54 protein-coding genes and 3 pseudogenes (1 of these 57 running past the window's edge) are annotated in these 56045 nt (G+C 66.5%); 32 read left to right on the top strand and 25 right to left on the bottom strand.

Annotated features, from left to right (window positions below):
• Together BMG07_RS10585 and BMG07_RS10580 are read right to left on the bottom strand one after the other, a co-directional pair.
• Positions 1–365 carry the 5' portion of a response regulator transcription factor gene (locus tag BMG07_RS10585; protein ID WP_198084528.1) on the bottom strand. The gene continues 307 nt to the left of window position 1, outside the view, so the window shows 365 of its 672 coding nt (coding positions 1–365); its start codon is at positions 363–365; its stop codon lies off the left edge, out of view.
• 73 nt (positions 366–438) lie between these two features.
• Positions 439–924: a MarR family winged helix-turn-helix transcriptional regulator gene (locus tag BMG07_RS10580; RefSeq protein WP_198084527.1), complete on the bottom strand. Its 486-nt coding sequence runs from the start codon at positions 922–924 to the stop codon at positions 439–441.
• 145 nt (positions 925–1069) lie between these two features.
• Between BMG07_RS10580 and recA the strand changes: the two genes are divergently transcribed.
• Genes recA through BMG07_RS10565 form a run of 3 tightly spaced genes read left to right on the top strand, consistent with a single transcriptional unit; the run spans position 1070 to position 3107 of the window.
• The gene (gene recA, locus BMG07_RS10575; RefSeq protein WP_198084526.1) at positions 1070–2176 is read left to right on the top strand and encodes a recombinase RecA; all 1107 of its coding nucleotides are present in this window, start codon (positions 1070–1072) and stop codon (positions 2174–2176) included.
• A 54-nt stretch (positions 2177–2230) separates the two neighbouring features.
• A complete protein-coding gene (recX, locus tag BMG07_RS10570) occupies positions 2231–2692 on the top strand; it encodes a recombination regulator RecX (RefSeq protein ID WP_198084525.1) in 462 nt (153 codons plus the stop codon).
• Positions 2673–3107, top strand: a complete 435-nt coding sequence (locus BMG07_RS10565) for an SRPBCC family protein (RefSeq protein WP_198084524.1) — start codon at positions 2673–2675, stop codon at positions 3105–3107. The genes recX and BMG07_RS10565 overlap by 20 nt, the downstream gene beginning before the upstream one ends.
• Positions 3108–3137: 30 nt before the next feature.
• On the opposite strand, the gene BMG07_RS10560 is transcribed toward BMG07_RS10565, so the two are convergent.
• The 5 genes and pseudogenes from BMG07_RS10560 to BMG07_RS10540 all read right to left on the bottom strand — a co-directional run bounded on the left by BMG07_RS10560 (position 3138) and on the right by BMG07_RS10540 (position 7190).
• Entirely contained in the window at positions 3138–4247 is a 1110-nt protein-coding gene (locus tag BMG07_RS10560; RefSeq protein WP_198084523.1) for a mandelate racemase/muconate lactonizing enzyme family protein, read from the bottom strand.
• A gap of 5 nt (positions 4248–4252) precedes the next feature.
• Positions 4253–5074, bottom strand: a complete 822-nt coding sequence (locus BMG07_RS10555; RefSeq protein ID WP_198084522.1) for a transporter substrate-binding domain-containing protein — start codon at positions 5072–5074, stop codon at positions 4253–4255.
• A 52-nt stretch (positions 5075–5126) separates the two neighbouring features.
• Positions 5127–5855, bottom strand: a complete 729-nt coding sequence (locus BMG07_RS10550; RefSeq protein WP_198084521.1) for an amino acid ABC transporter ATP-binding protein — start codon at positions 5853–5855, stop codon at positions 5127–5129.
• A complete protein-coding gene (locus tag BMG07_RS10545) occupies positions 5839–6486 on the bottom strand; it encodes an amino acid ABC transporter permease (protein ID WP_198084541.1) in 648 nt (215 codons plus the stop codon). Before BMG07_RS10545 ends, BMG07_RS10550 begins: the two co-directional genes overlap by 17 nt.
• Before the next feature lie 22 nt (positions 6487–6508).
• Positions 6509–7190, bottom strand: a pseudogene (locus tag BMG07_RS10540) (amino acid ABC transporter permease).
• A 223-nt stretch (positions 7191–7413) separates the two neighbouring features.
• Here BMG07_RS10540 and BMG07_RS10535 point away from each other — a divergent pair.
• Genes BMG07_RS10535 through BMG07_RS10525 form a run of 3 tightly spaced genes read left to right on the top strand, consistent with a single transcriptional unit; the run spans position 7414 to position 10407 of the window.
• Positions 7414–8184, top strand: a complete 771-nt coding sequence (locus BMG07_RS10535) for an SDR family oxidoreductase (RefSeq protein ID WP_198084520.1) — start codon at positions 7414–7416, stop codon at positions 8182–8184.
• Positions 8185–8186: 2 nt separating this feature from the next.
• Complete coding sequence (locus BMG07_RS10530; RefSeq protein ID WP_198084519.1) at positions 8187–9515, top strand: MFS transporter; 1329 nt, start codon at positions 8187–8189, stop codon at positions 9513–9515.
• Between the two features lie 31 nt (positions 9516–9546).
• Positions 9547–10407 carry an IclR family transcriptional regulator gene (locus tag BMG07_RS10525; RefSeq protein WP_198084518.1) on the top strand — a complete coding sequence of 287 codons (861 nt, stop codon included), beginning with the start codon at positions 9547–9549 and terminating at the stop codon, positions 10405–10407.
• Between the two features lie 34 nt (positions 10408–10441).
• Here the strand turns inward: BMG07_RS10525 and yiaA are convergent, their stop codons facing one another.
• Entirely contained in the window at positions 10442–10879 is a 438-nt protein-coding gene (yiaA, locus tag BMG07_RS10520) for an inner membrane protein YiaA (protein WP_198084517.1), read from the bottom strand.
• A gap of 124 nt (positions 10880–11003) precedes the next feature.
• Here yiaA and BMG07_RS10515 point away from each other — a divergent pair, with 124 nt between their 5' ends.
• Complete coding sequence (locus BMG07_RS10515; protein WP_198084516.1) at positions 11004–11720, top strand: hypothetical protein; 717 nt, start codon at positions 11004–11006, stop codon at positions 11718–11720.
• A 25-nt stretch (positions 11721–11745) separates the two neighbouring features.
• Here BMG07_RS10515 and argC read toward each other — a convergent pair whose 3' ends face one another.
• Entirely contained in the window at positions 11746–12669 is a 924-nt protein-coding gene (gene argC, locus BMG07_RS10510; protein WP_198084515.1) for an N-acetyl-gamma-glutamyl-phosphate reductase, read from the bottom strand.
• 204 nt (positions 12670–12873) lie between these two features.
• Between argC and sucC the strand changes: the two genes are divergently transcribed.
• From sucC to BMG07_RS10425, 17 genes are all read left to right on the top strand, one after another.
• Positions 12874–14040, top strand: coding sequence for an ADP-forming succinate--CoA ligase subunit beta (gene sucC, locus BMG07_RS10505; RefSeq protein ID WP_198084514.1), 1167 nt, complete (start codon positions 12874–12876; stop codon positions 14038–14040).
• 10 nt (positions 14041–14050) lie between these two features.
• Positions 14051–14944, top strand: a complete 894-nt coding sequence (sucD, locus tag BMG07_RS10500) for a succinate--CoA ligase subunit alpha (RefSeq protein ID WP_130427055.1) — start codon at positions 14051–14053, stop codon at positions 14942–14944.
• Positions 14945–15063: 119 nt separating this feature from the next.
• A complete protein-coding gene (locus BMG07_RS10495; RefSeq protein WP_198084513.1) occupies positions 15064–15747 on the top strand; it encodes a TerC family protein in 684 nt (227 codons plus the stop codon).
• Between the two features lie 25 nt (positions 15748–15772).
• Positions 15773–16582: a Stp1/IreP family PP2C-type Ser/Thr phosphatase gene (locus BMG07_RS10490; protein WP_198084512.1), complete on the top strand. Its 810-nt coding sequence runs from the start codon at positions 15773–15775 to the stop codon at positions 16580–16582.
• A gap of 66 nt (positions 16583–16648) precedes the next feature.
• On the top strand, positions 16649–17302 hold the full coding sequence (locus BMG07_RS10485; RefSeq protein ID WP_198084511.1) for an FHA domain-containing protein: 654 nt from the start codon (positions 16649–16651) through the stop codon (positions 17300–17302).
• Positions 17303–17353: 51 nt separating this feature from the next.
• Positions 17354–19606: a CHASE2 domain-containing protein gene (locus tag BMG07_RS10480; protein ID WP_198084510.1), complete on the top strand. Its 2253-nt coding sequence runs from the start codon at positions 17354–17356 to the stop codon at positions 19604–19606.
• 29 nt (positions 19607–19635) lie between these two features.
• A complete protein-coding gene (locus tag BMG07_RS10475) occupies positions 19636–20439 on the top strand; it encodes a 3',5'-cyclic-nucleotide phosphodiesterase (protein ID WP_198084509.1) in 804 nt (267 codons plus the stop codon).
• A 210-nt stretch (positions 20440–20649) separates the two neighbouring features.
• Complete coding sequence (locus BMG07_RS10470; RefSeq protein ID WP_198084508.1) at positions 20650–21087, top strand: pilin; 438 nt, start codon at positions 20650–20652, stop codon at positions 21085–21087.
• Positions 21088–21421: 334 nt separating this feature from the next.
• Positions 21422–21859 (top strand): pilin, encoded by a 438-nt coding sequence (locus tag BMG07_RS10465; protein WP_198084507.1) that lies wholly within the window; start codon positions 21422–21424, stop codon positions 21857–21859.
• 634 nt (positions 21860–22493) lie between these two features.
• Positions 22494–22979: a GspH/FimT family pseudopilin gene (locus BMG07_RS10460; RefSeq protein ID WP_198084506.1), complete on the top strand. Its 486-nt coding sequence runs from the start codon at positions 22494–22496 to the stop codon at positions 22977–22979.
• 77 nt (positions 22980–23056) lie between these two features.
• Positions 23057–23197 carry a hypothetical protein gene (locus BMG07_RS41890; protein WP_269758829.1) on the top strand — a complete coding sequence of 47 codons (141 nt, stop codon included), beginning with the start codon at positions 23057–23059 and terminating at the stop codon, positions 23195–23197.
• On the top strand, positions 23179–23547 hold the full coding sequence (locus BMG07_RS10455) for a hypothetical protein (RefSeq protein WP_269758828.1): 369 nt from the start codon (positions 23179–23181) through the stop codon (positions 23545–23547). Before BMG07_RS41890 ends, BMG07_RS10455 begins: the two co-directional genes overlap by 19 nt.
• 4 nt (positions 23548–23551) lie before the next feature.
• Positions 23552–24409: a prepilin-type N-terminal cleavage/methylation domain-containing protein gene (locus BMG07_RS10450; protein WP_269758827.1), complete on the top strand. Its 858-nt coding sequence runs from the start codon at positions 23552–23554 to the stop codon at positions 24407–24409.
• 67 nt (positions 24410–24476) lie between these two features.
• On the top strand, positions 24477–24980 hold the full coding sequence (locus tag BMG07_RS10445) for a pilus assembly protein PilX (RefSeq protein WP_198084505.1): 504 nt from the start codon (positions 24477–24479) through the stop codon (positions 24978–24980).
• A 15-nt stretch (positions 24981–24995) separates the two neighbouring features.
• Positions 24996–28091: a PA14 domain-containing protein gene (locus tag BMG07_RS41885; RefSeq protein WP_269758826.1), complete on the top strand. Its 3096-nt coding sequence runs from the start codon at positions 24996–24998 to the stop codon at positions 28089–28091.
• Positions 28088–29986, top strand: a complete 1899-nt coding sequence (locus BMG07_RS41880; protein ID WP_307866928.1) for a PilC/PilY family type IV pilus protein — start codon at positions 28088–28090, stop codon at positions 29984–29986. Before BMG07_RS41885 ends, BMG07_RS41880 begins: the two co-directional genes overlap by 4 nt.
• Positions 29987–29994: 8 nt before the next feature.
• Entirely contained in the window at positions 29995–30423 is a 429-nt protein-coding gene (locus BMG07_RS10425; protein ID WP_198084504.1) for a type IV pilin protein, read from the top strand.
• Between the two features lie 22 nt (positions 30424–30445).
• On the opposite strand, the gene moaC is transcribed toward BMG07_RS10425, so the two are convergent.
• Positions 30446–30928, bottom strand: a complete 483-nt coding sequence (moaC, locus tag BMG07_RS10420) for a cyclic pyranopterin monophosphate synthase MoaC (RefSeq protein WP_198084503.1) — start codon at positions 30926–30928, stop codon at positions 30446–30448.
• Between the two features lie 54 nt (positions 30929–30982).
• Here moaC and BMG07_RS10415 point away from each other — a divergent pair, with 54 nt between their 5' ends.
• Entirely contained in the window at positions 30983–32551 is a 1569-nt protein-coding gene (locus BMG07_RS10415; RefSeq protein WP_198084502.1) for a M48 family metalloprotease, read from the top strand.
• A 41-nt stretch (positions 32552–32592) separates the two neighbouring features.
• Here the strand turns inward: BMG07_RS10415 and BMG07_RS10410 are convergent, their stop codons facing one another.
• The 3 genes from BMG07_RS10410 to BMG07_RS10400 form a co-directional block, all read right to left on the bottom strand.
• Complete coding sequence (locus BMG07_RS10410) at positions 32593–32946, bottom strand: phage holin family protein (protein ID WP_198084501.1); 354 nt, start codon at positions 32944–32946, stop codon at positions 32593–32595.
• Positions 32947–33029: 83 nt separating this feature from the next.
• Complete coding sequence (locus tag BMG07_RS10405; RefSeq protein WP_198084500.1) at positions 33030–33494, bottom strand: hypothetical protein; 465 nt, start codon at positions 33492–33494, stop codon at positions 33030–33032.
• Positions 33495–33591: 97 nt separating this feature from the next.
• Positions 33592–34338, bottom strand: a complete 747-nt coding sequence (locus BMG07_RS10400; RefSeq protein WP_198084499.1) for a TerC family protein — start codon at positions 34336–34338, stop codon at positions 33592–33594.
• 499 nt (positions 34339–34837) lie between these two features.
• Between BMG07_RS10400 and BMG07_RS10395 the strand changes: the two genes are divergently transcribed.
• Together BMG07_RS10395 and BMG07_RS10390 are read left to right on the top strand one after the other, a co-directional pair.
• A complete protein-coding gene (locus BMG07_RS10395; RefSeq protein WP_198084498.1) occupies positions 34838–35323 on the top strand; it encodes a DUF3717 domain-containing protein in 486 nt (161 codons plus the stop codon).
• 2 nt (positions 35324–35325) lie between these two features.
• Positions 35326–35631, top strand: a complete 306-nt coding sequence (locus tag BMG07_RS10390; RefSeq protein WP_198084497.1) for a putative signal transducing protein — start codon at positions 35326–35328, stop codon at positions 35629–35631.
• Between the two features lie 15 nt (positions 35632–35646).
• Here the strand turns inward: BMG07_RS10390 and BMG07_RS10385 are convergent, their stop codons facing one another.
• The 4 genes and pseudogenes from BMG07_RS10385 to purB form a co-directional block, all read right to left on the bottom strand.
• Positions 35647–36207: a YaeQ family protein gene (locus BMG07_RS10385; RefSeq protein WP_198084496.1), complete on the bottom strand. Its 561-nt coding sequence runs from the start codon at positions 36205–36207 to the stop codon at positions 35647–35649.
• A 45-nt stretch (positions 36208–36252) separates the two neighbouring features.
• A pseudogene (locus BMG07_RS10380) lies at positions 36253–38426 on the bottom strand (TonB-dependent receptor family protein).
• A 16-nt stretch (positions 38427–38442) separates the two neighbouring features.
• Complete coding sequence (locus BMG07_RS10375) at positions 38443–39573, bottom strand: PepSY domain-containing protein (protein WP_198084539.1); 1131 nt, start codon at positions 39571–39573, stop codon at positions 38443–38445.
• A gap of 130 nt (positions 39574–39703) precedes the next feature.
• Positions 39704–41082: pseudogene (gene purB, locus BMG07_RS10370) on the bottom strand (adenylosuccinate lyase).
• Positions 41083–41213: 131 nt separating this feature from the next.
• Between purB and BMG07_RS10365 the strand changes: the two are divergent.
• The gene (locus BMG07_RS10365; RefSeq protein WP_198084495.1) at positions 41214–41825 is read left to right on the top strand and encodes a glutathione S-transferase N-terminal domain-containing protein; all 612 of its coding nucleotides are present in this window, start codon (positions 41214–41216) and stop codon (positions 41823–41825) included.
• Positions 41826–41861: 36 nt separating this feature from the next.
• On the opposite strand, the gene BMG07_RS10360 is transcribed toward BMG07_RS10365, so the two are convergent.
• From BMG07_RS10360 to BMG07_RS10335, 6 genes are all read right to left on the bottom strand, one after another.
• Positions 41862–42656: an SDR family oxidoreductase gene (locus BMG07_RS10360; protein WP_198084494.1), complete on the bottom strand. Its 795-nt coding sequence runs from the start codon at positions 42654–42656 to the stop codon at positions 41862–41864.
• On the bottom strand, positions 42653–43945 hold the full coding sequence (locus BMG07_RS10355) for an MFS transporter (protein ID WP_198084493.1): 1293 nt from the start codon (positions 43943–43945) through the stop codon (positions 42653–42655). Before BMG07_RS10355 ends, BMG07_RS10360 begins: the two co-directional genes overlap by 4 nt.
• 30 nt (positions 43946–43975) lie before the next feature.
• Positions 43976–45193, bottom strand: a complete 1218-nt coding sequence (locus BMG07_RS10350) for a cyclopropane-fatty-acyl-phospholipid synthase family protein (protein WP_198084492.1) — start codon at positions 45191–45193, stop codon at positions 43976–43978.
• The gene (locus BMG07_RS10345) at positions 45190–45987 is read right to left on the bottom strand and encodes a DUF1365 domain-containing protein (protein WP_198084491.1); all 798 of its coding nucleotides are present in this window, start codon (positions 45985–45987) and stop codon (positions 45190–45192) included. Before BMG07_RS10345 ends, BMG07_RS10350 begins: the two co-directional genes overlap by 4 nt.
• The gene (locus tag BMG07_RS10340) at positions 45984–47321 is read right to left on the bottom strand and encodes an NAD(P)/FAD-dependent oxidoreductase (protein ID WP_198084490.1); all 1338 of its coding nucleotides are present in this window, start codon (positions 47319–47321) and stop codon (positions 45984–45986) included. Before BMG07_RS10340 ends, BMG07_RS10345 begins: the two co-directional genes overlap by 4 nt.
• 293 nt (positions 47322–47614) lie before the next feature.
• Positions 47615–48229, bottom strand: a complete 615-nt coding sequence (locus BMG07_RS10335; RefSeq protein ID WP_198084489.1) for a glutathione peroxidase — start codon at positions 48227–48229, stop codon at positions 47615–47617.
• A 129-nt stretch (positions 48230–48358) separates the two neighbouring features.
• Between BMG07_RS10335 and BMG07_RS10330 the strand changes: the two genes are divergently transcribed.
• From BMG07_RS10330 to BMG07_RS10320, 3 genes are all read left to right on the top strand, one after another.
• Positions 48359–49216 (top strand): ferritin-like domain-containing protein, encoded by an 858-nt coding sequence (locus BMG07_RS10330; protein ID WP_198084488.1) that lies wholly within the window; start codon positions 48359–48361, stop codon positions 49214–49216.
• Between the two features lie 84 nt (positions 49217–49300).
• The gene (locus BMG07_RS10325) at positions 49301–50182 is read left to right on the top strand and encodes an RNA polymerase sigma-70 factor (RefSeq protein ID WP_198084487.1); all 882 of its coding nucleotides are present in this window, start codon (positions 49301–49303) and stop codon (positions 50180–50182) included.
• A gap of 83 nt (positions 50183–50265) precedes the next feature.
• The gene (locus tag BMG07_RS10320; protein ID WP_198084486.1) at positions 50266–50727 is read left to right on the top strand and encodes a carboxymuconolactone decarboxylase family protein; all 462 of its coding nucleotides are present in this window, start codon (positions 50266–50268) and stop codon (positions 50725–50727) included.
• A 15-nt stretch (positions 50728–50742) separates the two neighbouring features.
• Here BMG07_RS10320 and BMG07_RS10315 read toward each other — a convergent pair whose 3' ends face one another.
• The gene (locus BMG07_RS10315) at positions 50743–51921 is read right to left on the bottom strand and encodes a septal ring lytic transglycosylase RlpA family protein (RefSeq protein ID WP_307866927.1); all 1179 of its coding nucleotides are present in this window, start codon (positions 51919–51921) and stop codon (positions 50743–50745) included.
• Positions 51922–51940: 19 nt separating this feature from the next.
• Positions 51941–54739, bottom strand: a complete 2799-nt coding sequence (gene glnE, locus BMG07_RS10310; protein WP_198084484.1) for a bifunctional [glutamate--ammonia ligase]-adenylyl-L-tyrosine phosphorylase/[glutamate--ammonia-ligase] adenylyltransferase — start codon at positions 54737–54739, stop codon at positions 51941–51943.
• Here glnE and BMG07_RS10305 point away from each other — a divergent pair.
• The coding region (locus tag BMG07_RS10305) for a YhdP family protein (protein WP_374221254.1) at positions 54726–56045 on the top strand (1320 nt) is incomplete at its 3' end. The two genes, glnE and BMG07_RS10305, sit on opposite strands and share 14 nt — an antisense overlap.

Here is a 56045-nt window from a genome sequence, read left to right as displayed (position 1 = left end):
CCCATGCCGCGCCGCGTGAGGGCGCGCACGCGCGCTTCCAGCTCCTGCAGGCTGAAGGGCTTGGCCATGTAGTCGTCGGCGCCGTGGTCCAGGCCCTTGACGCGCTCTTCCACGCTGTCGGCCGCCGTGAGCACCAGCACAGGCAGTTGCGAGCCGCGCGCGCGCAGGCGCTTCAGGATCTCGATGCCGTGCAGGCTCGGCAGCCCGAGGTCGAGGATCAGCAGGTCGAACTCGTCGTGGGTCATGAGCGCGGTGTCGGCCTGCGAGCCGTTCGCCACGTGGTCGACCGCCGCGCCCGAGGTGCGCAGGCTGCGCAGCAGGGCATCGGCCAGCACCTGGTCGTCTTCGGCAATCAGAATCCGCATATGCGCCACCTCCGGCCTGTTTCGGGTGTCGGGCGCCCCACCGGCGCCGTTCACATTTGTCTCTCTTGGGAGTCTAGCCCGCCGTATAGGCTTCGAGTCCGATGGTTACCACGGTGGCGATGTCGTTGCCGACGCTGCTTCTGAACTCGCGCTCGGCCTGCGTCACCGCGCTGCGGAAGGCGTCGAGCCAGGCCAGCCCGTCGGCCGTGAACAGCACGCGCCGCGCCCGCGCGTCCAGCGCGTCGGGCCCGCGCGTGACCAGCCCCCAGGCCTCGCACTGGTCGACCAGCGCGCCCATGGCCTGCTTGGTCATGCCGGCGCGTTCGGCCAGCTCGGTGAGGCGCGAGCCCTCGCGCGCCAGGTGCCGCGTGATGTGGATGTGCGCCGCGCTCACCTGCGCGCGTGCCGCGAGGTTCGACAGGGCCAGCGGCACGTCGACGTCGTGCGCCATCAGCTCGAGCACGCGCGCGTCGAAGCGGCGCATTGCATGGCCCAGCAGGCGGCCCAGGTGGGTTTGCCGCCAGGCGTCGGGATCGGTCGGGAAAGCGGCTTCGGCCATGGCGGCAAATGGTAAAGCAAACTGACCAAAAAATGGGTTTACTCGAATCCATGAGCCCCTACACTACTGTTCAAGCATCCAGCCTGTGATTAAAAGCAGATGGATGAAACCCAACACAAACCGTTGATTTTCAAGGAGTTTCCACATGGACGCAGTCGTCAAGGGCGCAAGCATCTCGGTCGCCAACAGTGAAAAGGCCAAGGCCCTCCAGGCCGCGCTGGCCCAGATCGAAAAGCAGTTCGGCAAGGGCACGATCATGCGGCTCGGCGAAGGCGAGGCGCTGGAAGACATCCAGGTGGTCTCCACCGGCTCGCTGGGCCTGGACATCGCGCTGGGCGTCGGCGGCCTGCCGCGCGGCCGCGTCATCGAAATCTACGGCCCTGAATCCTCGGGCAAGACCACGCTCACGCTGCAGGTCATCGCCGCCATGCAGAAGCAGGCCGGCACCTGCGCCTTCGTCGACGCCGAGCACGCCCTCGACGTGCAATACGCCCAGAAGCTCGGCGTGAACCTGTCCGACCTGCTGATCAGCCAGCCCGACACCGGCGAGCAGGCCCTGGAAATCGTCGATTCGCTGGTGCGCTCCGGCGCCGTGGACCTGATCGTGGTCGACTCGGTCGCCGCGCTCACGCCCAAGGCCGAAATCGAAGGCGAAATGGGCGACTCGCTGCCCGGCCTGCAGGCCCGCCTGATGAGCCAGGCGCTGCGCAAGCTCACCGCCACCATCAAGAAGACCAACTGCATGGTCATCTTCATCAACCAGATCCGCATGAAGATCGGCGTGATGTTCGGCTCGCCCGAAACCACCACCGGCGGCAACGCGCTGAAGTTCTACGCCTCGGTGCGCCTGGACATCCGCCGCATCGGCACCATCAAGAAGGGCGACGAGGCCATCGGCAACGAAACCAAGGTCAAGGTGGTGAAGAACAAGGTCTCGCCCCCGTTCAAGACGGCCGAGTTCGACATCCTGTTCGGCGAGGGCATCAGCCGCGAAGGCGAAATCATCGACATGGGCGTGAACGCCAAGATCGTCGACAAGTCGGGTGCCTGGTACGCCTACAACGGCGAGAAGATCGGCCAGGGCCGCGACAACGCCCGCGAGTTCCTGCGCGAGAACCCCGAGCTGTCGCGCGAGATCGAGAACAAGGTGCGCGAGTCGCTGGGCATTCCGCTGCTGGCCGCCGATGCCGGCGCCACGCCCGAGAAGCCGCAGAAGGCCGCCAAGGCCGAGAAGGCGGACAAGGGCGAGTAAGCCCTGCCGAGCGCGGCGCTTCGCGGGGCCGTGCGAGCGAGCGATCGACCCCGCATGGCATTCAACGCCCCGTCCCTCAAAGGCCGCGCACTGCGCCTCCTGAGCCAGCGCGAGCATTCGCGCGCGGAGCTGGAGCGCAAGCTGGCCAGGCATGAAGAAGAGCCCGGCACGCTGGCGAAGGCGCTCGACGAACTGGCCGCCAAGGACTTCATCAGCGAACCGCGCGTGGTGGCCTCGGTGCTCAACCAGCGCGCGGCCCGTTCGGGCGCGCTGCGGGTGAAGCAGGAGCTGCAGGCCAAGGGCATCGCGCCCGAAGCCATCGCCGAGGCGGTGGCCGGCCTGCAGGACACCGAGGTGGCGCGCGCCACCGCCCTCTGGCGCCGTCGCTTCGACGCGCCGCCCGCCGACGCGAAGGAACGGGCCAGGCAAATGCGATTTCTGATGGCGCGCGGGTTTGCGGGCGCTGTCGTGTCCAAGGTGCTCAGGAGCGACTTCGATGATGAAACCCACGAATGAAGACGGCCAGGCCGCGCAGTCCCGCGTCATCACGCAGCGCGTGGCCTGCGAATGGCGCCGCGCCTATGTGCTGGCGGCCGACCCCAAGCGCCTGCCCGACTGGGCCAGCGGCCTCGCCAGGAGCGCGCTGGTGCCGCACGGCGACCACTGGATCGTGCGCACGCCCGAGAGCGGCGACGCCCGCATGCGTTTCGCGCCGCGCAACGACTTCGGCGTGCTCGACCACTGGGTTGCGCCCGAAGGCGTGCCCGAGGTCTACCTGCCGTTTCGCGTGATCGGCATCGCGCCCGACGCCTGCGAGCTGCAGTTCACGCTGCTGCGCCAGCCGCACATGGACGATGCGGCCTTCGAGCGCGACGCGGGCTGGATCGCGCGCGACCTGCGCTCGCTGCGCAGCCTGCTCGAAGCCGACTGAGGCTCGGCCTTTCTCGCCTTTCTCGCCTTTTCAGCCGCGCACCACGATCGGCGTGAACTTGCGCCGCGCCCTCAGCTGTTCGGCGTCCCACTCGATGCCCAGCCCCGGCGTTTCCGGCGCGACCGCATGGCCTTCCTCGATGCGCAGGCGGCTCGTCGTCAGGTCGTCGAGCTGCGGGATGTACTCGACCCAGCGCGCATTCGGTACCGCCGCGCACAGGCTCACGTGCAGCTCCATCAGGAAGTGCGGGCACATCGCGATGTTGTGCGCTTCGGCCAGGTGCGCGATCTTGAGCCACGGCGTGATGCCGCCCACGCGCGCCACGTCGGCCTGCACGATCGAGCAGGCGCCCTGCTGGATGTATTCGGCGAACTGCGACGGGTGGTACATCGACTCGCCCACCGCGATCGGCACCGTGGTGCTCGCCAGCAGCTGCGCATGCGCGCGCACGTGCTCGGCCGGCATCGGCTCCTCGAACCACGCGAGGTCCAGCGGCGCGTACTGGCGCGCGCGGCGAATGGCCTCGGCCACGGTGAAGCTCTGGTTGGCGTCGACCATCAGCTCGAAGTCCGCGCCCACGGCCTCGCGCACGGCCGACAGGCGCGCAATGTCCTGCGCCACGTGCGGCTTGCCGACCTTGATCTTCGCGCCCAGGAAGCCGTCGGCCTTGGCCGCGAGTGTCTGCTCGACCAGCTGCGCGGGCTCGATGTGCAGCCAGCCGCCCTCGGTCGTGTAGACCGGCACGCGCGGCTGCGCACCGCCCGCCAGGCGCCACAGCGGCAGGTTCGACGCGCGCGCGTTGCGGTCCCACAGCGCGGTGTCGATGGCCGCCAGCGACAGGCTGGTGATCGCGCCGACCGCGGTTGCGTGCGTGTGGAAGAACAGGTCGCGCCAGATGGCCTCGTACTGCTGCGGATCGCGCCCGATCAGGCGCGGCGCGAGGTGGTCGTTCAAGAGCGCCACGATGGACGAGCCGCCCGTGCCGATGGTGTACGTGTAGCCCGTGCCCGCCGAGCCGTCGTCGCAGCGCACGGTGACCATCACGGTCTCCTGCGTCACGAAGGACTGGATGGCGTCGGTGCGCTTGACCTTCGGCGCGATGTCGATCTGCGCGATCTCGACCTGGTCGATCTTTGCCATGGTGCTCAGCTCGCGTTGCGCATCACGTCGGGCGGCAGGTCGGCGCCGTGGAACTTCTTGTAGATGGTGTTGAGCTCGCCGCTCTTGAGCTGCGCCTTCACGAACTCGTCGAGCTTGGCCTTCAGGCGCGGCTCGTTCTTGCGCATGCCGATGGCCAGCATGTTGACCTTCATGGTGAACTTCGGCTCCATCTGCTTGGCCGGGTTCTTCTCGTTGATGGTCTTCAGGAGCGGCGGCGCGGTCGCGAAGATGTCGGCCTGCCCGCTCACCACGGCGGTGATGGAGGTGGCGTCGTCGTCGAAGCGCACGATCTGCGCGCCGGCCGGCAGGATCTTGGTCACTTCCTGGTCGTTGGTGGTGCCGCGCGTCGAAATCACTTTCTTGCCGGCCAGGTCGGCCGGGCCCGTGATGGTCATGCTCTTGGGCGCGCCCACCACGGCCAGGATGGCGGCGTAGGGCACGGAGAAGTCGACCACCTTCTCGCGCTCGGGCGTGACCGACATGCTCGAGATCACGATGTCGGCCTTGTCGGTCTGCAGGAACGGAATGCGGTTGGCGCCGGTGGTCGGCACGATCTCGAGCTCCAGGCCCAGGCTCTTGGCCAGCAGCTTCGCGGCCTCGACGTCGGAGCCGGTGGCGTTGAGCTTTTCGTCCTTGAAGCCGTAAGGCGGCACGGCCAGATCGATGGCGATGCGGATCTTCTTGGCGGCGGTGATGGTGTCGAGCTGGTCGGCATGCGCGGCGGTGCCCGCGAAGGCCAGCGGCAGGGCCAGTGCGAGCGCACAAAGCAGGGCGCCGCGGCGGCGGGCGAAGAGAGAGTGGGTCATCGAATGTCTCCTGGTGTCGTGTGAATGAAAAAGAGCGACGGGCGCACGCGGCTCAGAGCCCGGTGCCGATGAACTGGCGCAGCTCGGGCGTTTGCGGGTTGCTGAGGATGCTGGCGTCGCCCTCCTCCCAGACCAGCCCCTGGTGCATGTAGATGACCTTGTCGGCCACGCCGCGCGCAAAGGCCATCTCGTGCGTCACCAGGATCATGGTCATGCCCTCGGACGCGAGCTTTTCCATCACCTTGAGCACTTCGCCGGTGAGCTGCGGGTCGAGCGCGGATGTCACTTCGTCGAACAGCATGAGCTGCGGCTTCATCGCGAGCGAGCGCGCAATGGCCACGCGCTGCTGCTGGCCGCCCGAGAGCTGCTCGGGGTAGGCGTCGGCCTTCTCGGCCAGGCCCACGCGCGCCAGCACTTCCATGGCAATGGCGTTGGCTGCGGAGGCGCTCGCCTTCTTGACCGACTGCGGCGCGAGCGTGATGTTCTGCTTGACCGTGAGGTGCGGGAACAGGTTGTAGCTCTGGAACACGATGCCCACGTCCTTGCGCAGCGCGCGCAGGTTCAGGGCGGGGTCATGCACCGCGTGGCCGCAGCACTGGATGGTGCCGCTGTCGATGGTCTCGAGCCGGTCGATGCAGCGCAGCGCCGTGCTCTTGCCCGAGCCGCTCTGGCCGATGATGGCCACCACCTGGCCGCGCTGGACCGAGAACGACACGCCTTTCAGCACATGCAGCTTGCCGAAGTGCTTGTGGACTTCGTTGAGTTCAACCACGGGCTGCATTGAGCTTCCTTTCAAGGGCGCGACTCCATCGCGAGAGCGGGTAGCAAAGAATGAAATAGAGAACCACCGCGCACCCGAAGTACAGGAAGGGCTGGAAGGTCGAGTTGTTCAGCACCTTGGCGTTGTAGGAGAGCTCGGCATAGCCGACCACCAGCGACGCGATCGATGTGTTCTTGATGATCTGCACCAGGAAGCCGACCGTGGGCGGCGTCGCGATGCGCAGCGCCTGCGGCAGGATCACGCGGCGCATGCGCTCCCAGCGCGTGAGCGCCAGGCATTCGGCCGCCTCCCACTGGGCGCGCGGCACGGCCTGGATGCAGCCGCGCCAGATTTCGCCGAGGAAGGCGCTGGCGTAGACGGTGATGGCCAGCGCCGCGGCAACCAGCGCCGGCACCGAGCCGATGCCCGCGATGTTGGGCCCGAAGAAGCACACGCCCATCAGCACCAGCAGCGGCGTGCCCTGGATGACCTGGATGTAGCCCGCGGCCGCCACGCGCACCGCCTTGACGGGCGACACGCGCGCCAGCGCCACCGCCAGGCCGATGAGCCCGCCGCCCACGAACGCGAGCGCCGAGAGCTGCACCGTGCCCCACGCGCCCATCAGGAGAAAGCCGAGGTGATCGGCCGGCATGAATGTCATGGCGCGGCCCTTTTCAAAGCGGCGTGCCGAGCTTGCGTCGGCGCGGGAACACGACAAGGCCGAGCAGCCAGAAACCCAGGCGCATGGCGTACGACAGCGCCAGGTACACCACCCACAGCACGATGAAGATCTCGAAGTTGCGGAAGGTGTCCGACTGGATGCGGTTGGCCACGCCGAAGAGCTCTTCGCGCCCACCGACGACATGATGCTGGAGGCCAGCATCAGCAGCACGAACTGGCTGGCCAGCGCCGGGTACACGCGCTCCACGGCGGGCCGCAGGATCACGTGCCAGAACACCTGCAGCTTGGACAGCCCCAGGCACTCGGCTGCCTCGAGCTGGCCCTTGTGGATCGACTCGATGCCGGCGCGGATGATTTCGCAGCTGTAGGCGCCGATGTTCACCACCAGCGCGAGCACCGCGCGACCATGATCGGCATCGTCACGCCGGCGCTGGAGAGGCCGAAGATCAGGAAGTAGCTCTGGATCAGCAGCGGCGTGTTGCGGATCGCCTCCACATAGCCGCCCGTCAGGCCGCGCAGCCAGCCATGCCGGCTGTTGCGGCCCAGCGCGCAGACGGTGCCCAGCGCAAAGCCCAGCACGGTGGCCAGGAAGGACAGCTGCACGGTCGTCCACGCGCCTTCCAGCAGCAGCGGCCATTGCGCCAGCACGGGCGCGAAGTCGAACTGGTAGTTCAAGATTGTTTTCTTAGATAAAACTTGATTTCACAACTGAGACTATCAGGGGCGTCTTTGTTTCTTGTTGGGGTTTGCGCCGATCTGCGGGTAAATCCCGATGAGATTCGGGCCCTGGGCGGGCTTTTGCCAATGTGAATTTGTCTTTTGCTGGCGTACATTTGATTTCATACATGAAATGAAAATTTCATGAGCGCAAAACCAAACATCACCAAAGGACACTGCAATGAGCTCTCGCGTTCAGGGAAAGAACATCCTCGTCACCGCCGCCGGCAAGGGCATCGGCCGCGCCAGCGCGCTCGCGCTGGCCCGTGAAGGCGCCACCGTGTGGGCCACCGACGTCGACGAGGCCGCGTTGGCCGAACTCGCCGTGCTGGCGCGCGAGGAAGGCCTCGCGGGGCTGAAGACCGCGACGCTCAACGTGCGCGACAGCGCCGCGCTGCAAGCCTTCGCGCCAACGGCCGGCCGGCTCGACGTGCTGTTCAACTGCGCGGGCTTCGTGCACAGCGGCAACATCCTGGCCTGCGAGGAAGCCGACTGGGACTTCAGCATGGACCTGAACGTGAAGTCGATGTACCGCACCATCCGCGCGTTCCTGCCGGCGATGCTGTCGCACGGCGGCTCGATCATCAACATGGCCTCGGCCGCGTCGAGCGTGAAGGGCGTGCCGAACCGCTTCGTCTACGGTGCGTCGAAGGCGGCGGTCATCGGGCTCACCAAGGCGGTGGCGGCCGACTTCATCCAGCAGGGCATCCGCTGCAACGCGATCTGCCCGGGCACGGTCGAGTCGCCCTCGCTGCGCGACCGCATCGCGGCGCAGGCCGAGCAGGCCGGCGCCGACGAGGCCGCGGTGCGCGCCGCGTTCGTGGCACGCCAGCCGCTCGGGCGCGTGGGCAAGCCGGAAGAAATCGCGGCGCTGGTGGTCTACCTGGCCTCGGACGAGTCGGGCTTCACCACGGGCACCACGCACATGATCGACGGCGGCTGGTCGAACTGAGCATGAACAACAGCTCCACCATTGCCGCGTCCCGCGCGCTGGCAGGCGGCTCGGCCGCCGAGGACGCCATCTACCGCAAAGTCGGCTGGCGCGTGCTGCCGCTGTTGGTCGTGTGCTTCATCTTCGCGTACTTCGACCGCGTGAACATCAGCTTCGCCAAGCTGCAGATGCAGGGCGACCTGAGCCTGTCCGATGCGGCCTACGGGCTGGGGGCCAGCATCTTCTTCGTGGGCTACTTCATCTTCGAGGTGCCCAGCAACATCATCATGCATCGCGTGGGCGCCAAGCGCTGGATCGCGCGGATCATGATCACCTGGGGCCTGGCCTCCACGGCGATGATGTTCGTGAAGTCGGAGACCTCGTTCTACGTGCTGCGCTTTCTGGTGGGGGCGGCGGAAGCGGGCTTCCTGCCGGGCGTGATCCTGTACTTCACGTACTGGTTTCCGGCGCGGCGGCGCGCGCGCATCAACGCGTGGTTCATGACCTCGATCGCCATCTCGGGCGTCATCGGCGGGCCGCTGGCGGGCTGGATCATGACGCACTTCGCGGGCATGAACGGCTGGGCCGGATGGCAGTGGCTCTTCCTGCTCGAAGGCCTGCCGACGGTGCTGCTGGGGCTGGTGGTGCTGTGGCTGCTGGACAACCGCATCGAAGACGCCAAGTGGCTCGACGGCAATGAAAAGCGCCTGCTGCGCGCCAACGTCGATGCCGAGGCCGGCCAGGCCGAGCACAACTTCCTGGCGGCGCTGCGTCAGCCGGGCACCGCGCTGCTGGCCCTGATCTACATGTTCATGCTGATGGGGCTCTACGGCCTGACCTTCTGGATGCCGCAGCTCATCAAGAACACCGGCATCACGAACCCGCTGAACATCGGGCTGCTCACGGCCATTCCCTATGCGGCCGCCGGCATCGCGATGCTGCTGATCGGCGCGAGCTCCGACCGCTCGGGTGAGCGCCGCTGGCACCTGGGCCTGACGGTGGCGGTGGGCGGGCTGGGCTACATCTGCAGCGCGTACTTCGGCGCGTCGACCGGGCTGGCCATGGCCGCGCTCACGGTGGCGGCGGTGGGTGTCATCGGCTGCCTGCCGGTGTTCTGGACGCTGCCGCCCAAGTTCCTCACGGGCACGGCGGCGGCGGGCGGCATTGCGCTGATCAACTCGGTGGGCAACCTGGGCGGCATCATCAGCCCCTACATGGTGGGCAAGGTGCACGACATGACGGGCAGCACGCAGGTCGGGCTGTACGTGATCGCGGCGGTGACGCTGCTGGCGGCCGTGCTCATCCTGTTCGCGCTGCCCCGGCAGATCGCCGGCAAGGACCGCGTGGGCTGATGCACCGCCGTGCGTGTACGCTTGAAGCGCCATGAACCAAAAGAAGCCGAGCAGCCTTTCCACGTCGTCCAGTGAGCCCCTGTCGTCGTCCGAGCCGGACGACGAGTCGGAGGGCGGGCCGCGCTATACCGCGCCCGCGCTCGAGAAGGGGCTGGACATCCTGGAGGCGCTGGCCGACAGCGCCACGGGCTACACGCTGAACGAGCTGGCGCAGAAGGTCGGGCGCAAGGTCAGCGAGATCTTCCGCATGGCGGTGACGCTGGAGCGCCGCGGCTTCGTGCAGGTCGACGAGAACGACCGCTACGCGCTCACGCTGCGCATGTTCGAGCTTGCGCACCGCCAGCAGCCGCTCAAGAGCCTGGTGAGCGCGGCGCTGCCGCTGCTGCGCGAGCTGGCCAACCGCTCGCGCCAGTCGTGCCACCTGGCCATGTACCAGGGCGGGCGCGTGGTGGTCATCGCGCAGGTCGAGAGCCCCGAGCGCTGGTCGTTCGGCCTCAAGGTGGGCGTGATGATGGGGCTGACCGACACCTCGTCGGGCCACGTGCTGCTGGCCTTTCGCGACGAGATCGACCGGGCGCGCATGCTGGGCACGCACATCCGCGTCGAGGGCGAGCAGGACATCGACCCGGGCGAGCTTTTCGCGATCTTGCGCGAGGTGCGTGAGCGCGGCCATGCGGCCATGCCGAGCCGGCAGATCCGCGGCATCACCAACATCGCGTTCCCGGTGATGGGCGCGGCCGACCACGTGATCGCGGCCATCAACGTGCCGCACTTGGAGCGCATCGACCAGAAGGTCGGTCCCGACCTGGTGCAGGTGCGGGAGATCGTGGCCAGCATCGCGGCGCGGCTGTCGGCGCTGATGGGCGCCAGCGGCTACAACGACAACGAGTAGCGCCGGCGGCCCGCGCGGGCGCGAGCGTGTGGCGTCAGTGCGCTTCGGGGGCGTCGTCGAGCGACGGCGCTTCGTTCTTGTGGGCGGCGATGTCGCGCACGTTCTTCTGCACCGCCACCGCGCCGAACAGGCTCAGCAGGAAGGCCATGGCGTAGAAGCCTTTTTCGCTGTTGGCCAGCGTGGCGTTGAAGAGGCCGACGGCCAGCAGCGCGACCGACAGCAGCAGCGAGATCCAGCACAGGCCGTAGTAGATGCCGGTGACGGAGGTGCCCTCGAGGCGGTCGCGCACGGTTTTTTGCAGCGACACGGCGGAGAACAGGCCGTACATGAGGATGGTGAAGTAGTAGCCCTTCTCGTTGAGCTGCATCGTGGCGTTCCACAGCCCGATGAGGTAGACCACGGCGCCGATGAACAGCGCGGCCCATGAAGCGGCGACGAACGCACCGGTCGGTTTCTCGAACTTGACTGCCATGGCGAACCTCCTCGTTGGAATGAGGCGCGATTATGGGGCGGCGCACCGGTGGCATGATCTGCGGCAGGCCGCCGAATTGCGCAGCAATCCACCGAAGCGGCCCTCAACTCTGGAGGAGCATCCCATGTCGTCTGACCCCGTCGGTCAACCCTCTCTCGCCCGCACCGGCGCCAAGGCCGGCCTCGCCTTCGCCGGCTCCGTGATCAAGGGCGGCCTGCTCGGCGTGATCCTGGGCGGCGGCGTTTTCTTCTTCTACCTGTCGCAGCTGCAAGGGCCGGGCAACACGGCGGCGCGCGCGGGTGGCGCGGGCGCCATCATCACGCTGCTCACGACGCCCTCGGTGCTGGTGGCGGTGTTGCTGCTGCTGTTCGTGGCCGTCTACGTGATGCTCGGCGTGGCGCAGGGGCGCGCACGCGCCATGCAGCACCTGGTGGCGGCGCGCGGCGAGGCCGTGTCGCAGCGGCTGGCCGGCGCGATTGCGGCACGCATCGAGGCGATGCCGCGCACGCAGGGGGCCTTGCATCGCGCGGCCGACTGGCTGTCGGTCGACGCCTTGAGCAAACAGCTGGCGCCGGTGCTCGGCGAGGGCAAGGCGGTGCGCTCGGTGGTGGCCTTCGTGCTGAACCGGCTGCCCATGAGCGAGATGCTGGCCGAATGGCAGGAAAGCCGCGCCGAACATGGCGGGCCCGCCGAGGGCGAAGACCCCGCGCTGCGCGCCCTGCTCACGCGCCGCATCAACGAGACGCTGCAGGACATGGCCACGCCTTCGCGCAAGCCGCTGTACATCGCCCTGGGCGCGCACGCCGCCCTGCTGGGCGTCGGGCTCTGGCTGGTGAACTGAAAAGGAAGCGGGGGGAGCCTGTCGCTCAGAGCGACAGCATCAGCTTCAGGTTCTGCACCGCGGCGCCGCTGGCACCTTTGCCCAGGTTGTCCAGGCGGGCGATCACCACGGCGTGGTGGTGGTCCTCGTTCGGGAACACGCGGATCTCGAGGTTGTTGGTGTCGTTGAGCGCCTGCGGCTCGAGCTTGCCGTCTTCGGTCGGCGGCAGCACCTTCACGAACTGTTCGGGCGTGTTGCTGCGCGCGTAGTGCGCGGCCAGGGCGTCCTGCAGGTCGTCGGCCTTCGGCTTGCCGGGCAGCAGGTCGAGGTGCAGCGGCAGCTGCACCAGCATGCCCTGCTTGAAATTGCCCACCGCCGGGATGAAGACCGGGCGGCGGGTCAGGCCCGTGTAGGCCATGATTTCGGGGATGTGCTTGTGCTTCAGGCCCAGCGCGTAGGTCTCGTACAGCGGCGCCTCGCCCTTCTCGTAGGCCTCGATCATGGTCCGGCCGCCGCCCGAATAGCCGCTCACCGAAGGCAGCGAAATCGGGAAATCGACCGGCAGGATGCCCGCGTCGACCAGCGGGCGCACCATGGCGATGGCGCCGGTGGCGTAGCAGCCGGGGTTGCCCACGCGGTCGGCCTTGGCCACGGCCTGCCAGTGGCCTTCGTTGAGTTCGGGGAAGCCGAACACCCAGCCGGAGGCGATGCGGTGCGCCGTGGAGGCGTCGATGATCTTGGGCTTGCGGCCGGGCAGCTGGTCGATCAGCGCGACCGACTCGCGCGCCGCGTCGTCGTGCAGGCACAGCACCACCAGGTCGACGCCGGCCATCAGGTCACGCTTGGCGGCGGCGTCTTTTCGCAGCTCGGGCGCGATGCTCACGAGTTCGATCTGCGGCATCGTCTGGAGCCGTTCGCGGATTTGCAGGCCGGTGGTACCGGCTTCGCCGTCGATGAAAACCTTGGCCATGATGGAGTGTGCCCGGGGTAGCTAGAAGAAAGTACGTATTGACCGCAACCCCACGTACAGTATTGGTGCGGCGCACCATGATACAGTCCGCGATTGTTCGCCGCCCCCAGCCGTCAGGCTGCCGTCGCCCGCGAACAACAGAGCAGAAACACTCTCAGTCCAAATCTCCCGTTCTCAACCTCCTCCTTCCGAGAGACATCCCTCATGAAGATTCACGAGTACCAGGGCAAGGAAATCCTTGCCAAGTTCGGCGTGCCGGTGCCGCGCGGCATTCCGGCCTATACGGTTCAGGAGGCTGTCGAAGCCGCCCAGAAGCTTGGAGGCCCGGTCTGGGTCGTCAAGGCCCAGATTCACGCGGGTGGCCGCGGCAAGGGCGGCGGCGTCAAGGTCGCCAAGACCATCGAAGACGTCAAGCGGATCGCCGGCGAAATCCTCGGCATGCAGCTCAAGACGCACCAGACCGGCCCTGAAGGCCAGAAGGTTCGCCGCCTGTACATCGAAGACGGCGCCGACATCAACAAGGAATACTACATTTCGGCCGTGACCGACCGCGCCACCCAGAAGGTGGCGTTCATCGCTTCGAGCGAAGGCGGCATGGACATCGAGGAAGTGGCCCACTCCTCGCCCGAGAAGATCATCACGGTGTTCGCGGACCCCGAAAAGGGCCTGACCGACGAACAGGCCAAGCAGATCGCCGACGGCATCGGCATGCCGGCCGATTCGACCGCGCAAACGGTCGACATCCTGAAGAAGCTCTACACCTGCTACATGGAGACGGACGCCTCGCTGGTCGAGATCAACCCGCTCAACCGTGACAGCAAGGGCAACGTCATGGCGCTGGACGCCAAGTTCAACTTCGACAGCAACGCGCTGTTCCGCCACCCCGAAATCGTGGCCCTGCGCGACCTCGACGAAGAAGACGCGGCCGAAGTGGAAGCCTCGAAGTTCGACCTCGCCTACATCTCGCTGGACGGCAACATCGGCTGCCTGGTGAACGGTGCCGGCCTGGCCATGGCCACCATGGACACCATCAAGCTGTTCGGCGGCGAGCCGGCCAACTTCCTGGACGTGGGCGGCGGCGCCACCCCCGAGAAGGTCACTGAAGCCTTCAAGATCATGCTGAAGAACAAGAACGTGGAAGCCATCCTCGTGAACATCTTCGGCGGCATCATGAAGTGCGACACCATCGCCACCGGCGTGATCGCAGCCTGCAAGGCCGTGAACCTGCAAGTGCCGCTGGTCGTTCGCATGAAGGGCACCAACGAAGTCGAAGGCAAGAAGCTGCTGGCCGATTCGGGCCTGCCGATCATCAGCGCCGACACCATGGCGGAAGCGGCCCAGAAGGTCGTGGCAGCAGTCAAGAAGGCCTAAGGAACAAGTCATGTCGATCTACATCAACAAAGACACCAAAGTCATCACGCAAGGCATCACCGGCAAGACCGGCCAGTTCCACACGGAAAAGTGCCAGGAATACGCGAACGGCAAGAACGCCTTCGTGGCGGGCGTGAACCCGAAGAAGGCCGGCGAGTCGATCTTCAACATCCCGATCTTCGGTTCGGTCAAGGAAGCCGCTTCGCAGACCGGCGCCACCGTGTCGGTGATCTACGTGCCGCCGGCAGGCGCCGCGGCCGCCATCTGGGAAGCTGTCGAAGCCGACCTGGACCTGGCGATCTGCATCACCGAAGGCATCCCCGTTCGCGACATGCTCGAAGTGCGTAACAAGATGAAGGCCAAGGAAGCGGCCGGCGGCAAGAAGACCTTGCTGCTGGGCCCGAACTGCCCCGGCCTGATCACGCCCGACGAAATCAAGATCGGCATCATGCCCGGCCACATCCACCGCAAGGGCCGCATCGGCGTGGTCTCGCGCTCGGGCACGCTGACGTACGAAGCCGTGGCTCAACTGACGGAAATCGGCCTGGGCCAATCGTCGGCGGTCGGCATCGGCGGCGACCCGATCAACGGTCTGAAGCACATCGACGTGATGAAGGCCTTCAACGACGATCCGGACACCGACGCGGTCATCATGATCGGCGAAATCGGCGGCCCGGACGAGGCTGACGCAGCCCGCTGGTGCAAGGACAACATGAAGAAGCCGGTCGTCGGCTTCATCGCCGGTGTCACCGCCCCTCCCGGCAAGCGCATGGGCCACGCCGGCGCGCTGATCTCGGGCGGCGCCGATACGGCCGACGCCAAGCTGGCCATCATGGAAGAATGCGGCTTCACCGTGACGCGCAACTTCTCGGAACTGGCCAAGCTGCTCAAGGGCAAGCTGTAAGAATCGGCCCCACGACACCGGCCGCAGAGCCGGGTCATGCGAGGACCACGCAGAAATAAAAAAGCGCCCGCACTGGATTGCGGGCGCTTTTTTCAATAAAACACAGTGGGATCAGAGACATGGAACTTCTTCAAAGCACGGACTTCTGGTTAGGTCTGCTCAAGATCGTCTGGATCAACATCATCTTGTCGGGGGACAACGCGGTGGTGATTGCCATGGCGGCGCGCTCGTTGCCGCCCGCACAGCAGAAAAAGGCCGTCATGTTCGGTTCGGGCGCGGCCGTGGTGCTGCGCATCGTGCTGACGGTGGTGGCGGCCAAGCTGCTCGCCCTGCCCTACCTGCAGATCATCGGCGGCATGCTGCTGCTGTGGATCGGCATGCAGCTGCTGAGCGAGGACGACGAGGACGACGGCGAATCCAAGGAATACGGCTCGATGATGGCGGCCGTGCGCACCATCCTCCTGGCCGACCTGGTGATGAGCCTGGACAACGTGATTGCCGTCGCGGCCGCCGCGCAGGGCAGCATGGTCCTGCTGATCCTCGGCTTGGCCATCAGCATTCCGTTGGTGATTTTCGGCAGTACCCTCATGATCAAGCTCATGGAACGCTTCCCGATCATCGTCATGCTGGGCGCCGCGCTGATCGGCTGGGTCGGCGGCGAAACGATCGTGAGCGACGTCGCCCTGCGCGAGACGCTGGCGGCCAACCCCTGGTTGCACTATGCAGCGGCAGCAGCCGGTGCGGTGTTTGTCGTGGCCGCGGGCCGCTTGATGCAACGGCGCGCGCACGCCGCTGCACACTGATTCACGAAGTCTGCGCTGACAAACTATGGCGAGTGTCGGCGTCTCCCTGTTCTCTACCCGTCCCCCCCTGACCTGGGAGTTCGCCGCGCTGACCGACGTCGGCCGGCTGCGCGCCCATAACGAAGACGCCGTGCATGTCGACCCCGCCCTGGGGTTGGCCCTGCTGGCCGACGGCATGGGCGGCTACAAGGGCGGCGAGGTGGCGAGCGCCATGGCCATTTCGCTGTTGCACGCCAGCTTCGGCCGCTGGTTCGCCCAGGCCGGCATGCAGGCGCCGGCGCGCGTGGTCCGGCGTGCGCTGCAGGCGGCCACCGATGAAGCCAACGGCTCCATCCTGCACGCCGGCACCACCAATGCCGAGCTGCAGGGCATGGGGACGACCCTGGTGCTGGCGGCGTTCCGGCCGCAGCGCGTGGTGGTCGGGCACATCGGGGATTCGCGCTGCTACCGCGTGCGCAACAACAAGCTGGAGCTGCTCACGCGCGACCATTCGCTGCGCCAGCAGCAGCTCGACGCAGGCGCCATCACCGCCGAGGAAGCGCTGAATTCGCCGACCCGCAACCTCGTGACGCGGGCCGTCGGCGTGGAGGCCCAAGTCTTGCTGGAAATGCACGAACACAGCGCTCGGCCTGGCGATCTTTATATGCTTTGCTCCGACGGGCTGAGCGAGATGGTTTCGGATGAGCAGCTTTTCACGCTTCTAGGACACGATGTCGGGCTTCAGAAAAAAGCTTCACTTTTGGTTGCAATTGCAAACGACAATGGCGGCAGGGACAATATTTCGGTTGTTCTGGCAAGGGCTGCCGTCGCGGAAGCGCCTCGCGCAGCCAAGTAGCAGGCCTGGAGGGCACCCCACCGTCCCGCCTGCCGTCATTCAAGCTTTGCAATCGGGGAGTCGGCAATGCCGAAGATGATCATTTCGGTCGATGGCGTTGTCATCGGGCAAGTGGCACTCGCCAAGGAGCGCACGACGCTGGGACGCCGTGCCTACAACGACATCGTGATCGACAATCTGGCGGTCAGCGGCGAGCACGCCGTGCTGCACATGAGCGATGGCGACGTCGAAATTGAAGACCTCAACAGCACCAACGGCACCTACGTCAATGCGCTCGCCATCCAGAAGCAGGCGCTCAAGGACAACGACGTCATCGAGGTCGGAGGCTGCCGCATCCATTTCCGCGCCCGCAGCAACCTGGCCATCGGCCCGGGTTCCGTGCGCACGCCGCCGAACGAGTTCTCCTCGGCATCCATGCCGCTGTCGTCGGCGCCCACCGAATCGGGCGCGCTGGTCGAACTCGGCATTCCCGTGCTGCGCGTGCTGGCCGGCCCGAACGAAGGCCAGGACGTCGCGCTGCAGAAAGTCGTCACCACCATCGGCAAGCCCGGCGTGGCCGTGGCCGTGGTCACGCGCCGCCGGCAGGGCTACGTGGCCGCTGGCGTCGAGGGCAACGTCACGCTCAACGGCCTGCAACTGGGCACCGACGCGGTCGCCCTGCAGGAGCGCGACGTGCTCGAGCTCGGCGGCACCGCGCGCATGCAGTTCGTGCGGATCTGACCCTTCTTCCCTGAGTGCTCACGGCGGCGCAAGCCGCATGGGTGGCCCGCCGTGAGCGTGCTGCGGCGGCACTGGCCGCGCATCGTCATCACGCTGCTGCCGGTTCTGATGGCGCTGGCGCACGCCACCGGCATCTGGCAACTGAGCGCGCTCGAACGCCTTGACCGCCTGATCTACGACATCCGGCTGCGCGCGACCATGCCGCGCACGCTCGATCCACGCATCGTGATCGTCGACGTCGACGACGCCAGCCTGGCGCGGCAGGGGCAATGGCCCTGGGCGCGCGACAAGATCGCCGGGCTCACCACCGAGCTGCTGAGCCGCCAGCAGGTGGCCGTGCTCGGCTTCGACGTGATGTTCCTCGAGCCCGACCGGAGTTCCGGCCTCGAGAGGCTCCGCGACATGGCCGCCGGGCCGCTGCGCGGCATGCCGGGCCTGGCCGCCGAGGTCGAGCGGCTCGCTCCCACGCTCGACCACGACGCCACTTTTGCCAGGTCGCTGGAAGGCCAGGCGGTGGCGCTGGGCTATTACTTCACGCACACCGAGGTGCCGAGCGCCAAGGGGCAACTGCCCGCCGCGCCGCTGCTGCCGGTCGACGCGTTCCCCGCTGGCGGCAGCTACGCCGCCCGCTGGAACGGCTTCGGTGCCAGCCTGCCGGCGCTCGCACAAGCGGCACCGACGGCCGGCTTCCTGAACACCCTGGTCGGCGCCCAGGGCGACGGGGTGATCCGCAGCGTGCCGCTCGTCGCCCGCTACGACGGCGACAAGGCGCAGCCCGGGTATTACGAGTCGCTGGGACTCGCCGTCTATCGGCTGGCGAATGGCTTGCCGCCCGTGCGACCGGTCTTTGCGCCCGGCGGGGCCGTGCCTCGGCTCGAATCGTTGCGGCTCGGCCCGCTGCGCGTGCCCGTGGACCAGACCGCCAGCATGGAAGTGCCGTTTCGCGGCCCCGGCGGGGCGGACGGCGGATCGTTCCGCTACATCCCGGCCGCGGACGTGCTCGACGGCCGGCTCGGCCCGGGCGAGCTGAAGGGCAAGATCGTGCTCGTCGGCGCCACGGCACCGGGCCTGCAGGACCTGCGCGCCACCCCCGTGGAGGCTGCGTTCCCGGGCGTCGAGGTGCATGCCAACATCGTCTCGGGCCTGCTCGACCACCGGCTGCTGAGCGTGCCCGACTACGCGCCGGGCTACGAAGTGCTGACGGTGCTGGCGACGGGGCTGGTGCTGGCCCTCGGCCTGTCGCTGCTGTCGGTGCCGCGCGCCGTGCTGCTGGTCGCGGGGACGATCGCCGCGCTGGTCGGACTCAACTCCTGGCTCTTCGTGGCCCACGGCCTCGTGCTGCCGCTGGCGTCGGCGCTCGCCATGACGGCGCTGGCTTTCGTGCTCAACATGAGCTGGGGCTACTTCGTCGAATCGCGCGCGCGGCGCGGGCTGGTGCGGCTCTTCGGCACTTATGTTCCACCGCAACTGGTCGACGAAATGCTCACGCAGCCGGACCGCTACAGCATGCGCGCCGAGAGCAAGCCGATGACCGTCATGTTCTGCGACATGCGCGACTTCACCCGCCTGTCGGAGCAGATGGCGCCGGCGGAACTGCAGGCTTTTCTCAACACCGTGTTCAGCCGGCTCACCGACGTGATCAGCGCGCACCGCGGCACCGTCGACAAGTACATGGGCGATTGCGTCATGGCCTTCTGGGGCGCGCCGATCGACACGCCCGGCCACGCCGCGCTGGCCGTGCGCGCCGCGCTCGACATGGCGAACGCCGTGCACGACATCAACATGACCCACCGCGCGAGCGGCCGACCGGAGATCAGCGTGGGCATCGGCATCAACAGCGGCGTCATGAGCGTGGGCGACATGGGCTCGGCCGCGCGCCGCAGCTACACCGTCGTCGGCGACGCGGTCAACCTCGCGTCGCGCCTGGAAGGACTGAGCGGGCACTACGGCGTCGAGATCGTCACGAGCGGCGCGACTCGCGAGCAGGCGCCCGACTACCTCTGGCAGGAGCTCGACAGCGTGCTCGTCAAGGGCAAGGCGCAGGCCGTGGCCGTGTTCACGCCCCTGGCCGAGCGCACGCCCGACGCCGAAAAAGAGTTGCAACCGCTGCTCGTGCGCTGGGGCGAAGTGCTCGCTGCCTACCGCCGCCAGGACTGGGCCGTGGGCCGGAACTTGCTGGCGCCCCTGCTGGCCGCAGATGCCAAAAAAGTCCTTTACCAGCTCTACGCCCAGCGTTTAGCCTCCATGGCGTTACGGCCCCAAGACCCCAATTGGGACGGTGCAACCCGGTTCGAAACCAAATGACGACAGACACATACAAGGGGTCTCTCACAATGCAGGTTCGTGTGCTGGGCTGCTCAGGCGCCATCGCCAAAGACTGCCGCACCACCTCGTTTCTGGTCGACACGGACCTGCTCGTGGATGCGGGCACCGGGGTCGGCGACCTCACGCTCGACGAAATGACGGGCATCGACGACGTGGTGCTGACGCACTGCCACCTCGACCATATCGCCGCCCTCCCCTTGATGCTTGATGCCGTCGGCAGCCGCCGCTCCAGGCCGCTGCGCGTGCATGCGCTGCGCGCCACCATCGAGGCGTTGCGGGCGCATGTGTTCAACAACGTCATCTGGCCCGACTTCGAGAGCATCCCCAGCCTGGAGGCGCCGTTCGTGAGCTTTCACGACATCGCGGTGGGACAGATGCTGCAGCTGGGCAGCTGCGCGCCAAAGCTGATCGAAGTGCTGCCGGCAGTGCATACGGTGCCGGCCTGCGGCTTTGCCGTGCGGCGAGCCGCGGGCGGGGCGCACTGGGTTTTCAGCGGGGACACGGAGCGCAATGCGCCGTTCTGGGACCGGGTGAATGCGCTGGATGTGGCGATGCTGGTGATCGAAACGGCGTTCAGCAACCGCGAGCAGGCGCTGGCCGAGCGCAGCCTGCATTTGTCGCCCGTGATGCTGGCGGACGAGCTGGCGCTGATCGACCCCGGGAAGCAGTTTCCGATCTACATCACGCACACCAAGCCGGCGGAAACCGACGAGATCATGAGCCAGATCGAGGCGCTAGCGGAGCACCAGGTGGCAGGGGTGGCGCAGCGGGATATCCGGTGGTTGAAGGCGGATGGGGTGCTGACTTTTTGATGCAGGGCGGCGGCGCGTTGGCATGACATATTTGTCACGCTTGTAGCATCTTGACGCAAGTTGTGTCACGTCATGTAACACGATCGTAGACAAAGGTGACGCATTCGGTCAGTGGAAAGTTGGTTCCGCGGGTGGCATGGATGCTGCGGAAGTTCTCCCGCTCCGGGCAGGTTCCCGGGCGTAACAACCAACCAACCTGGAGTTAGTTCAATGAACCGTCGTACTCTCGCCCGCCGCGCACAGGCCGGCTTTACCCTTATCGAATTGATGATCGTTGTGGCGATCATTGGTATTTTGGCTGCTGTGGCTCTGCCGGCGTATCAGGACTACACGACTCGCGCTCGTGTAACGGAAGGTCTGAGCCTCGCTGATGCGGCCAAGACTGCGGTCGCGGAAACGACCCAGACGAATGGCGGCGTTCTGCCAGCTACGCAAGCAGCCACTGGCTACGTTAGCCCGGCCGCAACGACCAATGTCACGAGCGTTGCGATCGGTGCAGATGCTGCAATCACTGTTACCTATACCGCCGTGGCAGGTGGTGGCACGATTATTTTGGCGCCGACCGTGCAAGCTGGCGGTGAAATCACTTGGACCTGCACCGGTGGTACTCAGGTTGCAAAGTATCGTCCTGCAAATTGCCGCGCTTAATTTTTGCGCAGATCTTAAATGCCTATCTTGGCGATCTGCGCAAAATAATAAATTGAGTTTATAGGGTTGGCGCTCTTTTTTGTAGGGCGCGACAGCAAATAAAATTTTGAAGGCCAGTCAATTTTTTGAAGTTGGCTGGCCTTTTTTGTTGCTCGGCTTTTGATGTCCCCTTTCTTGCGTCGCTACGGTTTCAAGCAGGAGGGTGAAATTCAATGTGTTGCGGTTGCAATTCATTTTGCGGGAAAGGCAGGCCAAGAATATTGTCAAGGCCCGCGCTATTCTTGGTTGCTTCGCCGAACAACCTTCGGGTGGCTTTAAATAATTTAGGAATTTCATGAAACACCGCGTCCAAAGCTCTAAAATGCAAGCAGGCTTCACTCTTATAGAGTTAATGATAGTCGTGGCTATCATTGGAATTTTGGCGGCAGTGGCATTGCCGGCATATCAGGATTACACAATTCGTGCCCGTGTGACCGAAGGATTGAGCTTGGGTGATGCCGCCAAAACTGCTGTTGCGGAAACGACCCAAACAAATGGGGGTAATCTACCCGCGACCCAAGCAGCGACAGGTTATGTCAGCGCGGCCGCAACTGCCAATGTCATAAGCGTGGCTATCGTTGCTGGGGGGGGCGTCACGATTACATATTCAGCGGTTGCGGGCAACGGCACCATTATCCTGCAGCCAGTTGTTCAGGCCGGAGGCGAAGTCACTTGGACTTGCACGGGTGGGACGTTGCTTGCTAAGTACCGACCGGCGAACTGCCGAGCCTGATAGGGCTGTTTAATTTAAAATCACCTTCTTAGCGGGAAATCATCTCTGTGAAGCTTCCTTGAGTTTGCTTCAAGGAGAGTGGGCGGCTCAACTAATCTTAGGCTTTGCGGTGATCCTTGGTGAGGAATTTTTAATTCAATGATGATTGGAAATTCGAAGAGTCTTGCGAACCGATTTTCCTTATCAGGCATGGTTAATTTTTTCGGAGATTGAGTTGTTCGCTATTTGGCTGGGTGAGTTGACGCTTGGGCGAGGTGGCGATTGCAAATTAATCTGCGAAAAACTTCGCATCGCTTTTCTCGTCAGTCTTCATTTTTCTAAAAATTGAGGGGATTTCGAAAATCTCATGCTCGGATGAGATCGTTGCCGGCGTAGCTGGGGCAATGCGACCTCGGATTTACGGGACGCATGAAATTTGAAGCTCAATCGTGAAGTCGGGTTAAGGGGTTATATTTGAAGGGGGTATCCCCCGCAATTTTTTCCTAGCGCGTCTTAAATCTCACATTTCAGACAGACGGTCGCTTTCGGGTGGCGAGCGGTCAGCTAAGCTGGTAACAATTGATCGGACAAAGATTACGATAGGAAACATTCCTCTCGGATCTCGTCTCCAAAGGTCGATAGCTACTCGCGCCACATGAAAAATTCGGGTTTGTTACAGCAGACGCAGAAGGGCTTCACTCTGATCGAGTTGATGGTGGTCGTCGCCTTGGTAGCCATTCTGGCTGCGCTGGCGATGCCGTCATTCACGACCCAGATCGCCAACCAACGAGTAACTTCCGCGGCGCAAGAGTTGCAAACCCTGCTTCAGTTCGCCCGTGCAGAAAGCGTTTACAAGCGCACGCAAAGCACCGTTACCGCGATAGGTCAGACCTGGCAAGCCAAGGACGGCGCCAAAGTGCTGCGTGAGGCGACGGTGTCCGATGTCGTCAGCATTGAACCCGGTTCTTCCGGCGGCTTGATCTTCGATGTGACAGGTCAGGCCAAGCCGGCTTCTGGCGGCGGCACCTCCTACACCGCGTCAGTTTCCGCACCCAATGCGTCGCGCGTGCAATGCCTCACCGTGACGGGGACGGGCCTTGTGCGGCTGAAGAGTGCGGCAACCAAGCAAGCCTGCTCTTGATCTTGAGAGTCAGCATTTTTGGCGCGCGTTCTTCCATGAATACCTCTCGCTCTTCATCGTCATCCCGGCAAGCGGGCATGAGCCTCATCGAGGTTCTCATGGCTGTCTTGCTGGTGAGCATTGGCCTGCTCGGCGCCGCAGGCATGCATGTGCGCGCCATCGGATTCACCGTCGACACCGAGCGGCGCCAGATGCTTCCATGGTCGCCTCTGAATTGATGGAGACGATGCGCGGCGACACGCTCACCGTTCTGGAAGTCAACGGCGTGCCCAAGGCGGATCTGGGTGGCTATGCGAAAGCGGCGGGGACCGAATTGGCCGCTGTCACGGGGGACGATTGCCAGCCGCTGGCTGCAACTCCCGCCAAGCGGCTGGGCTGCTGGGGCGCACGCGCCAAGCAACTGATGCCCGAACTGGGAGATGCTTTTGTCGCGAGCAACTTCGTCGTCGGCCTGGATTCAGTCAGCGGGGTGGTCTCGGTCACCGTGGCGTGGCCGGTCAAGAAGGGCCAGTGTATGGATGGAAACGACAATGATTTTTGCTCCTTCACTCTGCGATCGAGGCTCTGAGCCCATGCCGCGCACATGTTCACCGACGCACAGCTGCGTCATCCGTCGCCCTCGGGCAACCGAGCAGGGCATTTCGCTGGTAGAGCTCATGGTCGCAATGGCCGTAGGCCTCGTCGTCGTCCTGATCGCCACCACGATCTACGTGGAAGGCCTGCGCAACTTCAGTTTCCGCACCAGTCAGAGCGAGAACCTCGGCAATAGCCGGTATGCACTGGGAACGCTGGACGACGAGTTCACAAAGGCTGGCTACCGGCGCGATCCGACCCAGGCGATGGATGAAGCTTTTCCTGCCGATGGGGCTGCGCATCCGAACGGCTGCAAGTTTGCCGTGGGACAGGCCATCTATGCGGTCGACACGGGCACCTTGTGCATCCGCTATCAGGCGCGTGACAACAACGAGAAGGACTGCGCTGGCGCGGCGGCGGGTGTCGTCGGCCTGGGAGCTTATGAAGCGCCGCCCGCGCCGGCTTTGGGCGCTGGCATGTTCGTCGAAAGATACTTCCTTTCCGGCGGCTCGCTGGTCTGTCGAGGTGGCAGTCAGTCTGAAGCGAAGCAGGAAGTGGCCGACGGGGTACGGGACGTGCACTTCGAGTTCGGGGTTGGCAAGGGCAGCGACTCCTTCGCCGAGCGGCGCGTCGAAGCATTCAAGGCCACCACGCCCGCAGCCGACGAGGTCATCAGATCCTTGCGCTATGCGATTCTGCTGGCGGCATCGGCAGAAAAGATCACCGGGGGCATGGACTCCTCCGTATGCACCCGCTGGGAAGGCGTGGGCGGTACCAAAGCCAGCTGCGATGCCAGCAAGGGCCAGCTCTACCAGCTTGCAAGCGGCTCCCTCACGCTGAGAAACCTGATGCCATGAGCGCGCCACGCCTTATTTCAACGTCGTCCCGACGCTGCGCCAGCGCGGAGCTGCGCTGTTCGTCGCCATGATCATGATGCTGCTGGTGCTGGTGTTGGCCGTGGTCGGCATGCGCACCATCACGCTGGAGTCGCGCATCGCCGGCAATGTGCTCGAGAGCCAGAAGCAGCAGGAAACGGCGGACGGTGCGCTGCGGGAAGGCGAGCGCATCATCCAGCAGTACGGCTTGCCGCTCGCCAAGTGCACCGAAGGTGCGACCAGCCCTGTCGACACCGACAAGAAGCCTTGTTACGTCGCGGACGCGCGCACCGACTCGTTCGGGCTGAACACCTCGTTCACCGTCAATACCAAGGCGGCCGGGTTTGCCATCCCTTATGGCTACTGGTATCCGCGCTACATCTCCACCGTCTGCCCCAAGGGGTCGAGTGCCACGTCCGCGCTCGAAGCCGCAAGCACCGGCTGCACGGAGTTCTACGAACTCAATGCCCAGGCCTCCGCCGAAACCACCGTGCAAGCCTGCGGTCCGCAGGCGTTCTGCCTGCGGTCCACGGTCAATCTGTTCATCAAATAGTCGAGGAGGGCTGTGATGGCTCGTTCCGCAGGTTCAACCCGCTCACCCTTTCGTATTTTCCATACAGTCGGCTTGCTGGCGGCCGCGGCGGCCTTGCTGTTCGGCCAACACCTGGCGACCGCGCAGGATGGTGGAGACACGGCCCTGGCACAGACGCCGCTGTTTGTGAGCGAGAGCAATCCGCCGCTGAACATGCTGGTGATGGGGCGCGACCACAAGCTCTACTACGAGGCCTACAACGACGCCTCCGACCTGAACGGCGACGGCGTGATCGACGTGGGCTACAAGCCCAACCAGATCGACTACTACGGTTATTTCAACAACAACGCCTGCTACGAGTACGCCAACGACAAGTTTTCGCCTGTCGCGGCTGCCACGGGTGACAAGAAGAAGATCTGTGCGGGCGGAAAGCGCTGGAGCGGCGACTTCCTGAATTACCTCGCCACATCACGCATGGATGCCATCCGCCGGGTGCTCTATGGCGGAATGCGCGTGACCGACAGTACCAGCAGCACCGTTCTGCAGGCGGCCTATGTACCTCGTGATGCGCATGCCTGGGGCAAGGCCTATGACCCGGCCCGCGATGGTGCTGTCTACAACATCAGCGACTACGCGCCGCTGGCGCAGCCGGTGAGCGGCACCCGCCATCTCTTTGCCGTGACCACACTGGGCGAAAGCGACGACAACGCGATCCCACGCCTGCGAGTTCTCAACGACTCGAAGTTCCAGATCTGGGACTGGGTTTCGAAGGAGGGCACCGCGGGGCAGGACGTCTGTCTGGGCGGGGTCGCATGCGCGGCGAGCGGCGGCTCGGCATTCGAGATGATCCCCAGCAGCGGATATCGGAATCTGAGCATCAAGACGTGGAAGAAGACAAACAATGCGGGGACGCCTGGGAACGCCTCGCAAATGATCAGCTTCTTCACTGCGAACGGGATCGCTGCCAACCTGTGCGGCACGGGTTCGATCAGCGCGATCGACATCACTGGCGGAAACAACAACCCGTTCAACGGCGTCAATGGCTGCACTCAGGACAACTACCTGACCGAGATCACGGGTGAGATCTACATTCCGAAGGCGGATACCTATGTCTTTGGCATCGATGGAGACGACGCCGTGGAGGCCACCATCGATGGCGGCAGCACCTGGGGCTGGTATGGCGGCCATGGCTCGAACCGCAGTCAGGACAATCTGCAAACCTACTCCAAGAGCATCACCTTCACCGCCGCAGGCTGGAAAACGGTGAAATTTCGCCATGTCGAAGGAAGTGGCGACGACAACTGGGGCCTGGCCATGAAGATCACGCGGCCTGCCAGCGCCATCGCGACCAACAAGATCCGCGTGGAAGCCTGCTCGAGCACCGATTCGGCCTTGCGTGAGGCCAGTTGCAAGTCCTACCCGAACAATGGCGGCACGGCCATCTACAAGCCGACCGGCTTGCTGCACGACTTCGGTGAAAACAACAAGATGTACTTCGGCCTGCTCTCTGGCTCATATCAGAAAAACATCGCTGGCGGCATCCTGCGGCGCAACATGAGCAGCTTTGCGGACGAAGTCAATCCGCAGACTGGTGTGTTCCAGACCAATGTCGCCGGCGTCGTCGCCAACATCGACCGCCTGCGCCTGATCGGCTTCAACGGCAGCCAGTACAACGATTGCGGCTGGATCACCGATGGGCCCATCAGCGGCAAGAACGACCCATCGATGTGCGCGATGTGGGGCAACCCGGTCGGCGAGATGATGTTCGAGACAATGCGTTATTTCGGCGGAGCCTCTGGCGCGCATACGCAGTACGACTATGGCAGCGGGGCCAAGGACAGCGCGAATCCGCTGAACCTTTCCAAGCCGGACTGGGTGTCTCCCTACGCGGCAAAGCCCAGCGGCGGCGGCTACCAGCATTGCGCGCGCCCGGTGATGACGGTCCTCAGCGACATCAATCCTTCGTACGACACGAAGATGCCTGGCAGTCGTTACCAGTCCATTGCGGCCAATGTGGACGCACTGGCCAACTTCAATGTCGCCAACGAGGTGAATGCCATCGGCGCGGCCGAAGGCATTCATGGCAAGAACTTCTTCATCGGCCAGTCGACCTCGGCCAACGCGAACGGCGCGCCCTCGGTGAAGACCGTTGACGATCTCTCCTGGGTGCGCGGACTGTCGCCCCAGGAGCCCAGCAAGGAAGGCAGCTTCTACTCCGCGGGGGTGTCTCGCTTTGCCGCCAACAATCCCGTTTTCGGCAACGCCAAGGGCAAGAACCGGCTGATGACCTATTCGGTGGCCATTGCTTCTCCGCTGCCGGAGATTCGTTTTCCGGTGGGTGGTGGCCGGTTCGTGACGATCTCCCCCTTTGCCAAGTCCGTGACCGGCTTCAGCATCGATCCCACGCGCTTCGCGCCGACCAATCAGATCGTCGACTACTACGTGGACCGCATCGCCAACACCGGCACGGCCGACCAGAACACTGCGATCAACGAGGGGCGGCCTTATGCGGAGTTCCGCATCAACTATGAAGACGTGGAGCAGGGCGCTGACCACGACATGGATGCCATCTCGCGCTACATCGTCTCGCTGCAGGCGAACGGCAGCGTGAAGGTCGACATGGTGTCTGAGTACGCTGCGGGCAGCATTGGCCAGCACATGGGCTACGTGATCTCCGGCACGACCCAGGACGGCATGTATCTTGAAGTGCGGGACAAGGACACGGGTTCCGTGTATTACGCGCTGAACACGCCTCCCACGCGTGCGCCTGGCTATTGCGTGGCACGATCCAACGATGCCGAGTGCGCCAACCTGCCGCTCTCGGCCAGCCGGACCTTCACGACCAGCACAAGCAGCACCTCGGGCAGCTTTCTCAAGGATCCTCTGTGGTACGCCGCCAAATACGGCATGCCGGGGCGTGACCCCGCCACGATCGTGGGCGACCCGGACAACTATTTCCTGGTCACCAATGCCACCACGTTGAAGGCGCAGATGACCAAGGCCTTCAATGACATCCTGCAGAACACCAACTCTGTGACGGCGGTGTCGGTGGACGTGCCTGGTGGCACGATCGCCGCGGGCGCGACCTCTACCGCACTCGCTTCGAGGCCGATGGCTGGGTCGGTGACGTGATCCGCGAAAGGCTCACCGAGAACGCCACCAAGGGCTTGAACTATGTGCGGCAGTGGAGCGCAGCGGAGAAGCTGGTTGCGCGCGGCTCCGCGCGAGACAGAAACATCCTCTACGCTGGTGCCGGCACCACTACGCCGACATTGCGCCCCTTCACTTTTGTCGGCATCAATGGCCAGCCGGCCGATGCAGCCTGGCTCACGGCACTCAACAAGAATCCCGCTACGAACCTGGCGGATGCGAAGGCCGAACAGCGCATCAGCTTCCTGCGCGGTGAGAGCGATACGTTCCGTGTCCGCAAGAGTTTGCCGAGCGGGAGCCCCAATCTGCTGGGCGACATCGTCAACTCTTCGCCGCTGCGCGTGAAGGGTGCGCTCTACCGGGCGGGAGCCGCCGATCCGCTGGAAGGCACCGGCAGCAACTACGGGGCCTTTGCCGCCGGCCAGGCGAGCCAGCCGGAGATGATCTACGTCGGCGCCAACGATGGCATGTTCCACGCCTTCCGCGCCGAGAACGGTGTCGAGCAGTTTGCCTTCATCCCCACGGCGATGCGCAACAACCTGAGCACGCTCACCGCGCCCGATTACGGCAAGAAGGACGGTACACCTCACCGCTACTACGTCGATGGCACGCCTGTCGCCTCGGACGTGTATTTCGGCGCGGCGTGGCACAAGGTGCTGATCGGCAGCCTGGGCGCGGGCGGCAAGCAGGTATTCGCACTGGACATCACGGACCCCACGTCGCCCCAGTTGCTGTGGGAGTTCGGCTCCGATCAGAACGCCAACATGGGGAACTCGCTGCCGCAGCCGACCATCGCCCGCCTCAACGATGTCGGAACCACCAAAGGTAAGTGGGTCGCGCTGGTGCCCGGCGGTTATCAGGGGGGCAACAGCTCTGCGGGTGGTGGCGGGGCGAGCATGTTCGTCCTCGACATCTCGAACGGCAGCGTGCTCCGGCGCTTCGACCTGGATGGCGGCATGACGGCTGCCGAGTTGACGGCGTCGATGCCCCTGGGCAACGGTCTGTCGCGCGTGACCGCTGTGGACAACACCCGCGATGGCAAGGCGGACGTGGCTTATGCCGGTGACCTGGCGGGCAATGTGTGGCGCTTCGACATGAGTAGCGGCGATATCTCGGCGTGGACGGTGCAGAAGTTCTTCACCGCCAAGGACGCGGACAGCAAACGCCAACCGATCACGGCGGCTCCCTACGTGACACAGCACCCCACCGGAAAGGGCGATCTGGTGATCTTCGGTACGGGCCGCCTGCTGACGGCCAGCGACAAGAGCACCATACAAAAGCAGACCGTGTACGGCATCTGGGACCGCTACAGCGCCAGCGGGGCGACGGCGCCCACGCCATTGCCGACGGCGTCCAAGGTGCGCGCCGATCTGCAGAGCCAGACGTTCACGGAACTGGTGGCTGGCTCAGGCAACTTCTCGCTGACGAACAACACGGTGAATTGGTACAAGACCGGCGCCTCCGGCACGCAGGACGCCAATGTGGAGAAGTGGGGCTGGGTCGTGGACCTGCCGCGCAATGGAGAGAAGATGGTCTACGACATGACGCTGTACGGCCGGGGGCTGTTCCTTTCGTCGGTGCGGACTTCAGAGGATCCTTGCGCCGCGGGCATGAGCGGCACGATCTACGGCATCGATCCGAACGGTGGCGGCCGTACCGACTACGTGGTGTTCGACATGAACGGTGACGGTGTCTTCAATTCCGCTGACGTAATCGGTGGTGGGCAGGTCAATGGCACGGACACGGGCGCAGGCAAGCAGACCATTCGCGGGGAGCGGGTGTTCGACCCCAGCGCGAATGCCGAGCGGCGGGTCAACCACGGCTTGCAGTTTGGCCGCCAAAGCTGGCGCAAGCAGCCGCCGAATCCGCCTAAATGAGGAAATGCATGTTTGTGAAGGAGAAACCAGTGCGCAACGCTGAAAAGGGCTTCACCCTGATCGAGCTGATGATTACGGTGGCCGTCGTCGGCATCCTGGCGGCGATTGCCTATCCGTCGTACACGGAGTACGTGCTGCGGTCCCGCCGAGTGGAGGCGCAGAACATGCTCAATGATGCTGCTGCCCGGCAGGAGCGGTGGAAGGCGCAGAACGGCAAGTACGCGGCGCAGGCGGATTTGGCAAAGCTGAATGTGCCAAATGGGGGCGGCTACTACGCCCTTTCCCTGACTTCGACCGACACCAGCTATGTGTTCAAAGCCCAGCGCGCGGGCAAGCAACTAGCGGACAGCAAGTGCGGCGACTTCACTCTGGACGACACTGGCAAGAAGGGCATCTTCGCAGGCACCCCAGGTACGCCGGAGACCTGCTGGCGCTAGGTGATGAATCGCCCCGGGGATCTCACCCCACCACCCAACTCCCCGACTTCCCCCCATGCTTCTCCAACACATGCACATCCGTGATCCGCATCCCCCGGTCCACCGCCTTGCACATGTCGTAGACAGTCAATAGCGCCACCTGCACCGCCGTCAGCGCCTCCATCTCCACCCCGGTGGGCCCGACGGTCTCCACGGTCGCGGTACAGGCCACCTGCGGCGCTTCTCCCGCATCCGCCAGCGCAAACGCCACGGCCACCCGCGTCAGCGCCAGCGGATGACACAGCGGGATCAGGTCGCTCGTCTTCTTCGCCGCCTGGATCCCCGCGATGCGCGCGATGCCCAGCACGTCGCCCTTCTTCGCCGTTCCCGACTCGATCAGCGCCAGCGTTGCCGCCTGCATCTCGATGCGGCCCGTGGCCACGGCCACGCGGTGGGTGGAGGCCTTGCCGGCCACGTCGACCATGTGGGCCTGCCCCTGGGCGTCAAAATGCGTGAGAGAGCTCATGTGTGAACGTTCGGTTGGAGGATGCATCATACGAGCCCGAGCCACAGACGAGGAATGCCGCGCTTGACTCCCACCCCACTCCGCAAACGCCGTTGGACGCCCACTCTGCGGACGTTCTGCGCTACCTTCTTGATAGCGTCCCAGGCCCTGCTGCCGGTCCCCGCCCTGGCGCAGATGCAGCAGATCCTGCCCGGCCTCGGTGACGGCGGCGAGATGACGGCCAGCGCCGAACGCCACCTCGGCGACCAGATCGCCCGCGAGCTCTTCCGCGACACCGACTACATCGACGACCCGGTGATCGCCGCCTATGTGCAGGACATCTGGCAACGCCTGCTGGCCGCCGCCCGCACGCGTGGCGAGCTCACGCCCGAACTCGACGAGCGCTTCGCCTGGACGATCCTGCTGGGCCGCGACCGCAACATCAATGCCTTTGCGCTGCCCGGCGGCTACCTGGGCCTGAACCTCGGCCTCGTGGCCGCGGTCGGCAGCCGCGACGAGCTGGCGACGGTGCTCGGGCACGAGCTCTCGCACGTCACCCAGCGCCACATCTCGCGCATCATGACCAAGCAGGGCAAGCAGATGCCCTTGATGATCGCCGGCCTGATCCTCGGGATGATCGCGGCGAGCAAGAGCCGCAGCGGCGACGCGGGCCAGGCCGTGATCATGGGCAGCCAGGCGATGTTCGCGCAGAACCAGCTGAACTTCTCGCGCGACATGGAGCGCGAGGCCGACCGCATCGGCTTCGGCGTGATGACGCAGGCGGGCTTCGCGCCGCAGGGCGCGGCCACGATGTTCGAGAAGCTGCAGTACGCCTCGCGCCTGAACGACAACGGCTCGTACCCCTATCTGCGCAGCCACCCGCTGACCACGGAGCGCATCTCGGACATGCAGGGCCGCTTCCAGTTCCGCATGGACACCACGCCGCCGCTGCCGCTGGTCATGGACCACGCGATGATCGCTTCGCGTGCCCGTGTGCTGACGCGTCCCGGCGTCGATGTGCTGCGGCTCTGGGTGGATGCCGCGGCCACCGGCGAATTCGCGAAAAGCTCGCCGGCGCAGCAGGCCGGCACGCTCTATGCGGCGGCGCTGTCGGCCAAGGAAATGCGCGACTACAAGGCGGCACGCGCGCTGGCCGAACGGCTGGTGGCGCGCACGGCCGAAGATCCCGTAGCCGCCAAGCAGGCGCGCTGGCTCAGCGCCGAAATCGAACTGGCCGCGGGCGCGCCTGCCAAGGCGGCCACGCTGCTCGACGCCAAGTCGAAGGAGCGGCCCGAGATGATGCTCGCTGCCGAAGCCGCGAGCGCGACGCGCCAGCCCGCGCCGATGATTCCCGTGTTGCGCGATTGGGTCGCCGCGAACCCGCGCGACGCGACGGCGTGGCATGCGCTGGCCAATCTGTACGGCGCCCAGAACGACACGCTGCGCGCCGTGCGCGCCGATGCCGAGGCCAATGTCGCGATCCTCGACTACCCGGCCGCGCGCGACCGCTTCAAGGCGGCGCAGGAGCTGATGCGCCAGTCAGGCAAGGCGATCGATCACTACGAGGCGTCGATCATCGACACCCGTGCGCGGGCCGTGGAGGCGTTGGTGAAGGAGCAGGCGGCCGAGCCGCCGCTGAAGTAGGTCGCCGAGCGGCGTGGTGGCTGGCCGGCTGACTGACGGGCTCAGGCCTTGGACAGCAACCCGCCCAGCGCCGACTCGATCAGCAGCCCCAGCAGCGAGTAAAGCAGCGAGCCGATCAGCGCGGCCACGAAGCCGTTCACGTGAAAGCCGCCGAGCAGCCCCGACGCGGCCCAGAACAGCAGCGCGTTGATCACGAACAGGAACAGTCCGAGCGTGACGATGGTGACCGGCAGCGTCAGCACCACCAGCACCGGCCGCACGATCATGTTGAGCAGGCCGATCACGGCCGCCGCGATCAGCGCGGAGCCGAAGCTGTTGACCTGGACGCCACTGTAGAGATAAGCCACCGCCAGCAGCGCGACGGCGCTGAGCAGCCATTTGATGATGATGCGCATGCGGCGCAGGATACCCCAGGGCTCCAAAAACAACGAGCCCCGGTGCGTTGCCGCACCGGGGCTCGTCAAAGAACGTGAAGCGCTTACTCGGCCAGCTCGTTCGCCAGCACCAGCAGCGCGCCCATGCCCATCACGGCGCCGGGAAAGGCCCAGCCCGACTGGTGCGCCGGCTTCTGGTCCGGCGTGACCGGCTCCAGGTCGACGCCGATCTTCGGACGGCGGGCATCGACCACGTGCACGGCACCGTGCTCGCGCTTGAGCTGCGCGGTCAGCTCGGCCAGCGGGCCCTTGGCCAGCACCGGCGTCACCTGGCCGCCGTTGCGCTCGAGCAGCGGCAGCATCTGCGCCTGCACCTTGCTGAACCACTTGGCGCGCCAGTTCTCGCGCGCGCTGTGGCTCACCCACTTGCTGATGCGATGCGTCATGCGCGGCGCGCAGGCCACGAGCACCCAATGGCGCGCCACGACGCTGTTCGCGTCGGGAGCGAGTTCGGCGAACTGCTCACAGGCGTAGGTGACGTCGTCGATATAAAGAATGATCTTTTCCATGGCGTGCTCCTTCGGATAGTTAGAGTGACAGAGACTGGCTAGAGGCGGAAGTTCGAGGGATTGCCACCCATTGCTTTCAACTGGTGGCAATCGGCGATCAGGCGGTCGTTGCCGGGGTGGCGGGCTTGTTGCGGGCGTGCCGCGCGGCAGCCCACTTGCCCACCGCCAGCACCAGCAGCGCACCGCCGATACCGGCCGCGTACTTGATCGTGTCGGTCTGCGGCACCTTCGGCACCCAGGTCCAGGCGGCGACGTTCGCCAGCGCGGGGTCGGACACGGCCATCGTGCCGGCGATCCAGCCGAGCAGCATGCCGCCCAGCGTGATGATCATCGGGAACTTGTCCATCAGCTTGATGACGAGCTGGCTGCCCCACACGATGATCGGGATGCTCACGAGCAGGCCGAAGATCACGAGCGGCATCTGGTGGTCGGCACCGGCGCCTTGCGCGGCACCGGCGATGGCGATCACGTTGTCCACGCTCATCACCAGGTCGGCAATGATCACGGTCTTGACGGCGCCCCACAGCTTGTCGCTGCCGGTGATGTTGCCGTGCGCGTCGTCATGCTCGGGGGCGAGCAGCTTCACGCCGATCCACAGCAGCAGGATGGCGCCGACCAGCTTCAGGAACGGAATGGCCAGCAGCGTGAGCGCGAAGAAGATCAGGATGACGCGCAGGATGATGGCGCCGGCGGTGCCCCAAAGAATGCCCTTGGTGCGTTGCGCGGGCGGCAGCTTGCGGCAGGCCAGCGCGATCACGACGGCGTTGTCGCCACCGAGCAGGATGTCGATCATGATGATCTGACCGACAGCGACCCAGAACTCCGGGGTCATGAACAGTTCCATAGATTCCTCTTTTGTTGTCGCGCCCCTGTCTCTCCCTTCAGGGGACGACGACGGAAGGCGCATGCCGATGCGTTTCGATTCATCCCGTGCGGGAGGTCGAAAGCGAGGAATGAGGGCCGGGTGACTCCGGGGACTCGCGAACGCTTCGACCAAACCTGCACAGGTTCAAATCGAAGGTCTTGCTCGACAGCATTCGCGCTCTTCAAGAAAAGAGCGCGTGCGCTGCCCGGCAGGCCGGAAGTGTTTTGCTTCGTATTGACGACCTGACGATTCGCGCCGTCGTGAACGGCGGTCGGGAGCTACTCCCCTTCGTGGGCGGAATTAGAGCATCGAAGCCCTTGGCGGCGCAACCGAAAGTTTTCAGGGGCTTAAAGAGAACGGCCTGAAAACCCGCGTGAACAGTGCATTGGATGCTCTTTTATTTGTAGCGCGCATGGCCCTTCGCGGCTTCGGGACATTGCCGGACTATGATCCCCGCTCGCTGCATTTTTCACTCTTCATGGCCGCCATACACATCACCGACATCGAGGCCGCCATCAACCATTGGCGCGAGAAAACGCCCTCGCCCGACGGGGTCACGCTCGGCCCCGAATTGCGCGCGCTGGCCGAGGTCTACGCGCTCATGGTCTTCCATCACGAGGAGGAGGTCGACGAGCGCGGCTTTCCGCCCAAGGCCTGGGCCGCCTGGATGGCCTGGTACGACAGCACGCCCGACACGCCGTGCATTGCCATCTGCTCCACCAGCCAGGGCGACGACGAATGCAAGGGCTGCGGCCGCAGCTTCGACGAAGTCCAGTTCTGGCCCGCGATGAGCCCGGTCGAGAAGCGCGCCACGTGGCGTCGCATCACCATGGAAGACTCGGCCTGGCGCTTCAACCGCTACGCCGAGCGCGCGCGCGAAACCGAGCCCGTAAAACCGTCCTCCGGCAATCCGGACACCGATCCCGAGTTCGACCCCGACAACGAACAAAGCTGGGCGCCCTGACGATGCGCCGCCTCGCGCAAGCACCCAACCTCGCCATCGCGACCGTGTGGGCGCACGCGCTGCGCGAAGAGGGCGTGGCCGCCACGGTGCAGCGCGAGTTCCTCGGCGCGGTCATGGGCCAGTTGCCGCCCGACCAGTGCCTGCCCGAGATATGGATCGACGACGAGGCCCAGTTCGACCTCGCCAAGCGCCTGCTGCACGCGCTGCAGCACCGCCCGCAACGCAGCTGGCAGTGCGTGTGCGGCGAGCACGTCGAAGGCGGCTTCGAGCAGTGCTGGCAGTGCGGCGAAATGATGCCGGCTGCCTGACCCGGCCGCCGGGCCTTACTTCCAGCGAAGCAGCTCGATGTCGATGCTGTTCGTGCCGTCGCCCAGCGTCAGCGTGTTTTCCTGGATCGTCGCCTGCAGCTGCATGCTGCGCTGCGCGAGCGCGGCCAGCGCCTGCGAGGCCTCGGTCGGCACGCGGTAGACCTTGAGGTTCTGCGGCCGCGTGAGCTTGTTCTCGATGCCGCGCCACCAGATCTCGGCCGCGTGGTTGAAGCAGTAGACGATCACCTCGTCCGCCTTGCCGCAGGCCTTGATGATGGGCTTGTCTTCGGGCTGGCCGACCTCGATCCAGATCTTCACCTCGCCGGTGAAGTCGCGCAGCCACACGTCGGGCTCGTCGACGTTCGACAAGCCGGCGCCGAAGGCCAGCGTGCCGTCGCCCTGGCAGACGTCCTGCAGCTGGTGTGCGTTGAGCGCGAGCGCGACGAGCCGGATCATCATCCGTTCGTCGGTCTCGCTGGGGTGGCGCGCCAGGGTCAGCGCATGGTCGGCGTAGTAGCCGTGGTCGATGTCGGCCACCGCGAGGGTGGCCTTGAAGATGGTGGATTTGAGGGCCATGGGTGCGCGAGTGTATGCGCCGCGCGCACCCGGGGCCCGTCCGGCCTAGAACGCCACCGAGGCCTGCAGGTACACCGTGCGCGGCTGTCCCACGTACTTGCCGCCGTTGTTGTCCACCGAGCGGTTGAAGTAGCGGCGGTCGAACAGGTTCTTGATGCCCACGGCCACCTTCAGGTTGCTCATGTTCTTGCCGAAGTCGTAGCCGGCACGCAGGTTCACGGTCGCGTAGCCCGGGATGTTGCCCAGGCGGCCGGTCGCGTCTTCCTGCGTGATGTAGACCGCGCCCGTGTCGGGCGAGCCCGGCGAACGCTGCTTCGACTGCGCGTACAGGTCGGCATTGAAGGTCCACGGGCCGCGCTCGTAGCGCGCGCCCAGCGCCGCCACGTTGCGCGAGTAGAAGGGCAGGTCGCGCCCCGCGAACACACCGGCCTTCGAGATGGCCTGCGTGTACGTGTAGCTGGCCGACACTGAGGCGCCCTTGAGCGACGGGTTCAGCTCGGCCAGCTCGTAGCGCAGCGCCGATTCCAGCCCGCGGTGTTGCGTGGCGCCCAGGTCGGTCCACTGGCCGTCGCCCACGATGGAACGGGCCAGTTGCAGTTCCTTGTCGAAGTCGATGTTGAACAGCGTCAGCTCGCCGCTCCAGACTTCGCTCTTGTAGTGCGTGCCGACCTCGTAGGTGTTGGCCTTCTCGGCGTGCAGGCCGTTGGTCGACTGCGCGAGCTGCGCGTACTGCTGCGGGCCGAACGACACGCCCGCGTTCGCGAACAGCGACCAGCGCTCGTTCATGCGGTACATCACCGACACCGTCGGCAGCACCTCGTTGGCGTCGGCCTTCGGCTGCAGCGCGCTGGTGACGCGGCTGCCGGTGAAGTTGATCACGTCGTTGAACGAGCGGATCGACTCATAGCGCACGCCCGGCGTCACGGTCCAGTTGCCGAAGTCGATGCGGTCGTCGATGTAGAACGCATGCGCGGTCGTGCCGCCCTTGCTCGTCTGGTACGCGGGGTTGGCCAGGCTGTAGGCGTCGAAGCCCGGGCGCGGCCGGTAGTAGGCGCTGCGCGTGGCGGTTTCCTTGGTGTCTTCCTTCAGGTAGCGGTAGCCCACGCTCACCTCCTGCACCACGCTGCCCGAATCGATCAGGCGTGAGTAGCGCGGCTCGACGGCAAAGGTCTTGTAGCTGCGCGGTGCCGCGGTCAGGCGTCGCTGGCCGGCGGTGGTGCCGCTGCCGTCTTGTTCGATGTGGCTGCCGCGGAACGAGTCGGTGTAGTAGGTCAGCAGCTCGAACTTGTTGACGCCGTCGTTGTGCGTGTACTTGATCGAGCCGTCGGTGCGGCGGCCCGTGAACTCGTCGAAGGGGCGGTCCGACTGGTACGGGTTGGCCGCGAACTGCGCCGGCGTCAGGCCGCCGGGCATCGTGCCCTGGCCTTCGAAGTGGTGCAGCGACACCGCGATGTCGTCGGTCTTCGAGAGGCGGTAGGCGCCCTTGAGCATCAGGTCGTCGATGCTCGTGCGGTCGTTGCTCTGGCGGTAGCGTCGCCGTGCGTGCCCGAGTACAGCAGCGCCAGGCCCAGGCCGTTCTCGTTGGTGCCGCCGATGAACAGGTTGGGCGTGGTCTTGATGCCGCCGCCGTGGCTGGCGCTCTCCACACCCACGCTGGCCTCGGCCGCGAAGGTGGTGGGAATCGCGCGCGACACGAAGTTGATGATGCCGCCCACGTTCTGGGGTCCGTAGCGCACCGAGCCCGCGCCGCGCACCACGTCGACCGCCTCCAGGTTGCCCAGCGACAGCGGCGCCAGCGACAGCTGCGGCTGGCCGTAGGGCGCATAGGCCAGCGGCACGCCGTCCAGCAGCACGGTGGAGCGCGGCGACAGCCGCGAGGTCAGCCCGCGCACGCCCACGTTCAGCGAGATGTCGCTGCCGCCGGTGCCGTTGCTCTCCTGCACCTGCACGCCGGGGATCTGGCGCAGCACGTCGCGCACGCTGGCCGAGCCGCTTTCCTGGATCTGCTTGCGCTCGATGATGGTCCGCGCGCCGGCGTGTTCCATTACCTTGGTTTCGCTCGGGTTGCCGAGCCAGTCGCCGGTGACGGTGATGGCCTCGAGCGATTTCGACGGCTCGGCGGTGGCGGCTGGCGCGTCGGCGGCGAAGCTCTGCAGGCTCAGGGGCAGAAGCGCCAGGGCGATGGCCGTGCGCTTGTGTCGGTGCTTGTGCGTGATCAAGGAATCCCTCTGTTCTCTATGTTGTCGAATGAATCTGCGGTGCGCGAGGCCGCTGGCGCTCGGTGCGGCGGCGCCACCAGAGCCACACGCCGCTCAGGCCCAGGCCGCCGAGCGCCAGGCCCAGCAGCGCCGTGAGCACCTGGTGCGGCACGCCGCCCAGCTCGCCCGTGTGCAACGGGTAGATCACCGCCACCGCGCCGTTGCCGGCGTCCAGGTCTTGCCACTTGCGCGCCGCCAGCACCTCGCCCGTGACCGGGTTCAGCCACACCGAGCCGATGCCGTTCGGGTGCGGGTCGTCCGACAGCCGGAAGCGCACGCGCATCGGCCGGCCGGCCTTGCCGGGCACCTGGATGTAGCCGATCGGCTGGCCCGGAAACGCCTGCTGCGCGCGCGCCACGAGTTCGTCGAGCGGCAGCTTGGGCCCCGTGCCGGCGCCCTTGGCGATCACGGGCGGCTTGACCGGCTGCTGCCCCAGCGCCTGCGAAATGAAGCCGCCCAGCGGCCGCCATGCCATGTAGGCGCCCGTGGCGACCGACACCGCGATCAGCAGGCCGAGCACCGCGCCGCCGGTGCGGTGCAGGTCGAACAGCCCGCGCAGCAGGCCCCGGTCCAGCGTGATGCGAAGCGAAGGCGGCCAGCGCACCGGCCACCACAGCACCAGGCCCGTGACCAGCAGGAACAGATAGGAGAGGGCGACGAAGGCCAGGATGCCCTTGCCCGTGTCGTCGAGCAGCAGGCTGCTGTGCAGCTCGAACAGCAGGTTGTAGGCCCCTTCGTGCGTGCCGCGGCGTCCCTGCTCCATGCCGGTGGCCGGGTCGAGGTAGAGCGTGCCCTCCCATTGGCCGCGCACCAGCACCCAGAGCGTGTCGCCGGGTTGGCGCGGCGGGCGCAGCGTGAAGTTGGCGTCGGGGCCGAACTCGGCCGCCAGCCGCTGGCGCAGCGGCTCCAGCGGCAACGCGGCCTGGCCGGCGTCAGCGGACGATGCCGCCGGGTTGGCGACGAACAGCGCCCGGTGGGTGTAGCGATCGAGCGGCAACGCCACCACCAGCACCGCGCCCAGCAGGGCGGTGAGGGCGAGGATCGGGCCCAGCGTGAGGCCGCTCCAGCGGTGAACCTTGAGCCAGAGGCGTCTCAGAGGGGCGCGCATGACCAACAGGGACGGCGAGTCCCGGGCAAAGTGTTGTTGGCTGGCGCCCCGTGGGGGCGTTGGCTGGAAAAGAGCGTGCCCGACGTGAAACAGCCGCCCTCGGGCGGCTGGTGTATCGGTACACGAAGCCTTAGATTCTACCGGCGAGTTCCGCGGCCTTGCTACATAGCTGGCGGGAGTCATGGCCAGGAGCCGGGCTTTTTCTTCTTCCGGGATCTCCAGCGAGCGGATCAGGCCGTGCAGCGCCTCGGCCGTCACGGTCTTGCCGCGCGTCACTTCCTTGAGCTGCTCGTAGGCGCCCTGCACGCCAAAACGGCGCATCACGGTCTGGATCGGCTCGGCCAGCACTTCCCACGAGGCGTCGAGGTCGGCGGCAATGGCTTCCTCGTTGATCTCGAGCTTGCCCAGGCCGGTCATCAGGCTTGCGTAGGCCAGCGTGGCGTAGCCGAAGGCCACGCCGATGTTGCGCAGCACCGTGCTGTCGGTCAGGTCGCGCTGCCAGCGGCTGATGGGCAGCTTCTCGCTCAGGTGGCGCAGCACCGCGTTGGCCAGGCCCAGGTTGCCTTCGGCGTTCTCGAAGTCGATCGGGTTGACCTTGTGCGGCATGGTCGACGAGCCGATCTCGCCCTTCTTCAGGCGCTGCTTGAAGTAGCCCAGGCTCACGTAGCCCCAGATGTCGCGCGAGAAGTCGATCAGGATGGTGTCGGCGCGGGCCACCGCGTCGAACAGCTCGGCCATGTAGTCGTGCGGCTCGATCTGGATGCTGTACGGCTGGAAGCTCAGGCCCAGGCCCAGCGGCGCGGGCGTCTCGATGACCTTGCGGCTGAAGGCTTCCCAGTCGAACTCGGGCCAGGCGGCCAGGTGGGCGTTGTAGTTGCCGACCGCGCCGTTCATCTTGCCCAGCAGCTGCACCGAGGCGATCTGCGCGCGCGCCTTCGACAGGCGCACCGCCACGTTGGCGATTTCCTTGCCGACCGTGGTCGGGCTGGCGGTCTGGCCGTGCGTGCGCGACAGCATCGACACGTTGGCGAACTGGTGCGCCATTTCGCGCAGCTTGGCGATCAGGCCGTCGATGGCCGGCAGCATGACCTTGTCGCGCGCGGCCTGGATCTGCAGGGCGTGGCTGGTGTTGTTGATGTCTTCGCTGGTGCAGGCGAAATGCACGAACTCGGCGGCGGCCAGCAGCTCCGGCCGGGCTTCGAACTTGGACTTGATCCAGTATTCGACCGCCTTCACGTCGTGGTTGGTGGTTTTCTCGATTTCCTTGATGGCCAGCGCGTCGGCCTCGGAAAAGTGGGCCACCAGGCCCAGCAGGTACTTGCGGGCGCCGCCCGTCAGGGGCTTGAATTCGGCGAAGCCGCAGTCGGACAGCGCAATGAACCACGCCACCTCGACTTGCACGCGCCGGTGCATATAGCCCTGTTCGCTCATCAGCGGGCGCAAGGCCGCGAGTTTGGCCGCGTAGCGGCCGTCAAGGGGGGAAAGGGCGGAGACGGTGGAAAAGCTCATGCCCGAATTTTAGGCGGCCGCCGGTCCGTGGGGCGCGCCCGACACATTGGGGTCGATTCGGGCCTCTGGTTTTCCCGTTCACCTAAAATGACTATTAACAAATGTTGTCATAGCTTAGGGAGAGAGCCTTCATGAAACTGATCGGATCGGCCGCCAGCGCTTACGTGCGCAAGGTGCGCGTGGTGCTGGCTGAAAAGCGGCTCGATTACCAGTTCGTGCTCGAGGACGTCTGGGCTGCCGACACCACCATCGCCAGCTCCAATCCCCTCGGGAAGGTGCCCTGCCTGATCATGGAAGGCGGCGAGGCGATGTTCGACTCCCGCGTGATCGTCGAATACCTCGACACACTGTCGCCCGTCGGCAAGCTGATTCCGCAGCAGGGCCGCGAGCGCGCCGAGGTCAAGACCTGGGAAGCGCTGGCCGACGGCGTCATGGACGCCGGCGTGCTCTGGCGCCTGGAAGCCACCTGGGCCGGCCGCAACGACGGCGAGCGCAGCGCGGCATGGATCGAGCGCCAGCGCACCAAGGTCGAGGACGGCGTGGCCGCCATGGCCAAGGGCCTGGGCGACAAGCCCTTCTGCAGCGGCATCCACCTGAGCCTGTCGGACATCGCGGTCGGCTGCACGCTGGGCTGGCTGAGCCTGCGCTTTCCCGAGATCGACTGGCGCGCCGACCACGCCAACCTGGCCAAGCTGTACGACAAGCTGATGCTGCGGCCCAGCTTCATCGACACCCAACCCTGACAATGCAAAAAGGCGCCACCCGGCGCCTTTTTCGTTTCACAGCCCCGTGAACCGGGCCACCGCCGGGAAATACAGCCGGTACGGCAGCAGCCGCATCAGCTTCATCCAGAAGGTGAAGCGGCGCGGAAAGTGGATCTCGAAGGCGCCCTTGCGCCAGCCGTCGAGCATGGCCTGGGCCGCTTCGGCCGGCGTGATCAGCGCCGGCATCCTGAAATCGTTCTTCGCCGTGAGCGGCGTGTCGACAAAGCCCGGCTGCACCAGGCTCACGCCGATGCCGCGCGCATGCAGGTCGATGTACAGCACCTCGGCGAGGTTGGCGAGCGCGGCCTTGGTCGGGCCGTAGGCCAGGCTTTGCGGCAGTCCGCGAAAGCCGGCCACGCTGCCGGTGATCGACACATGCCCCGTGTTGCGCGCCACGAAGCCGGGCAGCACCGCCGCCAGCAGGTTCAGCGCGCCCACGTAGTTGACCTGCTGGTGCGCGAGCATCGTCTCCAGCGAGAACGCGTCGGCGCGCAGCGCGTCGTAGGTGGCGGCGTTGTAGAGCACGAAGTCGATCGCACCGGCGGCCACCAGCAGGTGTGCGTGCGCGGCGGCCACGGCGGCGGCGTCGCGCACGTCGAGCGGCAGCACGATCACGCGCGGCGGCCGGGCGGGGTCGTTGTGCAGCACGGCCAGTTCCTCGAGCGCCTCGCCGCTGCGCGCCGACACCCCGACCCGCGCGCCGCGTTCGAGCAGCGCCAGCACCGTCGCCCGGCCGATGCCGGTGGACGCACCGACGATCCACGCCGTCTTGCCCTGCCAGTCGGCGAGCGGCGGGTTGAGCGGCTTCAAGGCGAGGCTTTCGCCGCAGGCATGGGCGCTGCGGAAGCGCTCGGCCGGATCACCAATGCCCACAGCGACGCGCCAGCGATCACCTTGAGCACGCAGGGCAGCAGGCAGTAGGCCAGCGACAGCGCCTGCAACGCCCCCGGTTCGCGCGCGCCCGGCACGTAGCCGGCCAGCCCGAGCAGCGGCAGCGCCAGCCCCGCGGCCAGCGCCAGGTTGAGCTTGGTCGCGAAATTCCACCAGCCGAAGTAGGCGCCGGCATGCGGCTGGTCGCCGGCCTCGGCAATGATCCCGGCCAGCAGCGCGCCCGGCAGCACGAGGTCGGAGCCGATCGCAAAACCCGACAGCGCGCACACCACCAGGAACGCCGCCGCGTCGCCCGCGCCCATCGCGCCGGCCCAGGCGAACACCGCCACCGACATGCACATGCCCCCGAGCCACGCGCGCGCCAGCCCGAAGCGGCGCACGATGCGCAGCCACACCGGAATCGACGCCGCCGCCATCACGAAGTACAGGCCCAGGAAGGCCGGCTCCAGCGAGGCCGGCGACTGCAGCCGGTCTTGCACGAAGAACAGCACCAGCGTGGCGGGCACCGCGCTCGCGATGCCGTTGAGCACGAACACCGCCAGCAGCCGGCGAAACGCCGGGCGGCGCAGCGGCAGCCGCAGGTCGACCGCCGTGTGCGGTGCGTTGCCGCGCACGGGCCGCGGCGCCCGCGTCCAGAACACCCAGCCGAGCGCCAGCAGCACGCCGAACAGCGTCACCATCGCGGGCAGCCCGGCCACCGTTGGCACCACCGAGGCCAGCACCACGCCGACCAGCCCCATGCCCTCGCGCCAGCCGACGATGCGCCCGCGCTGCAAGGCATCGCCGCCCAGCATTGCGCCCCACGACTGGTGCGCGATGCTCAGCATGCTGTAGCCCGCGTAGGTCAGCGCCAGCAGCAGGGCTGCCGCCACGAGCAGCATGCCGTGGCGGGCAGGGTCGACCAGCGCTTGCGGAAAGAACAGCAGCCCGAAGCCCAGCAGCAGCACGCCGGCAGCGACCGCGCCGGCGCCCAGCACCGCCTGCGGCGAGCGCGCATGCAGCCGGTCGCTGAGCCGCCCGAGCAGCGGGTCGATCAGCGCATCGAGCAGCCGCGCGCCGAGCAGCACCGCGCCCAGCGTGGCCAGCGGCACACCGAAGGCGCGCGCGTAGTGGTTGGGCAGCAGCACGTAGAGCGGCAGCGCGACGAAGGCGAGCGGCAACCCGAGCAGCCCGTAGCGCAAGCCGTCGAGAGGGCCGAAGGAGGACACGGGAGAGGGCAGTGGCAACGCCGCGCGGGTCTAGCGCTTGCGCAGCGTGTACTGCACCACGTCGATGTTGGCCTGCGAGAAGGCGGCCTCGCAGTAGGCGAGGTAGAACTCCCAGATGCGCATGAAGCGCTCGTCGAAGCCCAGCTGCAGGATGTGGCTGCGCTGCCCGAGGAAGCTCTCGCGCCAGCGGCGCAGCGTCTCGGCGTAGTCGGCGCCGAAGGCGAACTCGTCCACCACCTCCAGCCCCGCGGCCTCGGCCTCGCGTCGGAACTCGCGCGGGCAGGGCAGGCAGCCGCCCGGAAAGATGTACTGCTGGATGAAGTCGGTCGAGTCGATGTAGCGGTCGAACAACTCGTCGTCGATCACGATGCTCTGCACGCAGGCGCGGCCGCCCGGCTTGAGCAGCCGGCTCACGCTCTGGAAGTAGGTCGGCCAGTACGCGCGGCCCACGGCCTCGACCATTTCGATGGAGCACACGGCGTCGAAGGGCGCGTCGGTGATGTCGCGGTAGTCCTGCAGGCGCAGGTCGGTCTTCTGGCCGGCGGTGCGTTGACGGGCAAAGGCCAGTTGCTCGGTGGAAAGCGTCACGCCCGTCACCGAGGCGCCGAAGTCGACCGCCGCCATTTCGGCCAGCGCGCCCCAGCCGCAGCCGATTTCGAGCACGCGGTCGCCGGGCTTCACGGCGGCCAGTTCGAGCGCGCGGCGCACCTTGGCGCGCTGTGCCTCGGGCATGGGTTTGGAGAGGTCGCCCTCGAACCAGGCCGACGAGTAGTTCATGGTCTCGTCGAGCCAGAGCTTGTAGAACGCGTTGCCCAGGTCGTAGTGCGCGTGGATGTTGCGCGAGCTGCCGGCCTTGCTGTTGCGGTTCATGAGGTGCCGCACGCGGTACAGCAGGCGGCCGAACCAGCTGCCGTACACCACGTCCTCGATGGCGCGGCGGTTGGCGATGAACACCTTGATCAGCTCGGTGAGGTTGGGCGTGGTCCAGTCGCCGGCGATGTAGCTCTCGGCAAAGCCGATGTCGCCCGACTTGAGCGCGGCCTTGCACACGTTCCAGTTGCGCAAGGTGAGCGAGGCCGTGGGGCCGCTGCCCGGCGTGGCGCCGAAGTGCCGCACCGAGTCGTCGGGCAGCCGCACGGTCAGCGAGCCGTAGGCCAGCCGCTGCAGCAGGCCGAGCACGGTGCGCGCGGCGCCGGGCGCGTCCTGGGGCAGCGAGAAGCGGGAAGCCGTGGTGGTCGAGAAAGTCATGGATTCGCCTGCTGCTGGTTGTCGCGTGAAACGAAATGGGTGGGCGGCGCCGGCTTGGCGACGAAGGGCACGCGCTTGAGCCACAGCTTCGCGGCCTGCCAGTGGATGCGCGCGATCAGCCCGAAGGTCATGGCCGGGTAGCGCCACAGCGCGCGCCGCACGCTGGCCGCGTTCATGGGGGCGAGTTCGCCGCTCACGCTGGTCTGCAGCAGCGGGCCCTCGGCGTCGTCGTGGTCGATGCGCACCACGGTGCGCGTCATGTCGGCATCGACGAAGAAGCGGAAGCGGTAGTCGCCGCTGACCTGGCAGAACGGCGAGACATGAAAGGCCTTGCTGGCCTTGAGTTCGGCGCCGTACACCGGCCGGTCCAGCAGGTAGCAGTGGCGCTCGCCGAAGGTGTTGTTGACCTCGACCACGATCGCGCGCAGCACGCCTTCGGGCGTGTGGCAATACCAGAAGCTCACGGGCTTGAAGGTGTAGCCGAACACGCGCGGATAGCAGTGCAGCCAGGCTTCGCCGGTGGCGTCGTGGATGCGGTGGGCGGCCAGCAGTTCGTCGAGCCAGGCCAGCGCGCCGCCTGCATCGGGCGCGCGGCCGTCGCCGTGGTCGACGTCGTGAAAGGACAGCGCCGCGCGGCGGTTGAGCGCCACGGCCTGGCTGCCGCGTGCGCGCAGGGTGCGCATCGGCAGCATCAGGAAATAAGTGGGGTAGACGAAGGCGTTGCGCGCCGGGCGCAGGCGTGCGTGGCGGACTTCACCGAAGCCCATCAGCGGCACGGCCTGCGCGGGCGTCATGCCGCGTGCCTCGCTGCCGCCGTGTCGGCCCCGGGGGACAGCCGCGCGCGCAGGCCGGCGGCCGCGGCCAGGCCGGCCTTCAGGCCGTCTTCGTGGAAGCCGTAGCCCATCCACGCGCCCGCGAACCAGGTGTTGCGCTGGCCCTGCAAGGCGGGCACTTCGGCCTGCGCGCGAATCGCGGCAAGGTCGAGCACCGGGTGGTCGTAGTCGTATTCCGCCATGACCTGACTACGCTGGATCTCGCGGACCGGATTCAACGAAACGACGACCGGCTGTTCCCACGGCAGCGGCTGCAGCTTGTTCAGCAGGTAATGCAGGCACACGCGGCCCGATTCGCGCTCGCCGGCCGCCGCGCGCTCGTAGTTCCAGGCGGCCCACGCCGCGCGGCGCTGCGGCAGCACGGCGGCGTCGGTGTGGAGCACGGCGTGGTTGGCCTGGTAGCGGATCGCGCCCAGCACTGCGGCCTCGGCCGGGCTGGCGTCGCCGAGCATGGCGAGCGACTGGTCGGAGTGGGTGGCCAGCACCACGTGGTCGAAGCGCTCGGTGCCGGCGTCGGTGGCCAGCAGCACGCCGTGCTCGGTGCGGGTCACGCGCCGCACCGGCGTGTTCAGGCGCTTGTCGGGCAGGCCCGCGACGATCTTCTCGACGTAGTGGCGCGAGCCGCCACGCACGGTGCGCCATTGCGGCCGGTTGGCGATCTGGATCAGGCCGTGGTTGTGGCAGAACCGGATCATGGTCGCCACCGGAAACGCCAGCATCTGGGTGGTCGAGCAGCTCCAGATGCAGCCCATCATCGGCAGGAAGTACCAGTCGCGAAACGCCGCGCCGAAGCGATGGGCGTCGAGGAACTCGCCCAGCGGCTGGGCCAGTTCGCCCTCGGTGCCGGCCTCGGCGATGCGCGTGGTCAGGCGGTTGAAGCGCAGCAGGTCGCGCAGCATGCCCAGGAAGCGGGCGTCGAACAGGTTGCGGCGCTGCGCGAACACGGTGCCCAGGTTGTTGCCGCTCCACTCGAGCGCCCGGCCGTCGTCGCGCGTGGCTTGCACCGAGAACGACATCTCCGACAGCGCGGTCTCGACGCCGAGCTCGGCGAAAAGGCGGATCAGGTTCGGGTACGTGCGGTCGTTGTAGACCAGGAAGCCGGTGTCCACGCCGTGCGCGACGCGGCCGGCGTCGGTGGCCGAGCGCGGCAGTTCGACCGTGGCCGTATGCGCGTGGCCGCCAAAGTAGTGACCGGCTTCGAAGAGGGTGACGGCTGCCGCGTCACGCAGCGAATGCGCCGCGGCCAAGCCCGAGATGCCGGCGCCGATGACGGCGATGCGCGGGGGCTGCGTCATGACGCGAACCCCGCCCGGCTGGAAGACAAAAATGCTGCGAGGCGCCCCGACGCGAAGGAGGGAGGGAGGGAGGAGGAGAAGAATCGCCTCGGGATTTCGACCGGACGGCAGGCGTCCGGAAGACCTCGCAACATGAAAACCGGTGGGCAATCACTGCCCACGCAAGTTAGGAGCGCTGCGCCCGTGGCACGGTTCCCACCGCAGAGGTAAACATTTGTTTCGCTGAGTTCACGGAGGATTGGACGCATCGGTAAATAATATTACCGATCCGTCTTTTTGTGAACTGTTCAGTCTTAATTCGGCCCGAGCTGCTTCTCGATGACGTTCACGAAGCCGTTTTCGTCGGGCGCCGTCATGCTCGACCACGCCTGCACGACCTTGCCGTCGCGCCCGATCAGGTACTTGTAGAAGTTCCACTTGGGCGTGGTGCCCGAGGCCTGCGCGAGCTGCTTGAACAGCGGGTTCGCGTCGGTGCCGCGCACCGACGACTTGGCGAACATCGGGAATTTCACGCCGAAGGTGCTCTCGCAGAAGTCGGCAATTTCCTTGTTCGAGCCCGATTCCTGCGAGAAATCGTTCGACGGGAAGCCCAGCACCACGAGACCGCGCGCGCGGTATTTCAGGTCCAGCGCCTCCAGCCCCTTGTATTGCGGCGTGAAACCGCAGAAGCTGGCCGTATTGACCACCAGCACCACCTTGCCGGAGTACTGGCACAGGGCCTGGGGTTTTTCATCCTGCAGTCGCGGGAAGGTGTGCTGGAGGATGGTGGGGCACCCCGCGGCTTCGGTGGCGGCGGGTGCGGCAGGTGCTGCTTGCGCGCTGGCCGGAAGGGCCGTAAACAGACTCGCCCAGAGGGAAATGGCCGGTCCGAAGCCAAGGAGCATCGACAATAAGGAGGGGGTACGCATGGCGGACTCCTGGTTCAAAAGGGAGGGTGTGCATCCGTGCCGCAAAGACGCACGTATACGCATCATCGCGCGTCTGTCATGGTCGCGCCAAACGGGCCGACTAAAATCGACGGCCATAGAAAGACATTGATGCTCTATCCGGAACTCTTCAGACAACTCGAATCCGTCCGCTGGGACATGGACAAGGACATTCCCTGGCAGTCGTTCGACGCTTCTTTGCTGACGGAAGAGCAGGCGCAGACCATCAAGATGAATGCCATCACCGAGTGGGCGGCGTTGCCGGCCACCGAGATGTTCCTGCGCGACAACCGCCACGATAGCGACTTTTCGGCTTTCATGTCGATCTGGTTCTTCGAAGAGCAGAAGCACTCGCTGGTGCTCATGGAATACCTGAAGCGTTTCAGCCCCCAGCACGCCCCCACCGAGGCCGAACTGCACGAAGTGCGCTTCGACTTCGACCCGGCGCCGCCGCTGGAAACCCTCATGCTGCACTTCTGCGGCGAGATCCGCCTGAACCACTGGTACCGCCGTGCCGCCCAGTGGCACACCGAGCCGGTCATCAAGCACATCTACACCACGCTGAGCCAGGACGAAGCCCGCCACGGCGGCGCCTACCTGCGCTACATGAAGCGCGCCATGGAAAAGTTCGGCGACGAGGCCCGCGCCGCCTTCACCAAGGTCGGCGTCCTGATGGCCAGCGCCCGCCGCACGGCGCAGGCGCTGCACCCGACGAACCTGCACGTCAACAAGGCGCTGTTCCCCAACGACACCATCCAGAGCCGCATGCCCGACCCGGACTGGCTCGAGCACTGGCTCGACAAGCAGATCAAGTTCGACGCCGTCTGGGAAACCAAGGTCGGCGAGCGCATCCTGCACAACCTGAGCCTGCTCATGAACCGCAGCTTCAAGACGGTCCAGGAACTGAACCGCTACCGCAAGGAAATCGCGGCCTCCCTGGGCCCCAAGCCCGAGTACCAGGGCGCCTGAGCAAGAAAGAACATCGCCCCGCACCCCGGGGCGATTTTTTTGGAGCGCGTGTCACAAACCACGCGTGCCAGCCGTCTAGCAGCCATGGACGACGCCACCCTCACTTTCGACCGCCACCGCCCGCGCCTGCAGGGCATCGCCTACCGCATGCTTGGCTCCATGGCCGAGGCCGAGGAGGTCGTGCAGGACGCCTGGCTGCGCTGGCACGAAGCCGCCCGGGACACCTTCGACAGCGCCGAAGCCTGGCTCGTGACAGTGGTCACGCGCCTGTCGATCGACCGGCTGCGCGCCGCCAAGGTCCAGCGCGAGCACTACATCGGCGCCTGGATGCCCGAGCCCACGCTGACCGACGCGCCCACCACCCCCGAGCAACTGCTCGAGCGCGCCGACAACATCTCCGTTGCCTTCCTCGCCGTGCTGGAGCGCCTGGCGCCCGAGGCCCGTGCCGCCTTCCTGCTGCGCGAGGTGTTCGATGCTGACTACGACGAGGTCGCCCGCACCCTCGGCAAGAGCGAGGCCGCCTGCCGCCAGCTGGTGCACCGCGCCAAGGCCCAGGTGCAGGAAGGGCGCCCGCGCTTCAGCGTGCCGCGCGAGACCCATGAGCGCTTGCTGCGCGCCTTTGCCGATGCGGCCGCGCGCGGCAGCCTGCAAGACCTGAAGGCGCTGATGGCCGAGGACGTGGAACTGATCGGCGACGGCGGCGGCAAGGTGCAGACCTTCAGCAAGGTGCTGCGCGGCAGCCAGCGCCTGGCGCAGCTGTATTTCGCGCTCTGGCGCCGCATGGGGCCCGCCGTGCGCATGGTGCTGGTCGACATCAACGGCGAGCCGGGCATGCTGCGTTTCCTCGACGGCGAACTCGAATCGGCCCAGACCTTCGAGATCGAGAACGGCCGCATCGTGCGCATCCGCGCGCAACGCAACCCCGACAAGCTGGCGCGCATCGCGCAGCTTTTTTCCTCGAAATAGTTCGCGCGGCGTGTCACAGGGCGTGGCGCCCGCCCGTCTTCAGTAGGTCAGCAGATTCATTGCAACCCACCTGGAGATACCTCATGAACACCACCCCTCGCCTCAACTGGTTCAAGCTCGTTCCGAAGTCCTTCGAGGCCATCCTCGCGGTCAACACCACCATCGAGTCGAGCACGCTCGGCAAGGTGCTGGTCGACCTCGTCTACGCCCGCGTCTCGCAGATCAACGGCTGCGCCTACTGCCTGGACATGCACGTGCGCGACCTGCGCAAGCAGGGCGAAGAGTGGCAGCGCATCAACAGCCTGCCGACATGGCGCGAGGTCAGCTTCTTCAGCGCGCGCGAACGCGCCGCGCTGGCCTGGGCCGAATCGCTCACGCGGCTGGCCGACAGGCACGATGAACGCGAGGCCGAGTTCGCCGCGCTGAAGGCCGACTTCAACGACCAGGAAATTGCCGAGCTCTCGGTGGCGATCGCGCAGATCAACACCTGGAACCGGCTCAACGTCGGCATGCGCGTGCCGGTCGCGGTCAAGCCGCTGGCCTGAGCCGCCGAGGGTTGGCTACCTGCGCTCCACCACCATCGGCGCGATGCGCAGGCTGTCGCGCAGCTGCGTGACCGCTTCGCCCGCCGCATTGCGCGAAGGGAAGGGCCCGGCCTGCAGCCGGTGCGTGCCGGCCTCGCTGAACACGCGCAGCTGCGGCGCCAGGGAAGGCAGGCCGCGCGCGGCCTGGTTCAGCATGCTCTCGGCGCCGTCGCGTTCGCGGAACGCGCCCAGCTGCACCCAGAAGCCCTGCAGCGCCGTCGAAGGCGCCGGTGCGCCCGCCGGCAGCGGCGGTGGTGACGCCGGCGCGGCCTGCAGTGGTGCCAGGTCGGTCACCGTGATCGCGGAGCGCGACGGCGCAGTGGAAGGCGGCGACTGCGCCGATTCCGGCTCGGCGCCCACGGGCGGCATGGTGGCGATCGGCGTCTGCGGCGCGACCGGCATCGCGGAGGCGGGCGGCGGGATGTCGTTGTAGCCGTTCGCGGCGACCGACGTTGTCCACTGGGCGGGCACGACCACCGGCGCCTGCGAATTCGCCGTGCGCGACGACGGCACGCGCACCGGAACAAACGGCGCGGGCACGGGCGCGGGCGCCGCGGAGGCGTACGCCGTGCCCGTGTCGCGCCGCCATGCGCCCGTGCGGATGTCTTCGTTCGTGATCCGCTCGATTTCCACGGGCGCCACGCCGCGCAGCAGGTCGAGCTTCAGAGCGGCCGTGTAGCTCAGGTCGATCACGCGGCCGTCCACGAACGGGCCGCGGTCGTTCACGCGCACGATCACCTCGCGCCCGTTGGCCGGGTTGCGCACGCGCACATAGCTGGGCAGCGGCAGCGTCTTGTGCGCGGCCGTCATGGCGTACATGTCGTAGGGCTCGCCGCTGGAGGTCGACTGCGCGTGGAACTTGGTGCCGTACCACGACGCCAGCCCCGATTCGCGGAACGGCTGGTCGTCGGTGAGCGGCGCATAGCCGCGGCCCAGCACCGTGTAGGGCTTGGCCGTGCCGCCGCTGGTGCGGATGGGCTCGATGCGGGGCTCGGCGTCGGGCACGCGCGCCAGGTCCGAAGGAATGTTCGTGCCCGGGCCGTCGCGGCCGCTGGCACCGCCGCCACCGCTGGAGCGCGGACCGCTCGCACAGCCCGCGAGGAAGACGGCGACAGCCACCGCGCAGGCTGCCAGCGCGGTGTTCGTGCGGGTCACGGGAGTAGTGCGGGCACTGTCAGCCAAATACAGCCTTCCATAGTGCCAGCATGGCGTCGCGTTCGGCGGCCAGTGCGGGCGGGGTGACTTGCGTCGGTTCTTCGTTCAGGCGCGCGCGGTGCTGCACGCGGCGCAGCTCGCGGTAGGCGCGCGCGGCGCTGCGGCCCACGCCCTCGGGCAGCAGCCCGGCCAGTTCGGCGCGCAGCAGCAGCGCGATGTTGCCCACGTTGGGAATCAGCTCGGGGTGCTCGCCCGAAGACGACAGCACCAGGAACTGCACCGCGAACTCGGCGTCGACCATGCCGCCAGGGCTGTGCTTCACGTCGAAGCGGTCGGCCTTCACGGGCCGCGCGCCGCGCAGCTTTTCGCGCATGGCAATGATCTCGGCCTTCAGCGCCTCGCGGTCGCGCGGCGCCACCAGCACGGCCTCGCGCACCTGGTCGAAACGCGCGCCCAGTTCGGCGCCGTGGTCGGCGCTGCCCAGCACGAAGCGGGCGCGCGTCATGGCCTGGTGTTCCCAGGTCCACGCGGTGTTGCTGCCGCGGCCGAGCTGGTACTTTTCGTAGGCTTGGAAACTGGTGGTCAGCAGGCCCGAGTTGCCGTTGGGCCGCAGCGCCGTGTCGATCTCGAACAGGTCGCCCTCGCGCGTCTTCACCGTGAGCCAGTTGATGAGCTTGCGCACATAGGCCGCATAGACCTCGCCGGCGCGTTCGTCGTCGTCGTCGTAGACGAACACGATGTCCAGGTCGCTGCCGTAGCCCAGCTCTTTGCCGCCCAGCTTGCCGTAGCCGATGATCGCGAACTGCGCCACCTCGCGGTGCCGGTTGCGCACATGCGGCCAGCACCAGCGGGCGGTCACGCGCAAGGTGGTGTCGGCCAGCGCGCTCAGGTCGTCGGCCACCTGCTCGACGGTGATGCGGCCGTCGACGTCGCGCGCCAGCGTGCGGAACACCTCGGCATGGTGGGCGTGGCGCAGCAGGTTCAGCAGGCGCTCTTCGTCGGCCTCGCCGGTGCGCGTGAGCGATTCATGGCGCGCCTCGAGCTCGCGCTCGAACTCGGCGGCCACGAAGCGGCCCGAGAGCATTTCGTCGCTCGCCAGCTCGTCGATCACGCCCGGGTGCTGCATCAGGTAGCGCGCCGGCCACTTGGCCGCGCCCAGCAGGCGCAGCAGGCGTTCCTGCACGGCGGGGCGCTCGACCAGCAATGCCAGATAGCTCTCGCGCCGCATCAGCGGTTCGATCCAGTCGGCCCAGCGCATGGCGGCATCGACGTGGCGCGGCGTTTGCCCCGGCCCGTCGCCGTCGGCTTCCTTGAGCCAGACGCCGGTGCGCTGCACCAGCTGGCGCAGCCGCACGCGGGTTTCCTCGCGCAAGGCCAGCACGCGGGGCTGCTCGCACCAGTCGCGGATGCGCTCGGCAAAGGCCGGCGGCAGGTCGTCGAGCAGGTCGGCCAACTCGGCGGGCGCGGCGGCCTTCTTGCCGTTGCACTTGCCGTTGCAGGGCTTCTCGCCGCCCAGCAGCTTGTCGAACTCCTGCGCGACGAACTCGCGGTGCGTGTCGAGCTGCTCCAGGAAGGCGCAGCAGTCGGGGTAGCCGAGCGTCTGGGCAATCCAGCGCAGGTCGTCGTCGGCCACCGGCAGCGCATGCGTCTGCTGGTCGTCCAGGTACTGGATGCGGTGCTCCACGCGGCGCAGGAACTCGTAGGCCGCGGCCAGCGCGTCGGCGGTTTCCTGCGGCATCAGGTTGGCGCGCGCCAGCCGCTGCAGCGCGTCGAGCGTGGGCCGCGTGCGCAGTTCGGGGAACTGGCCGCCGCGCACCACCTGCAGCAGCTGCACGGTGAATTCGATTTCGCGGATGCCGCCGCGCGACAGCTTCACGTCGTTGGCGCGCTCGGGCCGCCCGGCGCTGCGGCGCGCCGACTGCTCGCGGATCTGGCGGTGCAGGACGCGCAGCGAGTCGAACACGCTGTAGTCGAGGTAGCGGCGGAACACGAAGGGCAGCACCGCCCCGCGCAGCGCCTGGGCCTGGCCCGCGAGCACGATGTCGCGCGGCGCCACCACCCGGCTCTTCATCCAGGCAAAGCGCTCCCACTCGCGGCCCTGCACCTGGAAATATTCTTCGAGCGCATCGAGCGAGACCACGCTCGGCCCCGAGTTGCCGTTGGGCCGCAGCGCCAGGTCGACGCGGAACACGAAGCCGTGCTCGGTGGTGTCGCCCACCAGCGCGTAGATGCGCTTCACGGCGCGCGAGAAGTACTCCTGGTTCGACAGCCGGCCGCGCCCGTCGGCGTCGCCCTTCGTCTCGCCGTCGACGTCGTAGAGATAGATCAGGTCGATGTCGCTCGACACGTTCAGCTCGCGCGCGCCGAGCTTGCCCATGCCCACCACCCACAGCTGCGCGCGCTGGCCTTCGGGGCCGAGCGGGGCGCCGTGCACGGCGTCGAGTTCGCGGCAGGCGTCCTCGCAGGCGAGGTCGAGCGCCAGCTCGGCCAGCTCGGTGACGGCGGTGGTCACCACGGCCAGCGGCGCCTGTTCTTCGCAATCAAGGGTTACAAGTCGCTCCATCACGAGCTGCCGCACAATCCTCAGTGCATCGCCGACGCTGTCCCCACGGCGGCGCAATGCCTCGTAAGCCACCGTCATCGACTCGCGCCGCGGCGCGCCAGGGGGAAGCAATGAAAGCTCGGCCGCATACCTGCGACGCAGGCGCTGCACGAAGCGTGAGTAAGAAGAGAACGCTGTTTGCGTCGAAGAAGTGGCTGGCAACTGGTTCACACTGATGCTGGTTTCCGTGGAACCCCTCTGAATGCTGGCGGTCATAATTCCCGACACAGCGCGATCCTCAATGAACGACACGGCGTCTACCCCTTCACGTCTGCTCAAAATCACCGCTGTGACGGCGCGCTGGCTGCTGGGTCTGTTGATCGCTGCATGGCTTCTGCTGGCGCTGTCAGTCGTTGTCCTACACGCGTGGATTGTGCCGCGAATCGGTGATTTTCGCGGCGCTCTGGAGGCACAGGCTAGCAAGGCCATCGGCGTGCCGGTCCGCATCGGATCGATCACCGCCCGCTCCGAAGGGCTTTTCCCAGCCTTCGAATTGCGCGACGTGGTGCTGCAGGACGCCGACAAGCGCGAGGCCCTTCGCCTCGTGCGCGTGGTGGCCAGCGTGTCGCCGCGCTCGCTCTGGCGCCTGAATTTCGAGCAGCTCTACATCGAGGGCCCGCAGGTCGACGTGCGCCGTGACACTCAGGGAAAACTCCATGTGGCTGGATTGCACATGGCGACCGACACCACCGGAGAGACCCGCGGCGCAGACTGGTTTTTCGCGCAGCGCGAGCTGGTCGTCGAAGGCGGCACCGTGCGCTGGACCGACGAGCAGCGCCAGGCCGAGCCCCTGCTGCTGACCGACGTGCGCTTCGTCGCGCGCAACAGCGGCCGGCGCCACGGCCTGCGGCTGGACGCCACGCCGCCGGCCGGCTGGGGCGAGCGCTTCACCCTGCGCGGCCAGTTCCGCCAGCCCCTGCTGTCGATACGCAGCGGCCACTGGCAGACCTGGGACGGCCAGCTCTACGTCGACCTGCCCTACATCGACGTGACCCGGCTCGGGCAGTACGTGGCGCTCGACGCGCGCATCCGCGAAGGCAACGGCGCGCTGCGCGTGTGGGCCGACGTGGACGACGGCCAGGTCGTCGGCGGCGCGGCCGACCTGGGCCTGGACAAGGTCGACGTCTCGCTCGACAAGGGCCTGCAGCCGCTGGTGCTGCGCACCGTGACCGGCCGGCTCTCGGGCCAGCTCACCGCCGAAACGCTGGAGTTCGCAACCACCGCGCTGCAGTTCGACACCAGCGACGGCCTGCGCTGGCCCGGCGGCAACCTGTGGCTGCAGCACACGCCCGGCAAGGGCCGCACGCCCGAGCACGGCGCCATGCGCGCCGACCGGCTCGACCTGGCCGCGCTGGCCCTCATCGCCGACCGGCTGCCGCTGGGCGACGCCACCCACCGCGTGCTCGGGGCCTATGCGCCGCGCGGGCTGGTGGAGCACATCGACATCAACTGGCAAGGCACGCTGGGCGCGCCCGACCGCTACCAGGCCAAGGGTCGCGTGAGCGGGCTGCGCGTGGCCTCG

This window comes from Variovorax sp. E3 (assembly GCF_016082275.1).
GTDB lineage: Bacteria > Pseudomonadota > Gammaproteobacteria > Burkholderiales > Burkholderiaceae_C > Variovorax.
This window is presented reverse-complemented; position numbering and strand designations above follow the sequence as displayed.

What these genes read in the sequence shown, in the direction of transcription:
- BMG07_RS10580 (WP_198084527.1), bottom strand. Translation starts at nt 924, where the DNA reads ATGGCCGAAGCCGCTTTCCCGACCGATCCCGACGCCTGGCGGCAAACC.
- recA (WP_198084526.1), top strand. Translation starts at nt 1,070, where the DNA reads ATGGACGCAGTCGTCAAGGGCGCAAGCATCTCGGTCGCCAACAGTGAA.
- recX (WP_198084525.1), top strand. Translation starts at nt 2,231, where the DNA reads ATGGCATTCAACGCCCCGTCCCTCAAAGGCCGCGCACTGCGCCTCCTG.
- BMG07_RS10565 (WP_198084524.1), top strand. Translation starts at nt 2,673, where the DNA reads ATGATGAAACCCACGAATGAAGACGGCCAGGCCGCGCAGTCCCGCGTC.
- BMG07_RS10560 (WP_198084523.1), bottom strand. Translation starts at nt 4,247, where the DNA reads ATGGCAAAGATCGACCAGGTCGAGATCGCGCAGATCGACATCGCGCCG.
- BMG07_RS10555 (WP_198084522.1), bottom strand. Translation starts at nt 5,074, where the DNA reads ATGACCCACTCTCTCTTCGCCCGCCGCCGCGGCGCCCTGCTTTGTGCG.
- BMG07_RS10550 (WP_198084521.1), bottom strand. Translation starts at nt 5,855, where the DNA reads ATGCAGCCCGTGGTTGAACTCAACGAAGTCCACAAGCACTTCGGCAAG.
- BMG07_RS10545 (WP_198084541.1), bottom strand. Translation starts at nt 6,486, where the DNA reads ATGCCGGCCGATCACCTCGGCTTTCTCCTGATGGGCGCGTGGGGCACG.
- BMG07_RS10535 (WP_198084520.1), top strand. Translation starts at nt 7,414, where the DNA reads ATGAGCTCTCGCGTTCAGGGAAAGAACATCCTCGTCACCGCCGCCGGC.
- BMG07_RS10530 (WP_198084519.1), top strand. Translation starts at nt 8,187, where the DNA reads ATGAACAACAGCTCCACCATTGCCGCGTCCCGCGCGCTGGCAGGCGGC.
- BMG07_RS10525 (WP_198084518.1), top strand. Translation starts at nt 9,547, where the DNA reads ATGAACCAAAAGAAGCCGAGCAGCCTTTCCACGTCGTCCAGTGAGCCC.
- yiaA (WP_198084517.1), bottom strand. Translation starts at nt 10,879, where the DNA reads ATGGCAGTCAAGTTCGAGAAACCGACCGGTGCGTTCGTCGCCGCTTCA.
- BMG07_RS10515 (WP_198084516.1), top strand. Translation starts at nt 11,004, where the DNA reads ATGTCGTCTGACCCCGTCGGTCAACCCTCTCTCGCCCGCACCGGCGCC.
- argC (WP_198084515.1), bottom strand. Translation starts at nt 12,669, where the DNA reads ATGGCCAAGGTTTTCATCGACGGCGAAGCCGGTACCACCGGCCTGCAA.
- sucC (WP_198084514.1), top strand. Translation starts at nt 12,874, where the DNA reads ATGAAGATTCACGAGTACCAGGGCAAGGAAATCCTTGCCAAGTTCGGC.
- sucD (WP_130427055.1), top strand. Translation starts at nt 14,051, where the DNA reads ATGTCGATCTACATCAACAAAGACACCAAAGTCATCACGCAAGGCATC.
- BMG07_RS10495 (WP_198084513.1), top strand. Translation starts at nt 15,064, where the DNA reads ATGGAACTTCTTCAAAGCACGGACTTCTGGTTAGGTCTGCTCAAGATC.
- BMG07_RS10490 (WP_198084512.1), top strand. Translation starts at nt 15,773, where the DNA reads ATGGCGAGTGTCGGCGTCTCCCTGTTCTCTACCCGTCCCCCCCTGACC.
- BMG07_RS10485 (WP_198084511.1), top strand. Translation starts at nt 16,649, where the DNA reads ATGCCGAAGATGATCATTTCGGTCGATGGCGTTGTCATCGGGCAAGTG.
- BMG07_RS10475 (WP_198084509.1), top strand. Translation starts at nt 19,636, where the DNA reads ATGCAGGTTCGTGTGCTGGGCTGCTCAGGCGCCATCGCCAAAGACTGC.
- BMG07_RS10470 (WP_198084508.1), top strand. Translation starts at nt 20,650, where the DNA reads ATGAACCGTCGTACTCTCGCCCGCCGCGCACAGGCCGGCTTTACCCTT.
- BMG07_RS10465 (WP_198084507.1), top strand. Translation starts at nt 21,422, where the DNA reads ATGAAACACCGCGTCCAAAGCTCTAAAATGCAAGCAGGCTTCACTCTT.
- BMG07_RS10460 (WP_198084506.1), top strand. Translation starts at nt 22,494, where the DNA reads ATGAAAAATTCGGGTTTGTTACAGCAGACGCAGAAGGGCTTCACTCTG.
- BMG07_RS41890 (WP_269758829.1), top strand. Translation starts at nt 23,057, where the DNA reads ATGAGCCTCATCGAGGTTCTCATGGCTGTCTTGCTGGTGAGCATTGGC.
- BMG07_RS10455 (WP_269758828.1), top strand. Translation starts at nt 23,179, where the DNA reads ATGGTCGCCTCTGAATTGATGGAGACGATGCGCGGCGACACGCTCACC.
- BMG07_RS10450 (WP_269758827.1), top strand. Translation starts at nt 23,552, where the DNA reads ATGCCGCGCACATGTTCACCGACGCACAGCTGCGTCATCCGTCGCCCT.
- BMG07_RS10445 (WP_198084505.1), top strand. Translation starts at nt 24,477, where the DNA reads ATGATCATGATGCTGCTGGTGCTGGTGTTGGCCGTGGTCGGCATGCGC.
- BMG07_RS41885 (WP_269758826.1), top strand. Translation starts at nt 24,996, where the DNA reads ATGGCTCGTTCCGCAGGTTCAACCCGCTCACCCTTTCGTATTTTCCAT.
- BMG07_RS10425 (WP_198084504.1), top strand. Translation starts at nt 29,995, where the DNA reads ATGTTTGTGAAGGAGAAACCAGTGCGCAACGCTGAAAAGGGCTTCACC.
- moaC (WP_198084503.1), bottom strand. Translation starts at nt 30,928, where the DNA reads ATGAGCTCTCTCACGCATTTTGACGCCCAGGGGCAGGCCCACATGGTC.
- BMG07_RS10415 (WP_198084502.1), top strand. Translation starts at nt 30,983, where the DNA reads ATGCCGCGCTTGACTCCCACCCCACTCCGCAAACGCCGTTGGACGCCC.
- BMG07_RS10410 (WP_198084501.1), bottom strand. Translation starts at nt 32,946, where the DNA reads ATGCGCATCATCATCAAATGGCTGCTCAGCGCCGTCGCGCTGCTGGCG.
- BMG07_RS10405 (WP_198084500.1), bottom strand. Translation starts at nt 33,494, where the DNA reads ATGGAAAAGATCATTCTTTATATCGACGACGTCACCTACGCCTGTGAG.
- BMG07_RS10400 (WP_198084499.1), bottom strand. Translation starts at nt 34,338, where the DNA reads ATGGAACTGTTCATGACCCCGGAGTTCTGGGTCGCTGTCGGTCAGATC.
- BMG07_RS10395 (WP_198084498.1), top strand. Translation starts at nt 34,838, where the DNA reads ATGGCCGCCATACACATCACCGACATCGAGGCCGCCATCAACCATTGG.
- BMG07_RS10390 (WP_198084497.1), top strand. Translation starts at nt 35,326, where the DNA reads ATGCGCCGCCTCGCGCAAGCACCCAACCTCGCCATCGCGACCGTGTGG.
- BMG07_RS10385 (WP_198084496.1), bottom strand. Translation starts at nt 36,207, where the DNA reads ATGGCCCTCAAATCCACCATCTTCAAGGCCACCCTCGCGGTGGCCGAC.
- BMG07_RS10375 (WP_198084539.1), bottom strand. Translation starts at nt 39,573, where the DNA reads ATGCGCGCCCCTCTGAGACGCCTCTGGCTCAAGGTTCACCGCTGGAGC.
- BMG07_RS10365 (WP_198084495.1), top strand. Translation starts at nt 41,214, where the DNA reads ATGAAACTGATCGGATCGGCCGCCAGCGCTTACGTGCGCAAGGTGCGC.
- BMG07_RS10350 (WP_198084492.1), bottom strand. Translation starts at nt 45,193, where the DNA reads ATGACTTTCTCGACCACCACGGCTTCCCGCTTCTCGCTGCCCCAGGAC.
- BMG07_RS10345 (WP_198084491.1), bottom strand. Translation starts at nt 45,987, where the DNA reads ATGACGCCCGCGCAGGCCGTGCCGCTGATGGGCTTCGGTGAAGTCCGC.
- BMG07_RS10340 (WP_198084490.1), bottom strand. Translation starts at nt 47,321, where the DNA reads ATGACGCAGCCCCCGCGCATCGCCGTCATCGGCGCCGGCATCTCGGGC.
- BMG07_RS10335 (WP_198084489.1), bottom strand. Translation starts at nt 48,229, where the DNA reads ATGCGTACCCCCTCCTTATTGTCGATGCTCCTTGGCTTCGGACCGGCC.
- BMG07_RS10330 (WP_198084488.1), top strand. Translation starts at nt 48,359, where the DNA reads ATGCTCTATCCGGAACTCTTCAGACAACTCGAATCCGTCCGCTGGGAC.
- BMG07_RS10325 (WP_198084487.1), top strand. Translation starts at nt 49,301, where the DNA reads ATGGACGACGCCACCCTCACTTTCGACCGCCACCGCCCGCGCCTGCAG.
- BMG07_RS10320 (WP_198084486.1), top strand. Translation starts at nt 50,266, where the DNA reads ATGAACACCACCCCTCGCCTCAACTGGTTCAAGCTCGTTCCGAAGTCC.
- glnE (WP_198084484.1), bottom strand. Translation starts at nt 54,739, where the DNA reads ATGACCGCCAGCATTCAGAGGGGTTCCACGGAAACCAGCATCAGTGTG.